The organism is Methylobacterium segetis (assembly GCF_004348265.1).
GTDB classification, from domain to species: Bacteria; Pseudomonadota; Alphaproteobacteria; order Rhizobiales; family Beijerinckiaceae; genus Methylobacterium; species Methylobacterium segetis.
On sequence record NZ_SMNT01000025.1, the window covers coordinates 1 to 57,332 of the forward strand.

Here is a 57,332-nt window from a genome sequence, read left to right on the forward strand (position 1 = left end):
GGTACTGTGTCTCAAGACACGGGAGAGTCGGTCGCCGCCAGGCCTGCCAACAGCAGAACACACCATTCCCTCGACACGATCACGTCGCTCAGACCATCGAGATCGAGACGGGCCGCTTCCCAAACGGGACGCGGCCCGTCTCGCGTTGCGGGCAAGCGACGCGACCGGCCCCCCATCCTTAACCATTCGTCATCCGCCGGCGAGCGGCGCGTAAGGCGCGCTCGGCGATGCTGCGGCTCCGGATGGGGCGGGACAGGGGAGGGCGCCTTCCCGAAGCCGGCAGGGCGCCCTATTGAGCATTCCCATGCGTCTCCTGATCATCGAGGACGACCGCGAGGCCGTCGCCTATCTCGTGAAGGCCTTCCGCGAGGCCGGCCACGTCGCCGACCCCGCGCAGGACGGCCTCGACGGCTACGCGCTCGCGCGGGAGGGCGACTACGACGTGCTCATCGTCGACCGGATGCTCCCGAAGCTCGACGGCCTCTCCCTGATCCGCTCCTTGCGCGAGCAGGGCGTCGGCACCCCGGTCCTGATCCTCTCGGCGCTCGGCCAGGTCGACGACCGGGTCAAGGGCCTGCGCGCCGGCGGCGACGACTACCTGCCGAAACCCTACGCCTTCTCCGAACTCCTCGCCCGCACCGAGGTGCTGGCGCGCCGCCGCGCCGCCGCGCCCGGCTCCGCCGAGCCCACGGCCTACCGGGTCGCCGACCTCGAACTCGACCGCCTCTCGCATCGGGTCACGCGGGCGGGCCGCGAGATCGTGCTGCAGCCCCGCGAATTCCGCCTCTTGGAATACCTGATGCGCCATGCGGGACAGGTCGTGACGCGCACGATGCTGCTTGAGAACGTCTGGGACTATCATTTCGACCCGCAGACCAACGTGATCGACGTTCATGTCTCGCGGTTGCGCGCCAAGGTGGACAAGGGCTTCGAGCATCCGATGATCCACACGGTGCGGGGCGCCGGCTACATGGTCCGGGCCGAGGAGGCCCGCGCCTCGTGAGGCCGCGTGGCTGAGGCGTCCCCGATGAGCGCGCGGACGCTGCCCCCTCCGGAGAACCTGCCGGCGCGCCTCGGCAAGCTGTTCCGCACGACGGCCTTCAAGCTGTCGCTCGCCTACCTCGTCGTCTTCGCGGCCTTCGCCTTCTTCGCCCTCGGCTACGTCGCCTGGAACGCGCGGCGCGTCCTCGACGACCAGATCGTCTCGACGATCGACGCCGAGATCAACGGCCTGTCCGAGCAGTACAATGCGGGCGGCCTGCGCCGCCTCATCGCTGTGGTCGAGCGCCGCTCCCGCGAGCCCGGCGCCTCCCTTTACCTCGTGACGACAGCGGCCGGCGAGCACGTGGTCGGCAATGTCGGCGAGGTGCCCGCACGGCTTCTCGCGTCGCCCGGCCAGACGGAGGCGAACTACGCCCGAAGCGGCGAGGGAGGCGGCTACGACCACCGGGCGATCGTGCGCATCTTCACCCTGCCCGGCGGCTTCCGCCTCCTCGTCGGCCGCGACGTCGAGGAGCGGGATCGGCTGCGCGCCGTGATCACCCGGACCTTCGGCTCCTCGCTCGCCCTCGTCGTGCTGCTCGGCGTGGTCGGCGGCTGGTTCGTGGCGCGCCGCGTCCTCAAGCGTGTCGACGACATGACGGAGACGACCCGCACCATCATGGCGGGCGACCTCGACGGGCGCCTGAGGGTCGCCGGCAACGGCGACGAACTCGACCGGCTCGCCCAGAACCTCAACGAGATGCTGGAGCGGATCGGCGAGCTGATGCGGGGCCTGCGCGAGGTCTCGGACAACATCGCCCACGACCTGAAGACGCCGCTGACGCGCCTGCGCAACCGTGCCGACGAGGCCCTGCGCACGGCCCGCACCCCCGAGGATCTGCGCGCTGCGATCGAGTCGGTGATCGAGGAGAGCGACGGCCTGATCCGGATCTTCAACGCGCTCCTGATGATCGCGCGGCTGGAGGCCCGCAACGCCCGCGAGACCCTGGCGCCCCTCGATATCGGCCGCACGGTGCAGGAAGTCGGCGAGCTCTACGAGGCACTTGCGGAGGAGCGCGGCCTCGTCCTCGCGGTGCGGACCGAGGACGGGCTCGTCCTCGACGGCAACCGGGAGCTGATCGGGCAGGCGCTCGCCAACCTCATCGACAACGCGATCAAGTACGGGGCTGGGGGCCAGCCCCACATCAGCGTCGCGGCCCGGCGCAGCGGCCCCGACATCGCGATCACGGTCGCCGATCACGGTCCCGGCATCCCGGAGGCCGACCGCGCCCGGGTGCTCGACCGGTTCGTGCGGTTGGAGGAGGCGCGGACCCGGCCCGGTTTCGGGCTCGGGCTCAGCCTCGTCGCGGCGGTGGTGCGCCTGCACCAGGGGTCCATTGCCCTGAGGGACAATGACCCGGGCCTCGCCGTCGTGGTAACTCTGCCCGTCCGCAGCGAGGGCGAACGGGCATGAGTGAACACGGCAGCGCGCGGGGGATCCTGGCGGAGCGTCTCGGCGCGGCGCCCCCCCTCTCGGATCCCACGGGGGCCGAGGCGCGGCTCGCCGACATCGCCGAGGCACTTCCGAAGCGGTATCTCGCGGGCGTCGTGAGGGCCCATCTCCTCGCGCTGGCCGACCATTCCCCCTTCCTGTGGCAACTCGCGTCCCGCGACCCGGAGCGCCTCGCGCATCTCCTCGGCACGAACCCAGAGACGCGCGTCGCCGAGATCATCGCCGACCAGCGGGCGGCCGGCCGGCCCGACGGGGGCGCCGTCGACCTCGAGGCGGTCGGTCGGCGCCTGCGCGAGAACCGCGCCGCCCACGCCCTTCTCGTGGCGCTCGCCGATATCGGCGGCCTCTGGCCGCTGGCCACCGTCACCCGCGCCCTGTCCGACTTCGCCGACGCCTCGGTCTCCGCAGCCCTCGACGCCCTGCTGATCCAGGCGGCCGAGGCCGGTCGCTACCGGCCGCGCGAGGCGGCCGAGCCGCAGACGGGCTCCGGCCTCGTCGTGCTCGGCCTCGGCAAGCTCGGCGCCCACGAGTTGAACTATTCGAGCGACATCGATCTCGTCGTGTTCTTCGATCCCGAGACTGCGCCGCTGAAGGAGGGGCTGGAGCCGACGCCGTTCTTCAGCCGACTCGCGCAGGGCGTCGCCAAGCTCCTGCAGGAGCGCACGGCGGACGGCTACGTGCACCGGGTCGATTACCGGCTGCGGCCCGATCCCGGATCGACGCCGACGGCGATGAGCCTCAACTCCGCCTACACCTACTACGAGACGCTGGGGCAGAACTGGGAGCGGGCGGCCTTCATCAAGGCCCGCGCCATCGCCGGCGATATCCCGGCGGGCGAACGCTTCCTCGCCGATCTCCGGCCTTTCATCTGGCGCAAGTACTTCGATTTCGCCTCGATCGCCGACGTGCACGCCATGAAGCGGCAGATCCACGCGGTGCGCGGGCACGACACGATCGCGGTGGCGGGCCACGACATCAAGCTCGGGCGCGGCGGCATCCGGGAGATCGAGTTCTTCGTGCAGACGCAGCAACTCGTCTTCGGCGGCCGCCGGACCGCCCTGCGGGGGCGGCGCACCATCGAGATGCTGGGCAGCCTCACCGAGGAGGGCTGGATCGGTTCGGAGGCCCGCGACGCGTTGAGGGCCGCCTACGACTTCCTGCGCACGGTCGAGCATCGCCTCCAGATGGTCCGCGACGAGCAGACCCAGCGCCTGCCGGCGGATCCGAACGAACTTGAGAGCTTCGCGCGCTTCGCGGGTTTTCCCGGGCTGCCGGATTTCGAGGCCGCGCTCCTCCAGCACGCGCGGCGGGTGCAGGCCCATTACGCCCTGCTGTTCGAGGCCGAACCCGACCTTTCGGCCGAGGTCGGCGACCTCGTGTTCAGCGGCACCGGCGACGACCCGGCGACCCTGCAGACCCTGAGAGCCCTCGGATTCCGCGAGCCGGAGCGGGCGGCCGAGACCGTGCGAGGCTGGCATTTCGGGCGCCGTCCCGCCGTGCGCAGCCCCCGCGCGCGGGAGGTGCTGACCGAACTGGTGCCGGCCCTGATGCAGGCGCTCGGCGGCACGCCGGACCCCGACGCCGCCCTCGATGCCCTCGACCGCGCCTTCGGGCGGATGCCGGCGGCGGTGGAACTCCTCACCATCCTGCGCTCGCACGAGCGCCTGCGGCTCCTCTTCGCCGACCTCCTCGGCACCGCGCCGCGGCTCGCCGACACGGTCGCCTTCAGCCCCCACGTCCTCGACGCGGTGATCGATCCCGCCTTCGTCGATCCGGCTACCGATCCGGCCGGGCTTGCCGCTCAGTATCGCAGTCTCGTCGGCGCGCCGGGCAGCCACGAGGATTTTCTCGACCGCAGCCGCGACGCCGCGCGCCAGCTCCGCTTCGTCACGGGGGCGCGCCTTCTCTCGGGCATCCTGACCCCCGAAGGCGCGGGCCACGCCTTCGCCGGCATCGCGGAGGCGGCCGTGGCCGCCTCCCTCCATGCCGTCTCGGACGCCTTCCGCGCCGATCACGGCACGGTGCCGGGTGGACGCATCGCGGTGCTGGGCTTCGGGCGCCTCGGCTCGCGCCAGCTCACGGCGGAATCCGACCTCGACCTCGTGGTGCTCTATGATTTCGACCCGGAGAACCGCACCAGCACCGGCCCCCGTCCCCTCGACGCGGCGGTCGCCTACAACCGGCTGACGCAGCGCCTCGTCGCGGCGCTCACCGTGCCGACGCGCCGCGGCGGGCTCTACGAGGTGGATCTGCGCCTGCGGCCCGGCGGCGGTCAGGGCATGATCGCGGCACAGCTGCGCAGCTTCCGCAGCTACGGCCTGGAGGAGGCCGAGCTCTGGGAGCACATGGCGCTGACCCGCGCCCGGGTGATCGCGGGAGACCCGGATCTCGGCGCCGAGGTGGCGGAGGTGATCCGGGCCATCGTCTGCCAGTCGCGCGATCCGGCTTCCGTGAACCGGGCGGTGCGCGAGATGCGCGCCCTCGTCGCGCGCGAGAAGGGCGATGGCGGGCCCCTCGACCTGAAGCTCGCGCCCGGCGGCCTCCTCGACCTCGACTTCCTGGCCCAGGCGCTGGTGCTCGGCCACGCGGCGGCCCATCCCGACCTCGCCGGCCTCGACGCGCCCGGCGTCCTGCGCCGCGCGGCGGGTCACGGGCTTCTGAGCGAGGACGCGGCCGAGCGCCTCTGCGCCGCCTACCGCCTGCTCGACGACGTGCACCATTGGCAGCGCCTGATGGTCGAGGGCGACCCGACCGCGGCCTCACCCGTCGCGCTCGCGCGGCTCGCCACCGCCACCGGAATGCCGGACGCTCGGGCACTGACCGCGCGCCTCGACGCGGAGCGGGCGGAGGTGAGGGCGCTGTTCGAACGGCTGCTGAGATAGGGGCTCAGGATCGCGAGGTTGCGCGCGGAGACCTCGGGGTCTCGTCCGGGCGCGCGAGGGGACCTGTGTTTCCCCCCTCTTACACCACTGCCGGCTGGACGGGGCTTGGGCGCAGGCTCGCGCCGGAGGCTTCGCGGAGCGCCGCGACGGTCTGCTGCGAGGCTTCCTCGGCGGCGAGAGCCCGGAGGCGCTCCTGCGTCGGGGCGGGCAGGCGGACGAGGACGACCGTGCCGAGCCCTTCCTCCGAGCGGATGCGGAGCGAGCCGCCGTGCAACTCGGCCATCGAGCGCGCGATCGCGAGGCCGAGGCCCGATCCGTTGTGGCTGCGGGTGAGGTTGGTCTCGACCTGCGCGAAGGGCGCGCCGAGCTTCGGCAGTGCCGCTTTCGGGATGCCGATGCCGCTGTCCTCGATGTAGAGGTGGACGTGATCGCCGGACGAGCGGGCGCGCACCATGAGGCGCCCCTCGGCGGGGGTGAACTTCACTGCATTCTGCATGAGGTTGACGAGGATCTGCTGCAGCGCCCGCTCGTCGGCGAGAAGGCGCAGGCCGGGGCTCAGATCGACGCTGATCGCGAGGGATTTCGCCCGTGCGGGCTCGGCGACGAGCTTGATCGCGCTCTTCACCGCCGCGTCCACGTTCAGATCCTTCCGCACCAGCTTCACGCGGTGCGCCTCGATGCGCGACATGTTCAGGATGTCGTCGATGACCGACAGCAGGTAATTGCCGCTGGAGCGGATGTCCCGGCAATACTCGGCGTAGCGCGGCGAGCCCAGCGCCCCGTAGACCTCCGTCTCCATGAGCTCGGCGAAGCCGATGATGGCGTTGAGCGGCGTGCGCAGCTCGTGGCTCATGTTGGCCAGGAACTCGGACTTCGCCTGGTTGGCGCCCTCGGCGGAGGCCTTCTGGTCGAGGTAGCGCTCCGCGAGGTCGGCGAGCTGCTGGGTCTGCAATTCGAGGGTGCGGCGGGAGCGCTTGAGGTCCTTGACCGTCTCGATCAGCTCGCGCTCCGAGGCGACGAGCTGCTCCTGGTGTCGTTTCAGGTTGGTGATGTCGGTGCCGACCGAGACGTAGCCGCCGTCCTTGGTCCGCCGCTCGCTGATCTGCAGCCAGCGGCCGTCCGCGAGTTCGGCCTCGAAGGTGCGCGAGGTGGCGCCCGCGTGCTCCGCATCCGGCAATTCCCGCCGGACCCGCGGCAGCACGCCCCGGCCCATGATCTCCCCGTAGCGGCGCCCGGGCTGCGCGTCCTCGGGGCTCAGCGCGTGCAGGTGACGGAACTTCGAATTGCAGAGCACGAGACGGTTGCTCGTGTCCCACAGGACGAACGCCTCCGAGATCGCCTCGACCGCGTCGCGCAGGCGCATGTCGGCGGTGGCGGTCGATTCCACGAGGTTGTGCTGCTCGGTGACGTCGACGGCGATGCCGACGAGGTGTCGGCCGCCGTCGCCCGGATCCGGCACGATCTCGGCGCGGGTGCGCAACCAGACGTAGGCGCCGTCGGCCCGGCGCATGCGGAACGCGTGGTCCACCGTGATCTGGTTGGCGGCGAGCCCGCGGGCGAGGCTGTAGAGGTCGCCATCGTCCGGATGGACCAGGGCATTGACGTCGCCGAAGGAGAGGAACTCGCGCTCCCGGCGGTAGCCGAGCAGCGCGTACATCGAATCCGACCAGTAGATGCGCCCACGCGGGATGTCCCAGTCCCACAGGCCGCAGCCGCCGCGCCCGAGCGCCGTATCGAGGCGCTGCTTGATCTGCTCGCAGAGCTTGTCGACCGCGTGCGCGCGCCGGGTCTGCAGGCCGTAGGCCACCGCGATGCCGATGATGACGAGGCCGGCCGCACCGAGCAGGATCGCCTGGTTGCGGGCGCGCTCGCTCCAGGCGGCGAGCGCCTCGTCCAGGGGCTGGACCACCGCGACGCGCGCGGCGCCCGCGCCGGGCAGGCGGTGCATGGTCGCGAGCGCGCTCCCGCCGCTGGGCAGGGTGACGCTCATCACGCCGGCCCGCTCGGCCAGCACGCTGAGGGCCTGGACCTCGCCGAGCACCTCGGGCAGCCGGGTGACGGATCCCGGCAGCGCGGGATGGGCGGCGATGATCTGCTCGCCCGGGGTGACGATCAGGATCTGCCGCCCGCCATGCAGCGAGCCCTGCGGCAGCAGGGCGTCGAGGCGGCCGGGGACCTCGCGCTGCTCGAGGGCCGCGGGCAGGGCGGCGGCGGCGAGGCGCGCGAAGGTCTCGATCTCCCCGGCCGTCCGGTGCAGGACCTCGTCCCGCTGCACCTGGAGATGCAGGGCCGCGACACCGCCGAGGCAGGCCAGGAAGGTCGCCAGCAGCGCGGGGACGGCATAGCGCAGCCAGGTCTCGGCCCGCACGAAGCGGGCGTGGGTCGCACGCGAGGGGCGGTGGATGCCAAGAATCGTGTCCGCGCGCGCGGAGAGGGAAGCGGAATCCGCCTCCGGCATAGCCGAACCTCGTCGCTCTCGGTGAAGGTCCGGGGCGGAAGAACGCTCGCCCCGAATCAAGGATATATGATCATCCGAGCGGCCAACTTGTCCACGGCTTTCTCGGCGCCCGGCTTGACAGAACGGACCCCTGTTGCCGGCGGGTTCGCGCTCTGCCCGAATCGAAATTTTCCAGCGTTAAGAATGTGTTAACGGCGTGCCGAGGGTGCGCGTGAGGATGTCGGCGACATCGCGCGAGAGGCCCTCGCGGGACCGCATCCCGGACAGAATTTCCCCGGCCTTGGAAGATCTTGCGGGCTCCAGCCGGCGCCAGGAATTGAAGGTCGTGAGAAGCTTCGCCGCGATCTGCGGATTCGTGCGGTCGAGTGCCTCGACGGTCCCGGCGAGGAGGGCGAAGCCGGCCCCGTCGAGCCGTGCGAACTGCGTCGGGTTGCCAAGGCCGAAGCTGCCGATCAGGGCGCGGACCCGGTTCGGATTCGTCATCGAGAAGGCGGGGTGGCGCTGCAGCCGGGCGATCCGGGCGAGGGTCCCCTCTTCGGGGATCGTGGCCTGGATCGCGAACCACTTGTCGAGGACGAGGGGCTCCTCGGCGTAGCGGGTGCCGAAGCTCTCCAGGGCTCTCTCCCGTGCCGGACCGGGGATCAGGGCCAGGGTCGAGAGCGCGGCGAGCCGATCCGTCATGTTGGTGGCGGCGGCGAGCTGCGCTTCGGCGAGCTCGGTCCCGGCCGCAGGATCGGCCGCGGCGATGAGGTCGAGGGCCGCGTTGGCGAGCGCCCGGCGCCCGGCCGAGGCGGCGTCCGGGCTGAAGGGACCTCCGTCGGCCGGCGCCAGCGCCTCGCGCAGTCCGGAGAGGCGGCCGCGAAGGCTTCGTCCGAGATGCCGCCGCAGGGTCTGCCGCGCGCGGTGCACGGCGTCCGGATCGACGTCGCGGCCGATCTCATTGGCGATCTCCCCCTCGCCCGGCAGGCCGAGGACGAGGGCGGCGAAGGCCGGGTCCGCGAGGGCCTCGGTGTCGAGAAGGCCGCCGAGCGCCGCAGCGTAGGCCTGGGCAGAGGGCCCCGCCTCGTCGGCCTCGGGGCTGCCGGCGGCTGCGCGGTCGAGGAGGAGGCGCATCGCCACGCTCTGGGCCGCCTGCCAGCGGTTGAACGGGTCGGAATCGTGCCGCAGCAGGGCCAGCCGCTCGGCATCGTCGAGCGCGATCTCGAGGCGCACGGGTGCCGAGAAGCCCTGGAACAGGGAGGGTACCGGCGGCTCGGAGACCGCCTCGAAGGTGAGCGCGTCCGAGGCCTCCTCCAGCACGAACACTCCGTCCGAGACCCGCGGGCAGGTGGATTCGAGCGGGCCGGACCCGCCCACGAGACCGAGGGCCACGGGGATCACGAGGGGCGTGCCGTCCCCGCCGGGCAGGCTCTGGCGCAGGCTCAGGGTGTATCGGCGCGCGGACGCGTCGTAGCTGCCCTCCGCCGTCACCCGCGGCGTGCCGGGCCGCTCGTACCAGCGGGCGAAGGCGGACAGGTCGCGCCCGCTCTCGGCGGCGAAGGAAGCGAGGAAATCCTCGACGGTGGCGGCCCGGCCGTCGTTCTCGGCGAAGTAGCGGTCCATGCCGGCCCGGAAGGTCCTGGGCCCGAGGAGGGTCCTGAGCATCCGCACGATCTCGGCGCCCTTCTCGTAGACGGTCGCCGTGTAGAGGTTGTTGATCTCGGCATAGGCCCTCGGCCGGACCGGATGGGCGAGGGGGCCCGCATCCTCGGGGAACTGGCGGGCGCGCAGGGTTCGGACCTCACCGATCCGGTGCACGGCGCGCGAGCGCATGTCGGAGGAGAATTCCTGATCGCGGAAGACCGTCAGGCCCTCCTTCAGGCAGAGCTGGAACCAGTCCCGGCAGGTGACGCGGTTGCCCGACCAGTTGTGAAAGTACTCGTGGGCGATGATCGCCTCGATGTTGGCGTAGTCGGTGTCGGTCGCCGTCTCGGGATCGGCGAGAACGTACTTGTCGTTGAAGATGTTGAGGCCCTTGTTCTCCATCGCCCCCATGTTGAAATCGGACACGGCGACGACGCTGAACACGTCGAGGTCGTAGGGGCGGCCGAACGCCTCCTCGTCCCAGCGCATGGAGCGCACGACCGCGTCGAGGGCGTAGCCGGCGCGGGAGCCCCTGCCGGGCTCGACGTAGACGGCGACGTCGACCCCGCGTCCCTCCATCGTCGTGAAGCGGGTCGCCACCCGGTCGAGCCGTCCGCCGACGAGGGCGAAGAGATAGGCGGGTTTCGGGTGCGGATCGTGCCAGACGGCGAAGTGCCGGTCCGTCCCCGCGACCGGGCCCGCCTCGCCCGGGTTGCCGTTGCCGAGCAGAACCGGGGCTTCCTCGCGTCCCGCCTCGATCCGGGTCGTGTAGACCGACAGCACGTCCGGCCGGTCGAGGAAGTAGGTGATGCGCCGGAAGCCGTCCGCCTCGCACTGGGTGCAGTAGACGCCGTTCGAGCGGTAGAGGCCCATCAGCTTGGTGTTGGCGGTCGGGTCGATCTGGGTCTCGATCCGAAGGACGAAGGGCCGCTGCGGCGGCCGGTGCAGGGTCAGGCTGGAGGGCGTCGCGGCGAAAGCCTCCTCGGGCGGCGCCTGCCCGTCGAGTTCGAGGCCGAGGAGGGTCAGGTCGTCGCCGTCGAGGACGAGGGGGGCGCCGGCCTCGCCCGCCGGGTTCGGGCGGATCGCGAGCGTGGCCGTCACGCGGGTGTCGTGGGGCGCGAGGCGGATGTCGAGATCGACCCGGTCGATCAGGTGGTCGCTCGGCCGGTAATCCTCCAGCCGGATCGTCTGGGGCGTCTCGGTGCGCATGGATCCTCCGGCAGCCAGAGCGGGGACCCGCTTTCTCACGGCTCCGCCCCGCGACGCAACGCCGGGGCCAGGGCTGCCGCGAAGGCGCCGACCGGTGTTAGCCGATCTTAAGGATGTTCCGGCATGGCTGGATTCCCTGTGCGGGCCGGCCCGGATGCCGGTGTTCGTCAGGCCGGGTTCGATCGCATCCGCGTCACGGCGCGGGGCAATCCGCTCACCGTGGCCTGCTACAAGGGCATGGCGCTCGGGCTCACCCTCCTGCTGGACGCGGACGGAAACCCGCTTCGCCGCACGGCGCGGCGCAGCCTCGGCATCGCCCTGCTGCCGGTCCTCGGCCTGCTCGCCACGATCGGCACCCTGTCGCTGCGGTCCGATTGGGGCGAGGATTGCCTCGGCTACACCGTCACCGGGCATCGTCCGGGATGAGGATCGCGCCGAAGCGGCCTGCTCTCACTGCGGGACGTCGGACATCACGCGTCAGGGCAGGGGAGCGGCGCCCTCCCGGACGCGATCCGGCCAGCACGGGCCGCGCGGTTCCGGCCGCAGCATCGTCGCGGGCATCGCCAGAACGCGGCCGGCAAGGCTCGCCTGCACGACATCGAGCCGTGCGAGGTAGTGGAAGAGCGGTCCGTCGTTGGGCGGGGTCCGGGCGGCGGCCAGAAGATCGCATCCGCTGATCGCGAAGGCGGGTTCGCGCAAGGCCCGGCCGAGTTCGTACAGCGGCGTGACGGCACCCACTCCCAGCAGGGTGCAGGCGATGGCCGCCCGAGCGATGCTCGTGCCTGAGACCGCCGCGCCGACGCGCAGGGCCAGCAGCGCCAGAGCGGGGATCGACGCCCGCATCACGAAATCGGTCCCTCCGAGCCGGTAGAGCGGTACGAGCAGCAGCAATCCGACGATGAGCAGGATCTCGCTCCGGAAGCCCCGTGAGGTGGTCGCGATCCGGTCGCGTGCGAGCCCCAGCACGATGAGGGCCGGCCCGAGTTCGAGGGCGACGAAGAGGACGTAGCGGATGACGAAGAGGTCGCTCAGTTCGTGCAGGCCGTGCGGAACGCGCGCGGCGTCCGAACCGAGGTAGAGGGCGACCGGGATCAGCCCGAGACCCGCCAGCGCCGCAATCGCCGACGATCGAACCGTGACGCGGCCTCGGGGCAGATCCCTCAGCAGGGCGCCGATCAGGAACGGCACGGCGCCGATCATGCTCAGAGGCGACCAGAACACGCAGAGACCGAAGATCACGGCGAGCGATGGGACCCGCAAGGCGTCCGCCCGCCAGAGACAATAGGCTCCGACGAAGATCCAGCCGGAAGCCGCGTGGTTCGGGACCCAGAAGATCTGGGTGACGTGGGACGAGAATTGCAGGTTCTTCGCCCATTGCTCCAGGTGGGTGCCGAAGCCGAGGGGCTGCTCGGTCAGCCAAGTGCCGACGACATCCCAGCCGCTGAAGCCGATGAAGAGCGCCAGAAGCGTCAGGCCGCGCCGGCGCGGCCGCACGATGCGGGCGAAGCCGTAGAAGAGGCATCCGAACAAGAGACCGTTCTGCGCCAGAAGCGCCCCGTGCGCTGCCTGGAGGCCCGCGAGCTTCCCGACGGCGGCCGGAACCAGGAACAGACCGAGGGGCGCGCGCAGCAGCGTCGGGTCCCCCCTGTAGAGGTATCCGACCGGCCAGGGCTCGGCGACGAGGTCGTGCAGCACCGCGTCGCGGATCAGCCAATCGTCGTTGGCGAAAACGAGGTGCGTCTCCCCGCCGAGCAGGCAGAGCGCGTAGCCGGCCGCGAGCGCGATCAGCAGGAGAGGCGCATCGAGCGGCTCGCGCGTGCGGGCGCAATCCCGGAGCACAGGGACGAGCGCCGCCAGGATGGCCGCCAGGCAGCCCGCTGCCAGCACAGAGCTCGCCAGGTGCGTGGCGAGGAACAGAAGGTTCGGTGCCGCCACGAGGAGGACGACGACGCAGAAGGGCAGGTGGCCGAAGCCCGCGCCTTCGTGCGCCCGACGGGTCTCGCCGGCCCGAGCGTCGGCGCGAGCGGCCGGGCCTCGATGCGCCTCAAGGGGGTGAGCCGCGGGGCGCTCCGGTCCGACAACCGACCGATCCAGGTCCCGGCTCGCGATCACGATCCTGCTCCGGGATCCCCGCTTGCGTGCTCACCGAAGCGGGTCACGGGCGCGCCCTCGCCTCGGGCGGGAGGTCCGTCGCGGTGCCGTTGCGGATCAGCGCCGCGCGGATGAGGCGTGGGCGCCCCTTCACCTCCTCCATGATCTTCGCGATGTACTCGCCGATCAGCCCGATCCCGAAGAGGTTCAGAGCGCCGAAGAAGAGGATCGCCAGCAGGATCGAGGTCGCCCCGCGCGGGGCGATGTCCGGCACGAGCAGGCGCAGGGCGACCAGCACGGTGCCGAGCAGCGCGGCGAGGCCGAGCAGCACGATTCCGGTGGCCGTGAGCATCTTGAGGGGCGTGCTGCTGAACGAGAAGATCCCGCGCTTGGCCCATTCGAGATTGGACAGCAGGTTGTTCGTGCTCGCGCCGAACATCCGCTTCGGGCGCACATAGTCCACGCCGGTCTGGCGGAAGCCGACATAGGCGCGCAGGCCGCGCATGAAGAGGTCGCGCTCGGGGCAGTTCAGCAGCCAGCCCACGACGCGCCGGTCCATCAACGAGAAATCGCCGGCGTCATGCGGGATGCGGATGTAGCTGAAGGCCGCGAAGACGCGATAGAACGCCTTGTAGAGGAGGCCCCAGACGACGGGCATCTCGCGCTTCACGCGCCGGCCGTAGACGACGTCGTGCCCGTCGAGCCAGGCCGCGTGGAATTGCTCGATCAGCTCGGGAGGATCCTGCAGGTCGCCGTCGAGGAGCACGCAGGCCTGGGCGGTCGCCAGTTCCATCCCGCTGCGGAAGGCCATCTGCGAGCCGAAATTGCGCGAGTGGGTGATGCCGAGCACGTGCGGGTCCGTCGCCGACAGGGCGCGGATGCGCTCCGCACACCCGTCCGGGCTCGCGTCGTTCACGAAGATGATCTCGTAATCGACGTCGATCTTCCGGAAGACCGCGGTCAGGCGGGCGTGCATGATCGGCACGGCCTCCTCGTCCTTGTAGCAGGCGACGATGGCCGCGATGCTGCGGCGTCGCACGGCACCGGATTTGGTCAGTTCGGACAGGCCCGCGCCGGGGCCGCGCATCCATTCGGCCGTGCGTGCGAGCCCCTCCGCCAGCGGCGTCGCGGCGCGCCAGCCGAGCAGGCGCTCGGCCTTGGCGGGGTTGGACTGCCAGCGCGCGAGGTCCCAGGCACGCGCGGGCATCGCGCCGAAGCGGGGCGCCTCCGCGATGTCGAAGAGATCGCGCGCGGTCGCGGCCAAGGCGCGGATGGTCGTCTCGACGCCGGTGCCGATGTTGAGCGACTCCCCGTACAGGTCGAGGGACATCTTGGCGGCCGCCCGGACGAAGGCCTCGCAGACGTCCTCGACGAAGACGAAGTCGCGCGCGATGTTCGGATCGACGAAGTCCGGATAGGTGCCGGCGAGCCCCCTCGACACCACGGCCGGAATCAGGCGCCCGGCATCCTCGTAGGGGCCATAGACCGAGTAGAGCCGCAGGTTGACCACCGGCCAGCGGCGCGTCTTGCCCGCATAGGCGAGAAACTGCGCCGTGGCCGCCTTGGAGACGGCGTAGGCGCTGTTCGGGACGAGCTGGGCTTCCTCGGCCGGGGATGCGGAGTTCAGGCCATACTCGGACGAGCTGCCCGCATGCACGTAGGCCGCGAGATTGCCGCTGAGCGCGAGGAGTTCGACGCGCGCCACCAGGGAGGTGAAGTTGGTGGCGTAGATGAGGTCGGCATCGGCCTCGAAGGCGTAGGCGCCGTAGGCGATGCAGTCGAAGACCGTCGCCGGACGGATCGCCTCGACGAAGTGGCCCGCGGCCGCCCTGTCGGTGAAGTCGACGGCGACGAGGTGGGCCGGGTCGACGCCGCGCAGGCGGGGCGAGGGCAGGACGCGCGCGACGGCGAACACGTCGCGGCGACGCGACAGGATGTGACGGAACAGGTTGCAGCCCACGAAGCCGCCCGCGCCGAGAACGGCGATGGGACCCTTGAGGCTGTCGATCCAATCGGCGGCGGTCTGTGTCATGCGGCGAGCGTCGCGCGGATCGCAGCCGGGTCGAGACCGCTCTCGCGCCGGTGGAAGGCCTGGGAGCCGTAGGTGCCGGAGGGATATCCGGCGGCGGCAAGGTGGCGGAACTCCGCGACCGCGAGGCCGCCCTCCAGGCACCAGGCGGCGAGGCTCTGGCCGAGGCCGCCCTGGGCGACGTGTTCCTCGACGACGCAGAGCCTGCGGCGCGCGGTCAGCGCCGCCACGAAAGCCTGCGGCGGCGGGCTCGCGCAGAGCGGCAATTCGCTGACCGCCCACAGCTCCGGCCCGTCCAGGTCCTCGCGGGAGCCGACGGCGGACCAGACGACGCCCGCCATCGGTCCGACCGCGACGACGACGGGGCCGTTCCCCTCGCGCAGGCGTCGCCAGGGCGCGTAGGCCGGCGCGACGCAGCCCTCCGGCACCTCGCCGCGCCCGAGCCGGATATAGGCAGGCCCCGCCTGAGTGCCCGCCGCGTCCACCACGGCGGCGACATCGGCGTCGAAGGCGGGCACGAAGATGTGCAGCCCCGGGAGCGTGGAGAGGACCCCGTAATCCTCCAGCGCGTGATGGGTGGGACCCATCACGCCGTAGGCATAGCCGCCGCCATTGGCGAGCATGCGCACCGGCAGGCGGTGGAAGCAGACGTCGTTGCGGATCTGCTCGAAGGCGCGGGCGTAGCAGAAGGGGGCGATGGTATAGGTCCAGGGCTCGAGCCCCTCGCTCGCGAGCGCCGCCGCGACCCCGATCATGTTCTGCTCGGCGATTCCCGCATTGAGGAAGCGCTCGCCGAGCGCGTCGCGCAGGGGCTCGAGCGCTCCGAAGCCGAGATCGCCCGTGAGGAAGACGAGGTCCGGGCGAGCGGCCCGGGCGACGAGCGCCGCGCAGAGCTCGCGTCTCATTGGGCCATTTCCGCGGCGAACGCGTCGCCGAGCACGGCTTCCCGGTGCTGCTCCTCCGTGAGGGGCAGGTAGTGGCTGTCCATGCGGCCCTCGATGGCGGGCACGCCGTGGCCCTTCACGGTGTGCAGGATGACGGCCACGGGCCGGCTCGATCCGGGGGAGAGGGCGCGGCGCATATCCGCGAGGTCGTGCCCGTCCGCTTCGCGGATCTCGACGTCGAAGCCGCACAGGACCCGCCCGATCGGATCGAGCGAGGCGACCTCGGCCGTGGCGCCGAACCCCTGCAGGCGATTGTGATCGATCAGGATCGTCAGGTTCGACAATCGACGATGGGTGCAGAAGATCAGCGCCTCGAAGGTGGATCCTTCCTGCCATTCCCCGTCCGAGGTCATGCAGAAGACCCGGTTCGTCCGGCGCTGCAGCTTCGCGGCGAGGGCGAGCCCGGCGGAGAGGGAGAGGCCGTGCCCGAGGCTTCCCGTGCCGAAGCGGTTCGTGGGGAGGCCGCGGGCGGGCGGATGCCCGGGCAGCCGCGTGCCGTCGGCGTGGAAGCTGCCCAGCTCCGTGTCGCTGATCAGCCCGCGGCTCCACAGGGTGACGTAGAGCGCGCCCGCCGCGTGGCCCTTCGAGAGAACGAAACGGTCCTGCTCGCTCAGAAACTCGTGATGCACGAGCATCATCGCGTCGAGCGCCGACAGGTTGCCGCCGAGGTGCCCGACATTCGCCGCCCGGTGCATGGCGAGGAGCCGCCAGCGCGCGAGTGTCAGGAGGCCCGGGGTGAGATGCGCCGTGGTCGCGGAAACGGCGCCGTGCGCCCCGCTCCCGGCCTCCACGCGAAGGGTGTGTACAGGCCGTGCCATCCGCTCGCAGTCCACTGCTCCCGCGCGATGGAAGGCTGATCTTGGTTAGCGGCGGGTTAAGGGGCGGCGCATCGCGCGGCGTCCGGGGGGCTGGGAGCCGCTCGACGAGCCGCGCGCAGCCTACCCGCCGAGCGTTCCCGTCTTAGCTAAGGCGATCGAGCGGCGGCCGGGGGCGAGCGTCCCGCGAAGCCCGTCGCCTCACGGTCCGGCGAGGGCGCAGGCGCCCTCGCACAGCGAAGGGATGGCAGCCTGATGGAATACCTGCACACGATGGTCCGCGTGGCGGATCTCGACCGCGCGCTCGCCTTCTACGTCGACACGTTCGGCCTGCGCGAGGTGCGCCGCGTCGAGAACGAGAAGGGCCGCTTCACCCTGGTCTTCCTCGCCGCCCCCGGCGATGTCGAGCGGGCCGAGGCGGCGAAGTCGCCCCTCGTCGAGCTGACCTACAATTGGGACCCGGAGGAGTACACGGGTGGGCGCAATTTCGGCCACCTCGCTTATCAGGTCGACGACATCTACGCCTTCTGCCAGCGCCTGAAGGACCGGGGCGTCACCATCAACCGGCCCCCGCGGGACGGCCATATGGCGTTCGTGAAGTCGCCCGACGGGATCTCCATCGAGATCCTCCAGAAGGGCGGGGCGAAGCCGCCGCAGGAGCCCTGGGCCTCGATGGAGAACACGGGCACGTGGTAGCGGCCGGCGGCGAGGCTCCCGCGAGCGCCTCGCCGCGAGCCCCGTCAGCCCGCGCCGGTCTCGGCGGCGGGCGTGATGCCGAGCTCCGCGAGCTTGGCCGAGACGGCCTCGATCGGCCGCTTGAGCTTCAGGCTCATCACCGAGACGGGAATGCGCTCGCGCGCCATCTCGGTCAGTTGCTGGACGGTCTCGAGCGTCCAGGTCGTGTCCTGCATCGCCATGGTCGCCTCCTCATCGCGTCAGGGGTCGCGCGTGCGGCGGGGCGCCGGCCGAAGGCCCGGAGCCCTCGGCCGCGACGCTAAAGCGGGCGCCGCAGTCATACAACCGAGAGGTGAAATTCCGGGCATGCCCGGCCGATGGGCAGCGCGGCGAACGGGTCGATGCGCTTGACCGGGCCCGCGCCGCGGCGCACATCCCGGCCCGGATCAGTCGGCCGGGCGGCCGCTCCGGACCTTCGCGTCCGGGGAGGAAAGTCCGGGCTCCATGGAGAGACGGTGCCGGATAACGTCCGGCGGGGGCGACCCCAGGGACAGTGCCACAGAAAGCAGACCGCCCTGCATGCAGGGTCAGGGTGAAAGGGTGCGGTAAGAGCGCACCGCGGACGCGGCAACGCGGACGGCACGGCAAACCCCACCGGGAGCAAAACCGAATAGGGGCGACACGCTCCCCGCGAGGGGAGCAGGCCCTCTCTCCAGGCCGGTCGCCCGGGTTGGTTGCTTGAGGCGGTCGGCAACGACCGTCCCAGAGGAATGGCCGCCACGTGCGGGCCGGCCGCGAGGCCGGTCCGCGCCCTACAGAACCCGGCTTACAGGCCGGCTGATCCGCCTCGAGGCCCGCGATTTTCCGCAGCTTCCTTACCCTCGGTTAACCTTGCTGAGGTCTGATCGGCGCCTGCGATCCTGCGGTTGCATGCGTTGACGATCCTCAGAGCCCCATGGTACCCGCCAACATCCCGTCAACGGCGTATCTCGGAGCGGCGGACGCGCCTCGCGTTCGCCGAGCGGCCGGCCGTGCGCGCACCCTTGGCCGCGCTTCGGAGAACACCTCGACGATCCGGCCCCCATGGCGGCGGGCCGAGGATGCTGCAGGCAGCCATGCTCGAACCCATTCCGGACGACGCCGTCAGGATTCCGCTCCATCTCGCGAGGCCGCGATGAGGCGCCCGGCCAAGGGACAGGGCCCGGCCGAGGGCCGGGGCAGTCCCGCCGCGCCGCACGTGCCCGTGCTGCTCGGACCCGTGCTGGAGGCCCTCGACCTCGCGCGTCCGGGTCTCTCGGTCGACGGCACCTTCGGCGCCGGCGGCTACACCCGCGCGCTGCTCGCCGCCCATCCCGAGGAGCGCGTCGTCGCGATCGATCGCGATCCGGGCGCCGTCGCGGGCGGTCAGGGGCTCGTCGCGGAGGCGGGCGGCCGGCTCCGCCTCGTACCCGGACGCTTCGGTGACCTCGACGCGATCCTGCGCGACCTCGGCGAGGCGGGGGCCGACCGGGTGGTGCTCGACATCGGCGTCTCCTCGATGCAGCTCGACCAGGCCGAGCGCGGCTTCTCCTTCCGGCACGACGGTCCCCTCGACATGCGCATGGAGCGGGCGGGCGCGAGCGCGGCCGACCTCGTGAACGGGTCCGAGGAGGCGGAGCTCGCCGACATCCTGGTCCATTACGGCGAGGAGCGCCGCGCCCGCGCGGTCGCCCGCGCCATCATCGAGCGGCGCCGCCGCGCCCCCATCGAGACGACGGCCGACCTCGCCGACCTCGTTGCCGGCGTGGTCCGCGCCGACCCGGCCAGCGGCATCCACCCGGCCACGCGCACCTTCCAGGGCCTGCGCATCGCCGTGAACGACGAGCTCGGCGAGCTGGTGCGGGCGCTGCACGCGGCCGAGCGCGCGCTCCGGCCGGGCGGGCGCCTCGCGGTCGTGACCTTCCACTCGCTGGAGGACCGCATCGTGAAGCAGTTCTTCTCCGCCCGCAGCGGCCGGGCGGTGCAGGCCTCGCGGCACGTTCCGAGCGTCGAGCGCCCCGTGCCCAGGAGCTTCGAGCCCGTCACCAAGGGGCCGGTCCTGCCGAGCGAGGCCGAGATGGCGGAGAATCCCCGCGCCCGCTCGGCCAAGCTGCGCGCGGCCGAGCGCACCGACGCTCCCGTGCCGGAGCCGCTCGCAGCCATCGAGATGCTGGCGAGCCTGCCGGCCAGCACCACTCGCGGAGGGTCGCGCCGGTGATCCGTCTCCTCAACGTGCTCGCCGTCCTCGGCCTCGTGGCCTCGGCGATCTACGCCTACTCGACGAAGTACGAGACCCTGAATCTCGCGGGCCAGGTCTCGAAGCTGAAGAGCCAGGTCCACAAGGAGCGGCAAGCCATCGCCGTGCTGCGGGCCGAGTGGCAGCTCCTGACGCGGCCGGACCGCCTGCAGGCGGCGGTGGAGAAGCACATCGCGCTGGAGCCGATCGGCACCGAGCACCTCGCCCGCCTCTCCGACCTCCCGGCCCGCCCCGAGCGCGGCGACGAGATCGGCCGGTTGCTCGCCGCGACGGCGACGCCGAAGGAGAAGCCGTCCGCCGCCGAGCCGCGCACCACCGGCTCGATCACCCGCACCGTCACGACCACGACCCGGCCGGCGACGACCCACACGCCCAAGGCCGGCCCCACCGCTCCCACGACGGCTTCGAGGTAGTTCCCCGTGTCCGAAGACGCTCATCCCGGCCGCGGCGCGCCTCACGGCGGCGAGGACGGCATCACCCCTCACCATGCCGCCGAGGACGTCGCGGCCTACGAGGCTTCCTCCGTGCAGGAGGAGGCGTCGGGGCCGGAGGCCGGCTGGGACGCGCCGCCGGACGAGGCGGGCGCGCACGAAGCCCCGCAGCCCGGAGCGCCGCGGGACGGCGCCGCGATGCGCCTCGTGCGGGCCATGTTCCGCCTCGCGATCGAGCGCTCCTACACCCGCGTCGGCCTCGTCGGCCTCGCCTTCGCGGGCGTGTTCGGCGCGATCAGCGTGCGCCTCCTGATGATGGCCGCCTTCGGCGACCCGCCGAGCCAGGAGCACCGGGTCGCGGCCGCCGCGACGACGGCGATCCGCCCCGACATCGTCGACCGCAACGGCGAGGTGCTCGCCACCGACATCCGCACCGTCTCGGTCTTCGCCGAGCCCGGCAACATCTACGACAAGGACGAGGCGGTGGAGCTTCTCACCGCCGTCCTGCCCGACCTCAACGCCACGGAGCTGCGCGCCAAGCTGACGCCGAAGCCCGGCAAGAAGGGCGTCGGCTTCGTCTGGGTGAAGCGCGAGCTGACCCCGAAGCAGCAGGCCGAGGTGCATCGGCTCGGCATTCCCGGCATCGGCTTCCTGCCCGACCACAAGCGGGTCTACCCGAACGGCACCGCCGCCGCCCACGTCCTCGGCGTGACGAACCTCGACAATGTCGGCATCGCCGGCATCGAGAAGTACATCGACAACCAGGGCAACAAGGCGCTCAACGAGTTCGGCCTCATCGAGAAGCAGACCGACCTGAAGCCGGTTCAACTCTCGATCGATCTGCGCGCCCAGTTCGCCGTGCGCGACGAGCTCGCCAAGGGCATCGAGCACTTCCGGGCCAAGGCCGGCGCCTCGATGATCATGGACGTGACGACGGGCGAGGTCATCGCCCTCGTCTCGATGCCCGATTTCGACCCGAACAACCCGGTCGACGCGCTCTCGGACGACCGCATCAACCGCATGAACGTCGGCGTCTACGAGATGGGCTCGACCTTCAAGGCGATGACGCTCGCCATGGCGCTGGAATCGGGCAAGTACAACGTCAACTCGACGTTCGACACCCGCGGCGGCGTGCTGAACTGGGGCCGCCAGAAGATCCACGAGTATCACGGCACCAACCGCGTCATCACCATGCCGGAGGTGTTCACGCACTCCTCCAACATCGGCTCGGCCAAGATGGCGCTCGGCGTCGGCGTGCCCGGCCACAAGGCCTTCCTCAAGAAGATGGGCCTGCTCGACCGCCTGCGGACCGAGTTGCCGGAGAGCGCCTCGCCGATAATCCCGCCGCGCTGGACCGAGATCAACACGATCACCATCGCCTTCGGCCACGGCCTCGCGGTGGCCCCGCTCCAGGCGTCGGCCGCGGTGGCCGCGATCTCGAACGGCGGCTTCCTGATGACGCCCACCTTCCTCAAGACGACGCCCGAGGAGGCGATGACCAAGGCGACGCGCGTGCTGAAGCCCGAGACCAGCGAGGCGATGCGCTTCATCATGCGCCTCAACGCCGTGGAGGGCTCCGCCAAGAAGGCGGCGATCCCCTACTACTTCGTCGGCGGCAAGACCGGCACGGCCGAGAAGGTGATCAACGGGCGCTACGTGAAGAACCGCCTGTTCACGACCTTCATGGCGGCCGCGCCCATGGACAAGCCGAGATACCTCTTCGTCACGCTCATGGACGAGCCGCAGGGCCTGCCCGAGAGCGGCGGGTACGCCACCGCGGCCTGGAATTCGGGCGTGGTGACGGGCAAGGTGATCGAGCGCGTGACGCCGATCCTCGGCCTGCCGCCCTATTTCGAACCGCCGGCCAAGCCCTTCCCGCTCATGGTGAAGCTCGGCGCCTATCACGCGACGCAGGTGGGCGGCCCGTGACCGGAGGGTGCGCGCGATGACGGCGATCGGCCCGACGCTGAGTGACCTGTTTCCCGCCGCCCCGACCGACGGGGCCGGGGACTACGTGGTCGCGGGCCTCACCGCCGACTCGCGGAAGGTGGCCCCTGGCTTCGTGTTCCTGGCGGTGCCGGGCACCCGCGTCGACGGCAAGGCCTTCGCGGCAGGCGCCGTCGCCGCCGGCGCCATCGCCGTCGTGGGGGAGGGCGCGCCGCCGGCGGACCTCGACCCCGACGTGCCCTGGATCGCCGTCGAGGACGTGCATCGCTGCCTCGCCCTCGCCGCCGCCCGCTTCCACGGCCTGCAGCCCGAGACCGTCGTCGCCGTCACCGGCACGAGCGGCAAGAGCTCGGTCGCCGACTTCACCCGCCAGATCCTCGCCCGCCTCGGCCGCGAGGCGGCAAGCCTCGGCACGGTCGGCATCGTGACGAACCGCGGCGCCTCCTACGGCTCGCTGACGACGCCCGACCCCGTCTCGCTGCACCGGACGCTCGCCTGCCTCGCCCGGCAGGAGGGCATCACGGACCTCGCCATGGAGGCCTCCTCCCACGGCATCGTGCAGAGGCGGCTCGACGGCGTGCGGCTGTCGGCGGTCGGCTTCACCAATCTCGGGCGGGACCATCTCGATTATCACGCCACGGTCGAGGAATACCTCGCGGCGAAGCTGCGCCTGTTCACGACGCTGGCTTCACCCGGCATTCCGGCGGTCATCAATGCGGACGGCGCCTATGCGGAGCGCGTCGTCGCCGCGGCCGAAGCCAACGGGCTCGACATCCGCACCACGGGCCGTGCCGGCACCCACATCCGGCTCGAGGACACCCGCACCGAGGGCTTCGCGCAGGTGCTCCGCCTCGTCGGGCCCGGCGGCAGCCACACGGTGCGCCTGCCCCTCGTCGGCGGCTTTCAGGTCGAGAACGCCCTCGTGGCGGCGGGCCTCGCCCTCGCGACCCCGGCCGGCGCCGCCGATCCGGCCGCCGTCTTCGCGGCCCTCGATCACCTCGCGGGCGTCCCCGGGCGCATGGAGCGGATCGGCGAGGTCGGCGGTGCGCTCTGCCTCGTCGATTACGCCCACAAGCCGGAGGCGCTGGAAGGCGTGCTGACGGCTCTGCGCCCCTTCGCGACGGGCCGCCTCGTCCTCGTCTTCGGCTGCGGCGGTGACCGCGACCGGGGCAAGCGCCCGCTGATGGGCGCCATCGCGGCGCGCCTCGCCGACCGCGTCATCGTCACCGACGACAACCCGCGCAGCGAGGAGCCCGCCGCGATCCGCGCCGCGATCCTGGAGGCCGCGCCCGGCGCGGTCGAGATCGGCGACCGGGCCGAGGCGATCCGCGCGGCCGTGACGGGTCTCGGGCCGGGCGACGTGCTCGTCGTTGCCGGCAAGGGTCATGAAACCGGCCAGATCGTGGGGGATCGCGTGCTCCCGTTCTCGGACCACGACGTGGTCCGCGCCGCGATCGCGGAGGTGAAGGGATGACCGACCAGATGACCGACGCGCCGCTCTGGACCGCGGAGAGCCTCGCCGCGGCGACCGGCGGCCGCCTGCAGGGCGAGGCCCGGCCGATCACCGGTGCCTCGATCGACACGAGGAGCCTTCAGCCCGGCGACCTGTTCTTCGCGATCCGCGGCGAAGCCCGCGACGGGCACGATTTCGTCCCCGATGCCCTGAAGCGCGGAGCGGGCGCCGCGGTCGTCGCCGAATCCCGCGCCGCGGAACTGTCCGGGCACGGTCCCGTCCTGGCGGTGCCGGAGGGTTCGGCCGATCCGGTCCTCGACGCCATGACCCGCCTCGGGCAGGCCGCCCGCGCACGGACGGGCGCCGCGATCGTCGCGGTGACGGGCTCCGTGGGCAAGACCGGCACCAAGGAGGCCCTGCGCCACGTGCTCTCGGCGCAAGGAGCGACGCACGCCTCGGTCGCCTCCTACAACAATCACTGGGGCGTGCCCCTCACGCTGACCCGCATGCCGGCCGGTAGCCGCTTCGGCGTGTTCGAGATCGGCATGAACCACGCCGCCGAGATCCTGCCGCTCGCCGCGATGGTGCGGCCGGACGTGGCCCTGATCACCACGGTCGAGCCGGTCCATATCGAGCATTTCCGCTCGCTCTCGGCCATCGCCGACGCGAAGGGCGAGATCTTCTCCGGGCTGAAGCCCGGCGGGGTCGCCGTGATCAACCGGGACAACCCGAACTTCCCGCGCCTGCTGGCCCACGCGCAGGCCTCGCGCGCCGGCCGCGTCGTCACCTTCGGCGAGCATCCGGACGCCGACGTGCGGGCGAACCGCATCGTCCTGCGCCCCGACCTGTCGGTGGTCGACGCCAGCGTGATGGGGATCCCCGTCACCTACCAGCTCGGCACGCCGGGCCGCCACGTCGCCATGAACTCCCTCGGCGTGATGGGCGTCGTGCACGCGCTCGGAGCCGACCTCGCCCGCGCCGCGCTCTCGCTCGCGGCCTTGAAGCCGCCCGTCGGCCGCGGCGAGCGCACCGCGCTCTCGATCAAGGGCGGAGAGGCCTTCCTCGTCGACGAGAGCTACAACGCCAACCCGGCCTCGATCCGCGCCGCCTTGGCGACGCTCGCCGCCATCGAGACCGGTCCGCGCGGGCGCCGCATCGCCGTGCTCGGCGACATGCTGGAACTCGGCGAGGCGGCCGAGCGCCACCACCGGGAGCTCGCCGCCGCCGTCGAGGCGAGCGGGATCGATCTCGTCTTCACCGCAGGGCCCCTGATGCGCCACCTCTTCGAGGCGCTGCCGGTCGGCCGCCGTGGGGTCGCCTGCGCCACCTCCGCCGATCTCGTCGATCCGCTCCTCGGCGCCCTGCGATCCGGCGACGCCGTGATGGTGAAGGGCTCGAACAGCATTCGCATGGGACGGATTGTCGAGGCGCTCAAAGCCCGCTACGCGGGCGGCGCTGACCAGCGCGGGGCGGCCCTCTCGGCGGCCCCGTGACATCGCTATTCGCGCCGCGAGCCTCCCTCGGGCGGGCGCGGACGGGCCGGAGGTCGCCGCACCCTCCCAAGCCCCGCTTCCCACTTCGAACCCTGCTGCGGCCGAGCCCCGGATGCTGTATCTCCTGTCGGACTTGAGCGGCTCCTTCTCGCCCTTCAACGTCTTCCGCTACATCACCTTCCGCACCGGCGGCGCGCTCTTCACGGCGGGCCTGTTCGTGTTCTGGTTCGGCCCCTTGATCATCTCGCTGCTGCGCCTGCGGCAGGGCAAGGGCCAGCCGATCCGCGAGGACGGGCCGCAATCCCACCTCCTGACCAAGCGCGGCACGCCGACGATGGGCGGGCTGATGATCCTGGCCGGCGCCATCGTGGCGGTGCTGCTCTGGGCGAACCCGCGCAACCACTACGTCTGGATCACCCTCGTGGTGACGCTGGGCTTCGGCGCGATCGGCTTCTACGACGATTACCTCAAGGTCACGAAGCAATCCCACAAGGGCTTCTCGGGCAAGTTCCGGCTCGCGCTGGAGGCGCTGATCGCGATCTCCGCCTGCACGATGATCGCGGTCTACTCGCCGGCCGCCCTCCAGAACCAGCTCGCCTTCCCCGTCTTCAAGGACGCGCTCCTGAATCTGGGCTGGTTCTACGTGCTGTTCGCGGGCTTCGTGATCGTGGGCGCGGGCAACGCGGTCAACATCACGGACGGTCTCGACGGCCTCGCCATCGTGCCCGTGATGATCGCCTGCGGCACCTTCGGGGTGATCGCGTACCTCGTCGGAAACTCGTTCACCGCCAACTACTTGCAGGTGAACTACGTGCGCGACACGGGCGAGCTCGCGATCGTCTGCGGCGCGGTGATCGGTGCGGGCCTCGGCTTCCTCTGGTTCAACGCGCCGCCCGCGCAGATCTTCATGGGCGATACCGGCTCGCTCGCGCTCGGCGGCCTCCTCGGCACCGTGGCGGTGGCCACGAAGCACGAGATCGTGCTCGCCATCGTCGGCGGCCTGTTCGTCCTCGAGATCATGTCGGTGATCATCCAGGTCGCCTCCTTCAAGCTCACGGGCAAGCGCGTCTTCCGGATGGCGCCGATCCACCACCATTTCGAGCAGAAGGGCTGGAAGGAGCCGCAGGTCGTGATCCGCTTCTGGATCATCGCCGTGATCCTGGCGCTCGCCGGCCTCGCGACGCTGAAGTTGCGCTAGCGGCGACGATATGGTCCTTCGGCGGCGAAATCGTCGCCCGCGTACCGGAAGGCCCATGACCCCCGTCACAACCTACGAAGGGCGCCGCGTCGCCCTGTTCGGCCTCGGCGGATCGGGGCTCGCGACCGCGCTCGCCCTCCGGGCCGGCGGGGCCGCGGTCGCGGCCTGGGACGACAACCCGGCGAGCCGGGAGCGGGCGGACGAGCAGGGGATCGAGACCGTGGATCTCCGCGAGGCCGAGTGGTCGGACTTCGCCGCGCTGATCCTGTCGCCCGGCGTGCCGCTGACCCATCCCGAGCCGCACTGGACGGTGGGCCTCGCCCGCGCGGCCGGCGTCGCGGTGATCGGCGACGTCGAACTGTTCTGCCGCGAGCGGGCGAAGAGCGCCCCGGGCGCCCCCTTCATCGCCATCACCGGCACGAACGGCAAGTCGACGACGACGGCGCTGATCGCCCATCTCCTGCGCGCGGCGGGGCACGACGTGCAGATGGGCGGCAACATCGGCACGGCGATCCTGTCGCTGGAGCCGCCGATGGCGGGCCGCGTCCACGTGATCGAGCTGTCCTCTTTCCAGATCGACCTGACGCCCTCGCTCAAGCCCTCGGTCGGCATCCTCCTCAACATCACGCCGGACCACCTCGATCGCCACGGGACGATGGAGCAGTACGCGGCCATCAAGGAGCGGCTGGTGGCGGGCGCCGACCTCGCGGTCGTCGGCATCGACGACGGGCCGAGCCGGCTCATCGCCGAGCGGCGGGAGGGCCCGACGGTGCGCGTCCACGTCGCCGGCCCGACCGAGGCGCTGACCCCCGTCGACGGGCTCGTCGCCCGCGAGGGCGTGATCCGCGAGGGCGAGGCGGTGGTGGCGGAGCTGTCCGGCATCGGCTCGCTGCGCGGCGCGCACAATTGGCAGAACGCGGCCGTGGCGGCCGCCGCCGTGCGCGGCCTCGGGGTGACGGGGGAGGCCCTGCAGGCCGGTCTGCGCAGCTTCCCCGGCCTGCCGCACCGGATGGAGGAGGTGGCCCGGCGCGGCCGCGTGCTCTTCGTCAACGATTCGAAGGCCACGAACGCCGACTCGACCGAGAAGGCACTCACCGCCTTCCGCGACATCCACTGGATCCTCGGCGGCAAGGCGAAGGAGGGCGGCATCTACCCGCTCGTTCCCCTGTTTCCCCGCGTCGCCCACGCCTACCTGATCGGCGCGGCGAGCGACGCCTTCGCGGCGACGCTCGAGGGCGCGGTGCCCTACACCCGCTGCGAGACGCTCGACGCGGCGACCCGCGCCGCGGCGGAGGGCGCCGCCGCCTCCGCCGCGCCCGAGCCCGTGGTGCTGCTCTCGCCGGCCTGCGCCTCCTACGACCAGTTCCGCAGCTTCGAGGAGCGCGGCGACCGCTTCCGCGATCTCGTGCGGGCGCTACCCTGAGTCGTAACGCCCGTCAGAAACCGATAACCATAAGAGACCCTTTACCATTCGGGCACAGGATCGCCGCCGGCTGTCGGACGCTCCCCCCGGGCGTCCCCCGGACGGAGCACGCCGCTTGCCATGATGTCCCGCGCGGAACGCACGCCCCTGACCGACTGGTGGTGGACCGTGGACCGCGGCCTGCTCGCCGCGCTCGGTGCCCTGATGGTGGCGGGCCTCGTCTTCCTGATGGGCGGCGGCCCGCCGGTGGCCGAGCGCATCGGCCTGCCGACCTTCTACTTCCTGAACCGCCAGGCGCTCTACCTCGCGCCCACCATCCTCCTCATCGTCGCGGTCTCGTTCCTGTCCCTGCGCCACGTCCGCCGGATCGCCCTCGTGACCTGGCTTCTGGGCGTCGTCCTGTGCGTGCTCGCCGGCAAGTTCGGCCCTGAGATCAAGGGCGCGCACCGCTGGATCCAGTTCGGCTCCTTCGGCCTGCAGCCCTCGGAATTCGTGAAGCCCGCCTTCGTGGTGGTGGCGGCCTGGGCCTTCTCGGAGGGCGCGCAGCGCCGCGACATGCCCGGCGGCTTCCTCGCCATCCTGCTCCTGCCCATCACCATCGTGCCGCTGATCCTGCAGCCCGATTTCGGGCAGACCATGCTGATCACGATCGTCTGGTGCGCCCTGTTCTTCGTGGCCGGCCTGCACTGGTTCTGGGTGGCGGGACTCGGCGCCCTCGGCCTCATCGGCGTCTTCACCGCCTACACGTTCCTGCACCACGTGCGCGAGCGCATCACCCGCTTCCTCGACAAGGATTCGGGCGACAGCTTCCAGGAATTCTGGTCGCGCGAATCGTTCCGCTCCGGCGGCTGGTTCGGCACCGGGCCGGGGGAGGGGGTGGCCAAGCGCCACCTGCCCGACGCACATACGGACTTCATCTTCTCCGTCACCGGCGAGGAGTTCGGCGTGCTGGTCTGTCTCGGTCTCGTGGCCCTCTTCGCTTTCATCGTGATGCGCGGCCTCAAGCTCGCGCGGCGCACCGACGACACCTTCACGCGCCTCGCCATCACGGGCCTGACCACCCTGTTCGGCCTGCAGGCCTGCATCAACATGGCGGTGAACACGCGCCTGATGCCCGCCAAGGGCATGACGCTGCCCTTCGTCTCCTACGGCGGCTCGTCGCTGATCTCGCTCGCGCTCGGCATGGGCTTCCTCATCGCGCTGACCCGCAAGCGCCCCCGCATGACCATGCTCAGCCAGAAGCCGCCCGGCACCGCGCCCGCCACCGTCGCGGGAGTGATGCGGTGACGGTCTTCCAGGCGACGATCCTCCTCTGCGCCGGCGGCACGGGGGGGCATCTCTTCCCGGCCGAGAGCCTCGCGCACGCCCTGCGCGACCGGGGCCTGCGCGTCGCGCTCGCCACGGACGCGCGGGTCGATTCGATCGCGCAGGACTTCCCGGCCTCCGAGATCGTCACGATTCCCTCGGCCACGCCCTCGGGGCGCTCGCTGGTGCGCCGCGCCGGCGCGCTCCTCACCCTCGGGCGCGGCTTCGGGGAGGCGGCCCGCCAGATCCGGCGCATCAACCCGGCCGTCGTCGTCGGCTTCGGCGGCTACCCGACCGTGCCGCCGATGCTGGCCGCGCAGATCCTGCGCGTGCCGACCGTGCTCCACGAGCAGAACGCCGTGATGGGCCGGGCCAACGCCTTCCTGGCCCGCGGCGCCCGCACCCTCTGCACGGGCTTTGCCGAGGTGCGCGGGGTGCCGGACAAGGCGCGGGCGCCCCGCATCCACACCGGCAATCCGCTGCGCCCGGCCGTGATCGAGGCGGCCGGGATCGCCTACCCGCCGCTCGGCCCCGGCGACGACCTGCGCCTCCTCGTCTTCGGGGGCAGCCAGGGTGCCCGCGTGATGGGCGAGGTGGTGCCCAAGGCCGTCGCGCAGCTGCCCGCGGACCTGCGCGCCCGCCTCGTCCTCGTCCAGCAGGCCCGGCCCGAGGACCTGACGGCGGTCCAGAACGAATATCTCGCGATGGGCCTGCGCGGCATCGAGGCCGCGCCCTTCTTCCGCGACCTGCCGGGGCGGATGGCGGGAAGCCACCTCGTCGTCGCGCGCTCCGGCGCCTCGACGGTGTCCGAACTCGCCGCGATCGGCCGGCCCGCGATCCTGGTGCCCCTGCCCGGCGCCCTCGACCAGGATCAGGCGGCCAATGCCGCGACGCTCGCTCGCATCGACGCGGCGCTGGCGATTCCGCAGAGCGCCTTCACCCCCGACCGGCTCACGGCCGAGCTCGTCGACCTCTTCGGAAATCCCGAAAAATTGACCCGGGCGGCCGCAGCGGCCAAAAGCGCGGGCATTCACGACGCCGCCGAGCGTCTCGCCGCGGTCGTCCTCGAGACGGCTTCCCGCACCTGACAATCCCGATTCTGCGCTCACCGCGCCCGAACGGAACGGTTCTGAACCATGAAGCTGCCCGACAAGCTCGGACCCATCCACTTCATCGGCATCGGCGGCATCGGCATGTCCGGCATCGCCGAGGTGATGCACAACCTCGGCTACACGGTGCAGGGGTCGGACGCGAACGACAACGCCAACGTCCGGCGCCTTTCCGAGAAGGGCATGCGCACCTTCGTGGGCCACGCGGCCGAGAACGTCGAGGAGGCGGCCCTCGTCGTCGTCTCGACCGCGATCCGCCGCGACAACCCGGAATTGGTGGCCGCCCGCGAGCGCCGCCTGCCCGTGGTGCGCCGCGCCGAGATGCTGGCCGAGCTGATGCGCTTCAAGTCCTGCGTGGCGATCGCGGGCACCCACGGCAAGACGACGACGACCTCCCTCGTCGCGACGCTGCTCGATGCCGGCAACCTCGACCCGACGGTGATCAACGGCGGCATCATCAACGCCTACGGCACCAACGCCCGCATGGGCGAGGGCGAGTGGATGGTGGTGGAGGCCGACGAATCGGACGGCACCTTCCTGAAGCTGCCGGCGGACGTCGCCATCGTCACCAACATCGACCCCGAGCACCTCGACCATTTCGGCTCGTTCGACGCGGTGAAGGACGCCTTCCGGCGCTTCATCGACAACATCCCCTTCTACGGCTTCGCCGTGATGTGCATCGACCACCCGATCGTGCAGGACCTCGTCGGGCACATCGAGGACCGGCGCATCATCACCTACGGCGAGAACCCGCAGGCCGACGTGCGCCTCATCGACGTGGATCTCCGCGGCGGCCAGAGCCGCTTCCGGGTGATGATCCGCGACCGGCGCCCCGGCTTCCGGATGGAGATGGAGGACCTCGTTCTGCCGATGCCCGGCAAGCACAACGCGCTGAACGCGACCGCCGCGCTCGCCGTCGCGCACGAGCTCGGCGTCTCGGCGGAGGCGATCCGCAACGCGCTCGCGGGATTTGGCGGCGTCAAGCGGCGCTTCACCCGCACGGGCGAGTGGAACGGCGCGCAGATCTTCGACGATTACGGGCACCATCCGGTGGAGATCAAGGCGGTGCTGAAGGCCGCCCGCGCCTCGACGGACGGATGCGTCATCGCCGTGGTGCAGCCTCACCGCTACACCCGCCTGCAGACGCTGTTCGACGATTTCTGCACCTGCTTCAACGACGCCGACACCGTCATCGTCGCCCCCGTCTACGCGGCGGGCGAGCAGCCGATCGAGGGCATCGACCGGGACAGCCTCGTGGCGGGCCTGAAGTCGCGCGGGCACCGGGACGCGGTGGCGCTGGAGCGCTCGGAGGATCTGGCCGGCATCGTCGCGGGCCACGCCAAGCCCGGCGATTACGTGGTGTGCCTGGGTGCGGGCAACATCACGCAATGGGCCTACGCCCTTCCGGGAGAGCTCGCGAGCCTGAAGGGGTGAGGGCGGCTCAGGCGGCTGCGCGCTCGGGCACGATCTCCGCGACCGCGTCGCCGCGTGCCCGAGCCGGCGGCCGGTGGAGATGGACCGCCGGCTCGGGCTGCGTTCCGCCGCGCGGGTGAGGACGACCCCTCTCGCCATGCCGCCCCCGTCCCGCTATCGCGGCATCACTCCGGCGGCCTGCCCCCGCCTCTAGCGAACGCCAGCATGACATTCCCCGACCTGATCGATGACATTCGCGCCAGAGCGCCCCAGCTCCGCGGCCGGCTCCTGGCGAACCAGCCGCTCTCCGACCTGACGTGGTTCCGCGTCGGCGGCCCGGCGCAGGTGCTGTTCACCCCCGCCGACGAGGAGGATCTCGCCCAGCTCCTCGCCGCCCTCGATCCGGACGTGCCGGTGACCGTGATCGGCCTCGGTTCGAACCTCATCGTGCGCGACGGCGGCGTGCCGGGCGTGGTGGTGCGCCTCGGCGGCAAGGCCTTCGGCAGCGTCGAGATCGACGGCGAGAGCCTGCGCGCCGGCACCGCCGTGCCGGACATGCGGCTCGCCAAGGCCGCGGCCGAGGCCGGGCTCGACGGGTTGGCCTTCTTCCGCGGCATTCCGGGCTCGGTCGGCGGAGCGCTCCGCATGAACGCGGGCGCCCACGGCGGCGAGACCACCGACGTCCTCGTCGAGGCGCGGGGCGTCGACCGGCGCGGCGCTCTGCGCACCTTCACCCACGCGGAGATGGGCTTCGCCTACCGGCATTCGTCCGCGCCGGACGACGTCATCTTCACGAGCGCGCTGTTCAGGGGCCGGCCCGGCGACCGCACGGCGATCGAGGCGGAGATGGAGCGCGTCACCGCCGCCCGCGAGGCCGCCCAGCCGATTCGCGAGCGCACCGGCGGCTCGACCTTCAAGAACCCGCCGGGGGGCAAGGCGTGGCAGCTCGTCGACGCGGCCGGCTGCCGGGGCCTGACGGTCGGGGGTGCCCAGGTCTCCGAGATGCACTGCAACTTCCTGATCAACCGGGGCGGCGCCAGCGCGGCCGACATCGAGGGCCTCGGCGAGGAGGTCCGCCGGCGCGTGCGCGAGACTGCCGGAATCGAGCTGCACTGGGAGATCAAGCGGATCGGCATCGCGGCCTGATCGGGATCGCTGCCGTCGACGCCCTCCCAACGTCCCATCCTCCCCAACCCACGAGGCCGCCCATGTCCAAGCACGTCGCCGTCCTGATGGGCGGATGGTCCTCCGAGCGAGAGATCTCGCTGCGCTCCGGCACCGCCTGCGCCCGCGCCCTGGAGGAGCAGGGCTACCGCGTCACCCCCGTCGATGTCGGACCCGACGTCGCGACCGTGCTGACGGAGCTCAGGCCGGATGCCGCCTTCAACGCGCTGCACGGCCCGGCCGGCGAGGACGGCACCATCCAGGGCCTCCTGGAGCTCCTGAAGATCCCCTACACCCATTCGGGCGTGCTCGCCTCGGCGCTCGCCATGCACAAGGAGCGTGCCAAAACGATCATGCACGCGGCCGGAGTCAGCGTGCCGGAGGGCCGCGTCGTTAACCGTCATGATGCAGCCAGAGCACACCCGTTAACCCCTCCCTACGTCGTCAAGCCGATCGCGGAAGGCTCCTCGATGGGGGTCATCATCGTGCGCGACGGGCGCTCTCACCCGCCTCAGGAACTCGGCCGCGAGGACTGGACGTACGGGGAGCAAGTCCTTGCGGAGACTTACGTTGCGGGCCGCGAGCTGACCTGCGCGGTGATGGGCGACCGGGCCCTCGGGGTGATCGAGATCAAGCCCGCCTCGGGGGAGTGGTACGACTTCGACGCGAAGTACGCCGCGGGGGGGTCGATCCACGTGCTGCCGGCAGAAATTAAACCAAATGTTTACCAGCGTGTCCAAGAGTTGGCGTTAACGGCGCATCAAGCACTGGGCTGCCGGGGCGTCAGCCGTGCCGACCTTCGTTACGACGATACACCGGGAGGAACCGGTGCCCTCGTCGTGCTGGAGGTCAACACGCAACCCGGCATGACCCAGACGAGCCTTGTGCCGGAGATCGCAGCCCATGCTGGCTTGAGTTTCGGTGAGCTCGTCCAATGGATGGTGGAGGACGCTTCTCTGGGCCGCTGAGCCCCGCCGGGTACCCCGGTGACGGCGGCCTGCGCGCGCGCCTCGCGGCCCGGCTGCCCCGGTTCCTCCGCCGCAGCCGCCGCCTGCGGCCCGTGACCCCGATCGCCGAGCGCCTGCCGCCCTACGCCGGCACGCTCGGCCTCTCCGCCGCCTTCGCCCTGGTCGCCGTCTCGGGCTTCGTGGCGAGCGGGCGTTACGACGCCTTCGTCGCCGAGCACGGCCGCCCCCTCGACATCGCCGCGCGGCTCGCCGGTTTCGGCGTCGAGCGCGTGACGATCTCCGGCATCTCCCGCATGTACGAGCGCGAGGTGCTGCAGGCCGCCGGCATCGACGGGCGCTCCTCCGTCGTCTTCCTCGACGTGACCGACGTGCGCGAGCGCCTGATGCGGGTGCCGCTCATCGCCAGCGCCTCCGTGCGCAAGCTCTACCCGAACGAGATCGTCATCAACCAGGTGGAGCGCGAGCCCGCCGCCCTCTGGCAGAAGAACGGCGAGCTCAGCGTCATCGCCGCCGACGGCACCGTGATCGACACGATGCGGGACGACCGCTACGCGAGCCTGCCCCTCGTGGTGGGTGACGAGGCCAACACGCGGCTCGGCGAGTATCTCGGCCTGATCGCCGCCGCGGGCGCCCTCGGCGAGCGCGTCAAGGCCGGCACCTTCGTCTCCGGCCGCCGCTGGACCCTGAAGCTCGACGGCGTCGACGTGCGCCTGCCCGAGCGCGGGGCGGCCGAGGCGCTCGCCCGGCTGGTCAAGCTCGAGCGCGAGGCGAAGATCCTGGAGAAGGACATCATCGCGGTCGACCTGCGCATGCCGGACCGCGTCGTGGTGCGCCTGACCGAGGAGGCCGCCGCCGCCCGGGCCGAGAGCCAGAAGAAGCCGAAGAAGGGGACGGCGACATGAGCGCTGCCGTCATCCGCCCCTCCGCGCCCGTCCCCGTCTCCTTCGTCCGGTAGCGTTCGATGCACAGCCACCACGGCCTCACGCCGAGACTGAAGCCGCTCTCCGCCCGCCGGAGCGCGACGCTGTCGGTCCTCGACATCGGAACGAGCAAGGTCGTCTGCCTCATCGCCGAGCTGCAGCCGGCCGAGGCGCTGACGACCCTCAAGGGCCGCACGCACCTCGCCCGCATCATCGGCATCGGCCACCAGCGCTCGCTCGGCCTCAAGGGCGGCGTCATCGTCGATCTGGAGAAGGCCGAGAACTCGATCCGGCACGCGGTCCAGGCCGCCGAGCGGATGGCCAAGGTCGAGGTCCAGTCGGTCATCGTCAACATGTCGGGCGGCCGCCTCGGCTCCCAGCATTTCGAGGCACGGGTCGGCGTCCGCACCGGGACCGTCACGGGCTCGGACGTCGAGCGCGTCCTCGAGACCGCGAGCGCCCACGCGGTGAGCCCCGGCCGCGCCGTGCTGCACGCCCTGCCGACCGGCTACGCGCTGGACGGACAGGGCGCCGTGATCGATCCCTCGGGCATGATCGGCGATGCCCTCGGCGTCGACCTTCACGTCGTCACCAGCGAGGCGGCGGCCGCCCGCAACCTGATGCTCGCCGTCGAGCATTGCCATCTCGGCGTCGAGGCGGTGATCGCCACCCCCTACGCCGCCGGCCTCTCGGCCCTCGTCGACGACGAGGCGGAGATGGGCGTGGCCGTCGTGGACATGGGCGGCGGCACCACCAGCGTCGGCGTGTTCTCGGGCGGCCACCTCGTCCATTGCGACGCGATCGCGGTGGGCGGCCACCACGTCACGATGGACATCGCCCGCGGGCTCTCGACGCGGGTCGCCGCGGCCGAGCGCCTCAAGACCCTCTACGGCTCGGCCATCGCCACGCCGTCCGACGAGCGCGACATGATCGCGGTCCACGGCGTCGGCGAGGACGAGGCCGACGCGCCGACCCACGTGCCGCGCTCCCACCTCGTGCGGATCATCCGGCCGCGGGTGGAGGAGGTGGTCGAGCTGGTCCGCGACCGCCTGCGCAATGCCGGCTTCGCCGAGCAGGCGGGCCGCCGCGTCGTGCTCACGGGCGGCGCCAGCCAGCTCGTCGGCCTGCCCGAGGTCACCCGCCGGGTGATGCAGGGGCAGGTCCGGATCGGCCGGCCGCTCGGCATCCGCGGCCTGCCGGAGGCGGCCAAGGGTCCCGCCTTCTCGGCGGCGGTCGGGCTCCTCGTCTACCCGCAGGTCGCGCATGCGGAGCATTTCGAGCCGCGCGGTGCCGGCTTCTTCGCGGGCACGGGAACGGACGGCTACTTTGACCGGCTCATCGACTGGATCGGCCGGAGCTTCTGAGGTGAGGCGCGGCGGGCGAGACGCTCCGCCGCGGCATCGGACACGAATCGGCGCCCCCGCCGGGACGCCCTAGCACATCGCGAAACACGAGAGGGTCGAGCATCATGGCCATCAGTCTCCAGGCGCCGGACATCCGGGAACTCAAGCCCCGCATCACCGTCTTCGGTGTCGGCGGAGCCGGCGGCAACGCCGTCAACAACATGATCGAGTCGGGGCTCCTCGGCTGCGAGTTCGTCGTGGCCAACACCGACGCGCAGGCGCTGACCTCGTCGAAGGCCGAGCGCGTCATCCAGATGGGCATCGGCGTCACGCAGGGCCTCGGCGCCGGCTCGCACCCCGAAGTCGGATCGGCGGCGGCGGAAGAGGTGATCGACGAGATCCGCGACCAGCTCTCCGGCGCCCACATGTGCTTCATCACCGCCGGCATGGGCGGCGGCACCGGCACCGGCGCGGCCCCGGTCATCGCCCGGGCGGCCCGCGACATGGGGATCCTGACGGTCGGCGTCGTGACGAAGCCGTTCCAGTTCGAGGGCATCCGCCGCATGCGCACGGCCGAGGCCGGCATCCAGGAGCTGCAAGCGGCCGTCGACACCCTGATCGTGATCCCGAACCAGAACCTGTTCCGGGTCGCCAACGAGAAGACCACCTTCGCCGACGCCTTCGCGATGGCCGATCAGGTCCTCTACTCGGGTGTCGCCTGCATCACCGACCTGATGGTGAAGGAGGGCCTGATCAACCTCGACTTCGCCGACGTGCGCGCGATCATGCGCGGCATGGGCAAGGCCATGATGGGCACCGGCGAGGCCTCCGGCGAGAAGCGCGCCAACCGCGCCGCGGAAGCCGCCATCGCCAACCCGCTCCTCGACGACGTGTCGATGAAGGGCGCCCGCGGCCTCCTGATCTCGATCACCGGCGGCAACGACCTCACCCTGTACGAGCTCGACGAGGCGGCCACCCGCATCCGCGAGGAGGTCGACCAGGACGCCAACATCATCCTCGGCGCCACCTTCGACGAGAGCCTCGACGGCATCATCCGCGTCTCGGTGGTCGCCACCGGCATCGAGCCCCTGCTGATCTCCGCGAACTCGCCGAACAATCCCGAGATCGTGCAGACCGAGCAGCGCATCGCCGAGGTCGCCGAGCGGCTGCGGGCCGAGGCCCGCGCGCGCGCCGCGCACCCCGCCGCCGCACCCCGCGCGGCCGAGCCGGCGCCGCAGATGATGACCCAGAGCCCGCTCCAGGCGGCCCCCGCGCCGAGCCCGGTCATGCCGGTGCGCCCCGCCGCACCCGAATCGATGATCGCCGGATCCGACCTGCGGTCCGAGATCCCGGCCCATGTCGTGCGCGACGACGTCGTGCTGACCCAGTCCCAGCCCCGCGTCGCGGTGCCCTACGCAGCCCCGCCCGCCCCCCAGGTCGAGCCCGCCGCCCCCGTCGCCGCGGGACCCTACGTGCCGCCGCGCCCGGCCGCCCCGGCGAATGCCGCGGCCCCGCTCGCCCGCCCGCCGCGCATGCCGCAGATCCACGAACTGCCCCCGATCGGTCAGGCTCAGATCCGCATGAGCCGCGGCGAGGAGCCGGTGGAGGCCCCGGCCGATTCGAAGCGCATGACGCTGCTGCGCCGCCTCGCCACGGTCGGCTTCGGTGGCCGCCGGGACGAGCCCGAGGCCGCTCCGGCCCCTGCGCGGGCTCCCGCCCCGGCCCCGCAGCAGGCCGCCCTGCCGCCGGCGGCCCCGCCGGCACCCCGCGCTCCCGCCGCGCCGGCCTACCGCCCGGCTCAGGGCAGTCTCGACCCCCAGGGTCGCGTCGCCCCGGCCCAGCGGATGATCGACGACGATCAGCTCGAGATCCCGGCCTTCCTCCGCCGTCAGGCGAACGGGGCCTGAGCCGGGACCCGAGAGGCGAACGCCGTCCCGCTCGTCGGGGCGGCGGATTCTCTGGATGCCGCTGATGCGTGCCGGGCCGCGGAGATCGGTCGCATTGCCCGCCCGCGTTCGTCGTGGGCGGCGATGACGCAGGAAGCGTCGCTGCGGCCCAGTCGCTGCCCTGCCCAAACTCCCTCGCGACCGGGCCGCGCCGGCCCGATGCGGGGGCGGCCGTCTCGGACAAGGCCGGGATCGGATCGTTGGCAACCGCAGGGGTGAGACCCGCGGAGCGCATGCCTCCCCTGGCGGGCGAGGGACGCGACGCCGATCCTCGGCATCCTCCCGCCTTCATGGATGGACCGGGTCAGGGCGCCCTCCGCCCGGACCCCGTGCCCCTCACTGCACCCGTTCACACTTCGTCCGAAGGCGCGCGAACCGGGGAAACCGGGTGTCGCCCGCCCCGGACGCCGAGCCTCCGCCCCTGGATCGCGGGATGCCCGCGAACCGTGCCCGATGCCTGGAAAGCGCTCACTCTGCGGGGCGTGCGCCGGGCGGCCGGGATCGGTCTGCGGTTTTTCTGCAACAGTGCGATCGATACAACCGGCCAGTGTTAACTAATTGTTAACACATTGATCAAGAACAGCTTTTGGATTCGCGTCCGAGGCGGTCGGTTGTAACAGAGCGTAAGAATCCGTGATTTGGCCGGACTTAGGGGCACGGCTATAGACGATTTCGGAACGACAAAAGCGCGGCGGTCTCGCCGCCCGCGCACGCAGGGGCACCAAGCAGCGGACGGATCAGAGAGGGGCTTCGCGCGCGTCTATTCGGCGCCGGAGCGGCCCGATCGCGGCCGAGGGCTAAGGAATGCGAACGAACCAACAAACGACCCTCAAAGCTCCGACGACGCTGTCCGGTATCGGCGTCCATTCCGGGAATCCGGCGCAGATCACGATCCGCCCCGCGCCCGCCAATCACGGAATCGCCTTCCTCCGGACCGGGATGCCCACCGGCAACGACCGGTTCATCAAAGCCCACCACGCCTGCGTCTCCGCCACCGAACTCTGCACCGTCATCGGCGACGTCGCGAGCGGCGCGGTCGCCACCGTCGAGCACCTGATGTCCGCCCTCTACGGGCTCGGGATCGACAACGCGCTGATCGAGATCGACGGGCCCGAGATGCCCATCCTCGACGGCAGCGCCCTTCCCTTCGTCCGCGCCATCGACGGCGTCGGCCTCACGGCCTGCGGGGCGCCCCGCAAATGGGTCAAGGTGCTGCGCCCCGTCCGCATCGAGGTCGGCCGCGCCTTCGCCGAACTCCGCCCCATCGACCGGGGCTTCCGCCTCGACGTCGAGATCGATTTCGAGAGCCCGGTGATCGGCCGCAGCCGCAAGGCCATGGACCTCACCCCGGCCTCCTACCGCCGCGAGATCGCGGGCGCCCGGACCTTCGGCATGATGAAGGACGTGGAGCGCTACTGGAAGGCGGGCTTCGCGCTCGGCGCCTCCCTCGAGAACACGGTCGCCATCGGCGAGACCGCGGTGGTGAACCCGGAAGGTCTACGCTTCGCCGACGAGTTCGTCCGCCACAAGTTCCTCGACGCGGTGGGCGACCTCGCGCTCGCCGGCTTGCCGCTCCAGGGGGCCTACCGCTCCTATTGCGGTGGCCATCGCATGAATGTCGGCGTCCTTACCGCCCTCTTCTCCGACCGCGCCAACTACGCGATCGTCGAGGCCCAGGGCGGCCGCCGCGAGAGCGCTCTCGCCGAATTCGGCGTCGGCCTCGGGATCGCCGCCTTCGCGGGCGAGCTGTAACCCTCAAGACACACCCTGCATCCGATCGCGGCGGCGGCTCGGCCGCCGTTTTCACGCCCGAATTGGACGCCAGGGTGAATCGTCTGTGAAGAGCGGGCTGCAGGGGAGGCGACGGTGCTTTGTGCCGTGGCATGGTCCCGTCCGCCGGATCGACACTCGTGATGGCTTGGCGGCGCGAGGCTCTCGCAGAACGAGCCGCGCCTGTTGGGGAATGAACCGCAAATGCCTGTCACCTATCCGAACCGCGGTGCGCTGGCGGCCGTGCTCCTGAGCGTCCTCGGCCTCGGACTCGGCGGCTGCGACGCGCTCGATTCGATCAATCCCTTCGCCGAGAAGTACAAGCCGGAGGTCATTCCGGATGTCCCCGCGGACAAGCTCTACAGCGAGGGCTTGGCCAAGATGGAGGACAGCGACTACGAGGGCGCGGTCAAGAAGTTCGGCGACCTCGACAAGCAGTATTCCTACTCGGACTGGTCGCGCAAAGCGCTGCTGATGACGGCCTACGCGAACTACGAGGGCCAGAAGTACGACGACGCGATCAACGCCTCGAAGCGCTACCTGCAGCGGCACCCGGCGAGCAAGGACGCGGCCTACGCCCAGTATCTGATGGCGATGTCGCAGTACAAGCAGATCCCGGACGTGACCCGAGACCAGGACCGTTCGGAGAAGGCGCTCGTCGCCCTTCAGGAACTGGTCCAGCGCTACCCGACCTCGGAATACGCCAGCGACGCCAAGGCCAAGATCCAGATCACCCGCGACCAGCTCGCCGGCAAGGAGATGGAGGTGGGCCGCTACTACCTGCAGCGGCGCAATTTCCCGGCTGCGATCAACCGCTTCCGCGACGTGATCAGCAAGTACCAGACGACCCGCCACACGGAGGAGGCGCTGGAGCGCCTCGTCGAGGCCTACATGGCGCTCGGCATCACGCAGGAGGCGCAGAACGCCGCGGCCGTGCTCGGGCACAACGTCCCCGATTCGCCCTGGTACAAGGACGCGCACGCGCTCCTGCAGAACGGCGGCCTGGAGCCCCGCGAGGAGAAGAGCTCCTGGCTGAGCCGCGCCTTCTCCTCGGTCACCGGCCGCACCGCCGCCATCCAGTGAGCGGGCGCTAGCCCGGATGCGACGCGCGGGCGAGGCCGGCCGATGCCGCCTCGCCCGCGCTGCATTTTAGGCGTGCGCTCCGCCGCGCTTGGCCTTACATGACGGCCTTCCAGAGTGACGACAGGGCTTCCGACGCGGCATGCTCGTGCAGCTTGCGATCCGCGACATCGTTCTGATCGACAAGCTTGAGCTGAACTTCCGCGAAGGGCTGAGCGTCCTGACCGGGGAGACCGGCGCGGGCAAGTCGATCCTTCTCGACGCCTTCGCCCTGGCGCTCGGCGGGCGCGGCGACGGGCGCCTCGTCCGGCATGGCGAGGGCCAGGGCAGCGTCACCGCGGTCTTCGATGCGCCCCTCGACCACCCGGCCCGCGCCATCGCCGCGGAGGCCGAGATCGACACCGAGGGCGACCTGATCCTGCGCCGCACGCAGATGGCGGACGGGCGCACCCGCGCCTTCGTCAACGATCAGGCGGTCGGCGTGCAGGTTCTGCGGGCGATCGGCGCGGCCCTCGTCGAGATCCACGGCCAGCACGACGACCGGGCCCTGGCCGATCCCGGCACGCACCGCGCCATCCTCGACGCTTTCGGCGGGCTGCAGAAGCCGCTCGCGGCGGTCGGCGAGCAGGCGAAGCGGGTGCGGGCCGCCCGCTCGGCTCTCTCCGAGAAGCGGGCCCGCGTCGAGGCCGCGCGCAAGGAGGCCGACTTCCTGCGCCACGCGGTGGACGAACTCGCCACCCTCGACCCGCAGCCCGGCGAGGAGGCCACCCTGGCCGAGCGCCGCACCGTGATGCAGCAGAGCGAGAAGGTCGCGCGCGAATTGAACGACGCGCTGGAGGCGGTCGGCGGCCCGAATTCCGGCAGCGCCCACCTCTCCTCGGCCGTGCGCAAGCTGGAGCGGCGGGCCGCGCAGCTTCCCGCCCTCGTCGAGCCCTGCGTCGCCGCCCTCGACGCGGCGCTCACGGCCCTGGACGAGGCGCGCAGCGTCCTCGACGCGGCGCTGTCCGAGACCGAATTCGACCCCCGCGAACTCGAGCGCGTGGAGGAGCGGCTGTTCGCCCTGCGCGCCGCCTCCCGCAAGTACGACGTCGCCGCCGACGACCTCGCGGCGCTGCGCGAGCGCTACGAGGCCGACGTGGCGGCGATCGATGCGGGGGAGGAGGCGCTTGCCGGCCTGCAGCAGGATCTCGATGCGGCCGAGGCCGCCTATGCCCGGGCGGCGGAGAAGCTGAGCGAGGGGCGCAGGCGCGCGGCCAAGGCCCTCGATTCGGCCGTGAAGGCGGAGCTGCCCCCGCTCAAGCTCGAGCGGGCGCGCTTCATCACGGAGATCGTCACCGACCCCGAGTCGCGGGACGCCGCCGGCAGCGACCGGGTCGAGTTCTGGGCGCAGACGAACCCGGGCACGCGGCCGGGCCCGATGATGAAGGTGGCCTCCGGCGGCGAACTCTCCCGCTTCATGCTGGCGCTGAAGGTGGTGCTCGCCGACAAGGGCTCCGCGCCGACCCTCATCTTCGACGAGATCGACACCGGCGTCGGCGGTGCGGTCGCGGACGCGATCGGCGCGCGGCTCGCCAGATTGTCGCGCAACGTCCAGGTCGTGGCCGTCACCCACGCCCCGCAGGTGGCGGCGCGGGCGCAGACGCATTTCCTCATCGCCAAGGATCCCGTGAAGGGCAGCGACCGGGTCGCGACGCGGGTCGCGACGCTGCCGGTCGAGGCGCGGAGGGAGGAGATCGCCCGCATGCTGGCCGGCGCCACCGTCACGGACGAGGCCCGCGCCGCCGCGGCGCGCCTTCTCCAAGGTGCGGATGCCTGAGGCGCGCGAACGCGCGAGATGCGACGCAGTTGCGCAGGGTATTCGGAGTTTTTCGGCTCGTTCACCCGGGCCCGCACCGGAGCCCGTTCGACTTCGCACTGTCCGACAACTTGGCTGTAATGATTTGTTAACCATCCCGCGCGAGATTCACCGCGCGCTTCCGGTGAAGGTGCGGAAAGCGACATTTCTGTCTCAAGGGGGGAGAGACGATGTGCGAGGACATCGCCCAGTCCGATAGCTTCTCTGCGGAGAATTGCGGTGCCGTGCCGGCGCTGAGCGTCGATACCGCCTATCGCCTCGGCCACGCGCTCCGCACGATCTACGAGGACAGCGTCGATCGGCAGCCGATCCCCGATTCGCAGATCGACCTGCTGCTGCGCCTGCGCCACAAGGAGCGGGACCGCCAGCGGATGGCGGGCTGACGCCTCACCACTGCCGGGCGCCGGGTCGGCGCCGGTACTCCGCCGCGCGGATCAGGGTGAGCACCTGATCGAGATCCCGCAGCAAACCTCCCTCATCGGCCTTCGCCCGGTTCGCCTCCGCGGCGTCGGGCGCGCAGCGCAGGCGCACCTGCACGAGCGCGAGATTCCGCTCCAGCGCCTCGCGACGCCTGTGGAGGTCCAGGAAGGCCGCTTCGCCGGGATCGGTCCGGCCCCGATCCCCTGGCCCTGAATCCGTCTGGCCCGCAGGCTCCACGGACATATCGTTGTCCACGCTCGGCATTGGTCTCGTCCGGCCTCATGCCGCCGCTGACGATGCGCGGCAGTGCCGAGACGAGAACGCGCGAGCCGCCCAAACCGTGCCATGCGGGTCGGCTTATCCCGTCCGCCCTCCCGCGGGCGCGAGGGGCCCGAGACCCGAATATTGCGGCGCACTGCGTAAGCGGTGCAGGGACTTGCAGCCGCCCGGCCGTTGTCATCGCCTTGTCATGTCCCCGTCATAGAGGCGGCATCGTCGGGCGGCTATCGCAGCCCCGGCCGCTGTCGCGGCCGACCGCGCGGTGCCGCGGCGCCCGGAATCCGGCGCGCCGCGGTCCAGAGCGCCCGGCAGCAAACGGAGACGCACGTGAAACCCTTCAGCTACGCGCTCGCCCTCGGCCTCGCGACGATCCAGCTCGCCCTCCCGGCGGCTGCCGCGGACATCACCGGTGCCGGGGCCACCTTCCCCTTCCCGGTCTATTCGAAATGGGCCGAGGCCTACCGCAAGGAGACCGGCACCGGACTGAACTACCAGTCGATCGGCTCCGGCGGCGGCATCAAGCAGATCCAGGCCAGGACCGTCGATTTCGGCGCCACCGACGCGCCGCTCAAGGGCGCGGCCCTCGAGAAGGACGGCCTCGTCCAGTTCCCGACCGTGATGGGCGGCGTCGTCACCGTGGTGAACATCGCGGGCGTGGAGCCCGGCAAGCTCAAGCTCACGGGCGAGGTCGTCGCCGACATCTACGCCGGCAAGATCACCAAGTGGTCCGATCCGAAGATCGCGGCCCTCAACGAGGGCGTGAAGCTGCCCGAGGCGACGATCACCCCGGTCTACCGCTCGGACGCCTCCGGCACGACGAACATCTTCACCACCTACCTGTCCCAGGTCTCCGAGCCCTGGAAGAAGGAGTTCGGCGCGGCCACGACGATCTCCTGGCCGGCCGGCCAGGGCGGCAAGGGCAACGAGGGCGTCACCGCCACCGTCAAGCAGGTCCCGAACGCCATCGGCTACGTCGAATCGGCCTACGCCAAGCAGAACAAGCTCAGCCACACGCTGATCCAGAACAAGGCCGGCAGGTTCCCGCAGCCGGACGACAAGGCGTTCCAGGCCGCCGCCGCCAGCGCCGATTGGAAGGCCGCCCCGGGCTTCGGCATCTCGCTCACGAACCAGGCGGGCGAGGGCGCGTGGCCGATCACGGCCGCGACCTTCATCCTCGTCTACAAGGAGCCGGCTGACGCCGCGAAGTCGACGGACGTGCTCAAGTTCTTCGACTGGGCCTACAAGAACGGCGACCGGCTCGCGACCGAGCTCGACTACGTGCCCCTGCCCGACGCCGTCATCGGCCTGATCCACGAGGAGTGGAAGCAGATCAAGGGCAAGGACGGGAAGCCCGTCTTCAACATGTGAGGCCGGCCGCCTCTCCCCTCCCTGCACGGGGAGGGGAGAGCCCCGCCGCTCCGCTCGCATCCGACACCGCCGCGCGCTAAACGCCTCGAACCGACGAGAATTGCGGATGGCCTCCTTGACCGAACAGATCGCGCTGGCGCGCTCCGATGCGGGAATCGTGCGCAGGCCCCCGAGCAAGGGTCTCGACGGCCTGTTCCGCGCCGCCTCCTACGGCTCCGCCCTCGTCGTCCTCCTCGTCCTCGCCGGCATCCTCGGCTCGATCGCCTATGGCGGCTGGCCGGCCTTCCGCGAATTCGGGCCCGGCTTCGTCACCTCGACCGCCTGGAACATCGGCACCGAGCAGTTCGGCGCCTGGGTCGCGATCGTCGGCACCCTCGCCTCGGCCCTGATCGCGCTTCTGATCGGCGTGCCCCTCTCGCTCGCCATCGCCGTCTACCTGACGCAGCTCTGCCCCGGCTGGGCGCGCAAGCCCGTCGCCATGACGATCGAGCTCCTCGCCGCGGTGCCGAGCATCATCTACGGCATGTGGGGGCTGTTCATCTTCGCGCCGCTCTTCGCGCGCTTCGTGCAGGTGCCGGTCTCGAACCTCGTCGAGGGCCTGCCCATCGTCGGCACGCTGCTCTACGCCCGCGTTCCCTCCGGCGTCGGCATCCTGACGGCGGGCATCATCCTCGCCATCATGATCGTGCCCTTCGTGGCCTCGATCACCCGCGACATGCTCGACCAGATCCCGACCATCCTGCGGGAGAGCGCCTACGGGATCGGCTGCACCACCTGGGAGGTGGTGCGCCACGTGCTCGTCCCGCAGGCCTCGGTCTCGATCATCGGCGCCATCATGCTCGGGCTCGGCCGGGCGCTCGGCGAGACCATGGCGGTCACCTTCGTGATCGGCAACGCCAACCGTCTCTCCGCCTCGATCTTCGATCCGGGCTCGACCATCGCATCCCGCATCGCCAACGAGTTCAACGAGGCGGACGGGATGCAGCTCAACGCGCTGATGGCGCTCGGCTGCATCCTCTTCGTGATCACCGTCATCGTGCTCATCGTCGCGCGCCTGCTCGTGCGCCGCGCCAAGGTCGCCTGAGGAGGCCGCCGATGGATGCCGTCAACCCCTTGACCGAAGCCGCGCCACGGGGCGGTGCGCCCATCGGGAGCCGGGTGCGCCCGAGCCGCCGTCTGGCGGACCGGACTCTGAGGATCGCCTGCCTGCTGGCGACCATCATCGGCGCCGTGGTGCTCGGCTCGATCCTGCTGATGCTCATCGTCGAGGGCCTGCGCGGCTTCTCCGCGACGCTCCTGACCCAGCCGACGCCGGGTCCGGGCTCCGAGGGCGGCGGCATCGCCAACGCGGTGCTCGGCAGCCTCATCCTCACCCTGATCGGCATCGTGGTGGCGACCCCGATCGGCGTGATGGCGGGGACCTACCTCGCCGAGTACGGCCGCGGCTCGAAGCTCGCCGACCTGATCCGCTTCCTCAACGACGTCCTGCTCTCGGCCCCCTCGATCCTGATCGGCCTGTTCGTCTACACGCTGATGGTGCGGCCGATGGGAACCTATTCGGGCTGGGCCGGCGGCGTGGCGCTCGCCATCATCGCGACGCCGGTCATCGTGCGCACCACCGAGGACATGCTGCGCCTCGTGCCCGGCACGCTGCGCGAGGCCGGCGCCGCGCTCGGCGCACCGACCTCACGGGTGATCATGAGCGTGACGTGGCGCGCCGCCTCCGCCGGCATCGTCACGGGCGTGATCCTGGCCCTCGCCCGCATCGCCGGCGAGACGGCGCCGCTCCTGTTCACGGCGCTCAACAACAATTCCTGGTTCAACGCCAACCTGATGGGCGGCGTCGCGAACCTGCCGGTGATGATCTACCAATTCGCCCTCTCGCCCTACCCGAACTGGCAGAGCCTCGCCTGGGCGGGCGCCCTCCTGATCACGATGGCCATCCTGGCCCTCTCCGTGGTGGCGCGCCTCGTCATCAAGACCGAGCGGGCGCGCTGAGCGCCCGCCTTCACGCTTCCCGGCCGTCTGGCCAGACGAAGGAATCCCTCCGATGAGCGCCTCCCCCGCCGTCAGCGCGCCGCTCAGCGGCCGCAGCCAGGCCAACGCGAGCGCGCCCGTGCGCATCGCCGTGAAGAACCTCGACTTCTACTACGGCACGTTCCACGGCCTGAAGAACATCAACCTCAACTTCCATGACCGGCAGGTCACCGCCCTGATCGGGCCTTCGGGCTGCGGGAAGTCGACCCTGCTGCGCACCTTCAACCGGATCTACAGCCTCTACCCGGAGCAGCGCGCGGACGGCGAGATCCTCCTCGACGGGCAGAACATCCTCGACCCGAAGGTCGATCTCAACGAGCTGCGCGCCCGGGTCGGCATGGTGTTCCAGAAGCCGACGCCCTTCCCGATGTCGATCTACGACAACGTCGCCTTCGGGCTGCGCCTCTACGAGCGCCTGCCGAAGGCCGACCTCGACCTGCGCGTCGAGGAGAGCCTGCGCAAGGCGGCGCTCTGGGACGAGGTGAAGGACAAGCTGAAGCAATCCGGCATGGGCCTCTCGGGCGGCCAGCAGCAGCGCCTCTGCATCGCCCGCACGGTGGCGCAGCGCCCGGAGGTGATCCTGTTCGACGAGCCGACCTCGGCGCTGGACCCGATCTCGACGGGGCGGATCGAGGAGCTGATCGAGCAGCTGCGCGACGAGTTCACGATCGCCATCGTCACGCACAACATGCAGCAGGCGGCCCGCATCTCGCAGTTCACCGCCTTCATGTATCTCGGCGAACTCGTCGAGTTCGGCCCGACGACCCGGATCTTCATGAACCCGGAGAAGCGGCAGACGCAGGATTACATCACCGGCCGCTTCGGCTGAGCCGGCCCGTCACCCGCTCTCCCGTTCCCGCGCCCGACCCGAGGATCACGACCATGTCCGAGCACATCGTCACCTCCTACGACAACGATCTCGACGACCTGCGCCGGTCGATCTCGGAGATGGGAGGCGTCGCCGAGAAGATGATGGCCGATGCGAGCCAGGCGCTCGTGCGGCGCGACACCGTGCTCGCCCAGGCCGTCATCGCCGCCGACAAGCGCCTCGACGTGCTCCAGCGCGAGATCGAGGAACGCGCCGTCCTCCTCATCGCCCGCCGCCAGCCGCTCGCCATCGATCTGCGCGAGACGATCTCGGCGATCCGCGTCTCGGGCGATCTCGAGCGGATCGGGGATCTCGCGAAGAACATCGCCAAGCGCGTGGTCGCGATCAGCGATCAGGCGCAGGCTCAGAAGATCGTGCTCGGCGTCCAGCACATGAGCGACCTCGTGCAGGAGCAGCTCAAGGACGTGCTCGACGCCTATGCCAGCCGGGACACGAAGTCGGCCCACGACGTCTGGGAGCGGGACGGGGCGATCGACGCCCTCTACAACTCCCTGTTCCGCGAACTCCTGACCTACATGATGGAGGACCCGCGCAACATCTCGTTCTGCACGCACCTCCTGTTCTGCGCCAAGAACGTCGAGCGGATCGGCGACCACACCACCAACATCGCCGAGACGATCCACTACCTCGCCACCGGCGAGACGCTCGCGATCGAGCGTCCGAAGAACGATGCCTCGAACTACGCGACGGTGTCTCCGGGAACGGCGGCCTGACGCAGGAACGGGGATGAGCACGCGGATCCTGATCGTCGAGGACGAGGAGGCGCTGACCCTCCTGCTTCGCTACAACCTGGAGGCGGAGGGCTTCACCGTCGATTCCGCCGCCCGCGGCGACGAGGCGGAGTTGCGCCTTGCCGAGCAGGTGCCGGACCTCGTCCTCCTCGACTGGATGCTGCCGGGGCTGTCCGGGATCGAGATCTGCCGCCGAATCCGGGCCCGCCGCGAGACGGAGCGGCTGCCCGTCATCATGCTCACCGCCCGCGGCGAGGAGGGCGACCGCATCCGCGGGCTCGGCACGGGGGCGGACGACTACATCGTCAAGCCGTTCTCGGTGCCGGAACTGCTCGCCCGCGTGCGCGCGCTCCTGCGCCGCGCCAAGCCCGCCCATGTGGCGAACCTCCTGGTTGCCGGCGACATCGAGCTCGACCGCGTCAGCCATCGCATCCGCCGCTCGGGCCGCGAGATCCATCTCGGCCCGACCGAGTTCAAGCTCCTCGAATTCCTGATGCAGAGCCCCGGACGGGTCTTCTCCCGCGAGCAGCTCCTCGACGGGGTCTGGGGGCACGACGTCTACATCGACGAGCGCACGGTGGACGTGCATGTCGGGCGCCTGCGCAAGGCCATCAACCGCCCGCGCCAATCCGATCCGATCCGCACCGTGCGCGGCTCCGGCTACTCCTTCGACGAGATGTTCTCGGGCGTGGACTAGCGCGCGGGCCGCTCGAGTCTCGGGCGCCCCTGAATCGACGAAGCCCGCCGACGGCGTACCGGGGCGGGCTTCATCGATCGGGTCTTCCCAGGAGAGGGGAGGGACGCCCCTCCTAGCGGAACCCCGCCACCCGGCGGTCCCGCTTGCGCTCGGCGGCGGGCTGATAGGCGATCTGGGCGTGGTGCGTGCAGTAGGGCAGCCCGGTGATCGAGCGGGCGCCGCAGAAGCGGAATTCCGGCGTCGTCGGATCGCCCATCGGCCAGCGGCACATCGATTCGCGCAGGTCCATGATGGTCACCCGCTCGGAGACCGCCAGTGCCACGGTCTCGGAGGCCGGCTGCGCCGGCGGCGGGAAATCGGGGGCCGGCCGGTGCGCGGTGATCGCGATCGGCTCCGGCGCCTCCTCGATGATCTCGACGGCCGTCGCCTCGGCCTCCCCGTCGCGCTCCGGCTTGCGGCGCCCGTTCACGGGAGCGGGGGCGGCCTTGATCCGGCCGGCGAGGCCGAGCCGGTGGACCTTTCCGATCACGGCGTTGCGGGTCACGCCGCCGAGCTGAGCCGCGATCTTGCTCGCGCTCTGCCCGTCCTCCCACAGACGCCGCAGCAGCTCGACGCGCTCGTCCGTCCAGCTCAGGCCTGCTTCCATCGTCGCCCCCTCCTGAACGCTGCGATCACCGCGGCCACGCCCTCAGGCAGGCGTTGCAGGCCGGTCGCGCAGGTCAGCCGCCTCCAAGCCGCGGGTCCCGGTCAGTCGGGCAGCCGGTGCAGGATTCGAACGATCGCGCCACTGGTGATGGCCGCCGGGGGCGTGCCCCTGGCGACGCGGATGAACCTACAAGAGGGCTCGTGGACGATGCAAGAGTCGACACAGGGCCCACCTCCGGGGGCGCCCCTGTTTCCACCGCCAAAGGCCGGGGCGGCCCTCCGCGTGCCGCCGGGCTTGTGCGCGGCGGCACGGATCTGTGGCCGCCGCGCATCAGCCCGGCCGAACCCGTCCGATTGCCGTGCCCGGGCCGGAACGATAGAATGGCCAAGCTCGTTCGGCTGGGGGTGTGGTCAGAGGCAGGGCACGGGGACAATCGCCATGGCGGGTCGGTTCAGGATCTCGCACGGGCTGCTCGCGCTCTGCGCGGCGGCCAGCCTCTCCGCCTGCTCGTCGCTGCCGCGGGTGTCCTACACCGCTGAGCAGGCGGCCTTCGCGAGCGTGCCGAACATTCCGGAGGCCCGCGTCTCCTCCGACGCCTCGGCCGACGCCTTCACCCAGCTCGCGGCCCGGCCCGAGGCGCGCCGCCAAGCCTTCTCCTACCTCGCCCTCTCGGGCGGCGGGGGCGACGGGGCCTACGGTGCGGGGATCCTCAACGGCTGGACGGCCTCGGGTACGCGGCCGGACTTCACCCTGGTCTCCGGCGTCAGCACGGGCGCGCTCATCGCGCCCTTCGCCTTCCTGGGGCCGGCCTACGATGCCTATCTCACCGAGTTCTACACGAGCGGGGTCGCCGAGACCCTGGTGCAATCGCCGAGCCTGACGAACGTCCTGTTCGGCTCCGGCCTGTTCGGCGACGGGCGCCTGCGCGACCTGATCGGCCGCTACGTCACGGCGGACCTCCTTGCCGCCGTGGCCGAGGAGCACGCCAAGGGCCGGCGCCTCCTCGTGGTGACCACGAACCTCGATTCCCAGCGCGCCGTGATCTGGAACATGGGCGCCATCGCCGCGAGCGGCGCTCCGAACGCGGTCGAGCTGTTCCGCGACGTGCTCACCGCCTCGGCGAGCATCCCGGCGGTGTTCCCGCCGCAGCTGATCGACGTGCAGGCGGGCAACAGCGCCTTCCAGGAACTCCACGTGGACGGCTCGGTGGTGACGCCGGTCTTCACCCTGCCCCAGTCCTTCCTGCTGCGGGACGGGCGCCTGCGCACGAACGGCAAGGCCAACATCTACGTCGTGATCAACGGGCGCCTGGAGCCCGAATTCGACGTGACGCGCAACAACACGCTCTCGATCGTCGAGCGCTCCTTCACGACGGCGAGCCGTGCGCGCAGCCGGGCGACGCTCGCCACGACCTACGCGTTCACGCGCGCCAACAAGATCGGCTTCAACCTGACCTACATCGACGAGAGCGCCCCCGCGGCGACGGCCGCGCGCGGCTTCGACACCGCCTACATGCGCAGCCTCTACCAGGCGGGCTACGAGAAGGCGCGCCTGGGGAATTTCTGGGAGCACACCGTGCCGGCCGCGCCGGTCACGAAGGCGGTCGCGGCGGTGGCCGCGACCGCGCAATAGGGGCTGCTCCGCCGCCTACTTGCTCCGCGGCCTACTTGCGCAGGATCTTGGTGACGATCCGCCCGACGAGGTTGCTCGAATCCGCGTTGCGGTCGTCGCGGGAGACGGGGCGATCCTCGTTGCCGAGGAGCTTGGTGACGATGCGTCCGATCAGGCTCATGGTGGGGTCCTCGCGTCAGATGCGCCGCGGCGCGGCGCAAGCTTTGCCGAACCAACGGGCGGCCCGGGTCGGGTGTTCCGCCCTCAGCGCACCCGGTAATCCGAGGACAGGCGCGCACGGCGGGCACCGCGGCGATAGGCGAGGACCGAGCCCGGCCAGATCGCCGTGTTGCGTCCTTCCGCGTCCTGGTACCAACTGGTGCAGCCACCCGCTTGCCAGATGCTGTCCGAGAGCCGCGCCCGGACGCCATTGAGGAAGCGCGCCTGCGCCTCCGGCCGCACCTCGACCGCGCTGAGGCCGCGGCTGCGCATCGCCAGGAGGCAGGAAAGGGCGTGCTCCACCTGCGCCTCGATCATCAGGATCATCGAGTTGTGGCCGAGCCCGGTATTCGGCCCCATCAGCAGGAACAGGTTCGGGAATCCCGCCACCGTGATGCCCTGGAAGGCGCCCATCCCGTCGCGCCACGCCTCGGCCAGGGTCAGCCCGTCGCGCCCCGTCACCGGCAGGCGGCGGAAGCTGCCGGTGACGTCGAAGCCCGTGGCATAGACGATCGCGTCGAGGGCGTGCTCGGCCCCGTCCTCCATCACGACGCCGGCAGGCGTGATCCGGGCGATCCGCCCAGTCTCCAGGGTCACGTTCCCCCGCATCAGGGCGGGGTAGAAATCATCCGAGATGAGGACGCGCTTGCAGCCGAGGCGGTAGCGCGGCGTCAGCTTCTGCCGGAGGGCTTTGTCCAGCACCGCCTTGGCGAGGTGGCGCCGGGCGAGCGCCTCCGCCTGCGCGGTCAGCTTCGAGACCTTGGTGAAGCCGAGCAGCGCCCGCATTTCGTGGATCCAGAACAGGCGCTCGCGGAAGAGCCGCCGCGCCAGGGGAACCCGCCGGTAGGCGGCCTGCGCCCGCTCGCCGATCGCGCGGTCGTGCTTCGGCATGATCCAGGCCGGCGTGCGCTGGAACAGGGTGAGGTGGGCTGCACTCTCGGCGATCTGCGGCACGAACTGCACGGCGCTCGCCCCCGTACCGATGACGCCGACGCGCCGCCCCCTCAGCTCCACCCCGTGATCCCAGGCGGCGGAGTGGAAGGCGCTGCCCGCGAAGGATGCGCGACCGGGAATGTCCGGCAGGGCCGGATGATGCAGCCCGCCCATGCCGGAGACGACCGCCCGCGCCCGCAGGGGGCCCCGGCTCGTCTCGACCCGCCACAAAGCCTGCTCCTCGTCCCAGGTCAGCGCCGTGACGCCGGTGTTCAGGTGCAGGTGCGGCAGCAGGCCATGGTCGCGCGCGGCCTGTTCGAGATAGGCCTTGATCTCCGCCTGCTGCGGGTAGAGCCGCGACCAGTCGGCTTTCGGAACGAAGGAGAGGGAATAGAGGTGGGAGGGGATGTCGCAGGCCGCGCCCGGATAGGTGTTGGCGTGCCACGTGCCGCCGATGCCGTCGCCCTTCTCGACGATCCGGAAGGGGCCGATCCCCGCCTCACGGCAGCGGATGCCCATGGCAAGGCCGGAGAAGCCCGCGCCGACGATCAGGACGGCGAGCGTCTCCCGAGGCAGCTCCTCGGGACGCTCCTGAGGAAGCCCCGGTGTCGTGCCGTTGCTCATCGCGCGCTCCTCACGCTTCGGCCCCCGCTCTCGCATGCACCGTCAGGAAGGTCGAGGCCGCGTTGAGCGAGGTGCGCGCCTCCGGCAGGTAGGCGTGGGCGAATTGCCAGACATGGGGCACGACCGGGAACACTCGCAGGCTCACCGTGACGCCCGCCGCCCGCGCCCGCTCGGCGAGCCGCACGGAATCGTCGCGCAGCACCTCCCGCGCGCCGACATGCAGCAGGAGCGGCGGCAGGCCCGCGAGGTCGCCGTAGAGCGGCGAGACGTGGGGATCGATCGGGTCGGCACCCCCGAGATAGAGGGGCGCGAGGGCGCGCAGCACCTCCGGGTCGAACATGGCGTCCCGCTGCCCGTTCTCGATGTAGGAGGCGCCGGTTCCCACGAAGTCGGTGGCGGGCGAGAACAGGATTGCCGCCTGCGGCAGGGGCAGGCCGCGGTCGCGCGCCCGCAGCATCAGGGCGAGGGCGAGGTTGCCCCCGGCGGAATCGCCGCCGATCGCCGCCGGCCCCTCGGCCGAGAACGCCTCCCATGCGGCGAGCGCGTCCTCCAGGCCGGCCGGGAAGGGGTGCTCGGGGGCGAGGCGGTAGGCGGGGGCGAAAACCCGGAATCCGCGCCGGGCGAAGGCGCCCGTCATCGGCCTGTGGGTGCGCGGCGAGCAGGCGACGAAGCCGCCCCCGTGCAGGTAGAACAGGCGCGGGCCCGTCCCGTCGCCGGGCCTGCGCACCCACTCGCCGGGTATGCCGCCGGCCTCTCCGGGCTCGTACTGGACGCCGCGGGGTGCGATGAAGGCCGCGCCCTCGAAGGTGCGCCGCATCCGCGCGATGTCGAGCTGCCTGCCCAGCCGGTCGCGCACGTTGCGGCGGACCATCCAGGCGAAGACGTGGGCGCGCAGGCTCGCCATCGGGGGTCAGCGCTCCATCCCGGACAGGCGGGCGATCAGCCGCCAGTACCCGACCGGCATGAGGCGCTGGATCAGGGCGACGCGGCGCGCGTCCGTGCCCACGATGATCCGCGGCGCCCGCCGCTCGATGCCGCGCAGGATCTCGGCGGCGGCCGCCTCCGGGCTGAGGCGCAGGAAGCGCTCGAAGGCGGCGCGCCCGGCCTCGACGGCGGCCGCGTCGAGCCCCTTCGGATGGCGCGCGCTGCGGGCGATGTTGGTCGCGACGCCGCCCGGATGAACCAGCGTGACGCCCAGGGCGCTGCCGGCGAGTTCGTGCCGCAGCGCCTCGCTGAAACCCCGCACTGCGAACTTGCTGGCCGCGTAGGCCGTCTGGCCCGGCGGCGCGATCAGCCCGTAGAGGCTCGACATGTTGACGATCTGCGCCTCCGCCTCGCGCATCAGGAGCGGCAGGAAGGCGTGCGTCATCCGGACGGTGGCGCGGAAATTCACGTCCATGAGCCACTCGAAATCGGCCAGATCCGTCTCCGCGAAGCGGCCGCCGAGCGCCACGCCCGCATTGTTGACGAGGAGGCTCAGCCGCCCGTGGCGGGCCTCGACCGCATCCCTCAGCGCCGGGATGGCCTCCCCGTCCGTGAGATCGAGGACGTGCCGGCTCGCGCGGGCGCCCGAGGCGGCGACGGCTTCCTCCGTCGCCCTCAGCCCCTCGGCATCCCGGTCGACCAGGGCGAGGTCGCAGCCCCGGCGCGCGAGCGCGACCGAGAGCGCCGCCCCGATCCCGCTCGCCGCGCCCGTGACGAGCCCGACCGCTCCGCGCAGCGCGAAGGCCTGTGCCAAATCTCTTCTCCGGCGCCCCCGCCCGGGGGCGGAACCTAGCGGACCGGCCGGCAGGGTCCAGGGCGTTCGCCCGTGGCGCTCTTGGCCCAGATCGCGCATGTGTGGCGCTCGGGTGCCGAGAGTGCGGGGGATGAATGATCGAGCGCGTTGTCCACGCGGGCGTGAGCATCGCGCTGCTCGTCGCGGTCGCGGTGCTGGCCTCGACGAACCGGCGGGCGATCCGGCCGCGCACCGTGCTAGCCGGCCTCGGGCTGCAGGTCGGCCTCGGCGCCCTCATCCTGTTCGTGCCGGCCGGCCGCGCGGCCCTCGGCGCGGTGGCCGATCTCGTCAGCCAGGTCCTCGCCTACGGGGACCGCGGTGCGGCCTTCCTGTTCGGCGGCCTCGTCGATCCGAAGATGTTCGAGCTGTTCGGCGGCGGCGGCTTCGTCATCGCCTTCCGGGTCCTGCCGCAGATCCTCTACGTCTCGGCGCTGATCGGCGTGCTCTACCATCTCGGCCTGATGCAGGCGCTGGCCCGCTTCCTCGGCGCGGGGCTGCGTCGGCTCCTCGGCACCGGGCCGATCGAGTCCTTCTCGGCCGTCATCACGATCTTCATCGGCCAGAGCGAGATCGCGGTGGCCCTGCGGCCCTTCCTGCCGCTGCTGACGGGATCGGAGCTCTTCGCCGTGATGACGAGCGGGGCGGCCTCGACGGCGGGCTCGATCCTCGCGGGCTACGCCGCTCTCGGCGTGCCGATGACCTACCTGCTGGCGGCCTCCTTCATGGCGATCCCGGGCGGGCTCCTCTACGCCAAGATCCTGGTCCCGGCTGTCGAGCCGACCCGGATCGTCACGACGCGGGTCGAGTTCGGCGAGCGCCGGGCGGCCAACGTCATCGAGGCGGCCGCCGACGGCACCCAGAAGGGGCTCGCGGTCGCGGTCGCGGTCGGCGCCATGCTGATCGCCTTCGTCGGGCTGATCGCGCTCGCCAACGGCATCGTCGGCTATGCGTGCGGGCTCGCCGGCTATCCGTCCGCCTCGATCGAGACGATCTTCGGCTACGGGTTCGCCCCTCTGGCCTGGCTCCTCGGCGTGCCGTGGGAGCAGGCGGCGCTCGTCGGCGGCGCGCTCGGGCAGAAGATCGCCTTCAACGAGTTCCTGGCCTACGCGAACCTCTCGGATGTCCTGAGATCCGGCAGCCTCGGCCCGCGCACGACCGCGATCCTGTGCTTCGCGCTCTGCGGCTTCGCCAACCTCGCCTCGATCGCGATCCAGCTCGCGAGCTTCTCCAGCCTCGTGCCCGAACGCCGGGCCGAGGTCGCGAGCTACGGCCTGCGTGCCATCCTCGGCGGCACGCTCTCGAACCTGACCAGCGCGGCCATCGCGGGCCTGTTCATCGGCGGGTGAGGGGGACGACGAAGGGGCCGGCCTCGCGGCCAGCCCCCTGTCCTTCCTAGTTCAGCGCGGCGGCCTCCCGCACCGCCGCGCGAGCCCGGGCGGGCACCACCGTGACGGCCTCGCCCTTGCGGGCGATCTCGACGGCGTCCGCCGCCTGGCCAAGGCCGCGGGGCGCCGAGAGCGTCACCCGCTGGCCCTCGGCGAGCACCGTCTCGAAACGGACGGCCGGAGCCGCCGCGCGGGGCGCCAGGGTGACGACGACCCGGTAGCCCTCGGATTCCGGCGTGTAGTAGGCGACGCCCGCGAGCGTGCCGAGATCGACGCTCTGCGCCCGGGCGGGCTTCAGGCCCTCGGCATTCGCCGTGCCGGCAGCGAGGAGGGCGGCGGCGGCGAGAATCATGGTCTGGATGGTCATGGTCTGCGTGTCTTTCTGCTGTGCAAGGTGTCCATCGCCCTTGCCTGTGAGGCGAATATGCTTTGCACTGCAGCATGGATCAAACCGATTGGATCGGTAATGACTATTGATCACGTCGATCTCGCCAGCGTCGATCTCAACCTCCTCGTGGCCCTCGACGCCCTCCTCGCCGAGCGCAGCGTCACCCGCGCCGCGGCCCGGATCGGGCTCGGGCAATCGGCCATGAGCAGCGCGCTCGGGCGGCTTCGCGCGCTGTTCGACGACGAGCTTCTCACCCGCGCGCCCGAGGGCATGCGCCCGACGCCGCGGGCGATGGCGCTGGCCGAGCCCGTGCGCACGGCGCTCCGCCAGATCCAGGCGCTGGTCCGCCGCGACGACAGCTTCGACCCCGCCACCGTCGAGCGCGTCTTCACGATCAGCCTGCCGGACAGCGTCGAGGTCCTGCTCGGCCCCCGCCTGCTCGCGCATCTGCGGGCCGAGGCGCCGGGGGTGCGGCTCCTGCTGCGCACGATCGACCGCGCCCGCATCCTCGCCGAGCTCGACGCGGATCAGGTCGATCTCGGCATCGGCCTGTTCACGGAGGGGCAGGCGCACCACAAGATGCGGCTCCTGCACCGGGACCGCTACGTCTGCCTGTTCAACCCGGCCCGCGTCGGGCTCGAGGCGCCGATCTCGCTTCAGGATTACGTGCGCTTCCCGCACATCCTGACGAGCCTGCGCGGGACCGCGCACGGGGTGGTCGACGACGCGCTGGCCAGGATCGGCCTCAGCCGGACGATCGCCGTGACGACGCCGAGCTTCGTCGCCGTCCCCTTCCTCGTGCGCGACGCGCCGGTCATCGCCACGATGCACGCGCGGGTGGCGCATTTCTTCGCCGGGACCCTGGGCCTCAGCGTCAGCCCGGCGCCGGTGGCGCTCGACGACGTGGCGATCGCGATGCTCTGGCACGCCTCCTACGACGCCGACCCGGCCCATGCCTGGCTGCGCCGGACCCTGCTGCGGCTGGCCTCCGAGGTCGAGAACTCCGATCCGAGCG

The 57,332-nt window shown here is 71.3% G+C and carries 47 protein-coding genes and 1 other RNA gene; 34 read left to right on the top strand and 14 right to left on the bottom strand.

Annotation, left to right across the window (positions count from 1 at the left end; translation table 11 throughout):
* Positions 1-304: 304 nt before the first annotated feature.
* The 3 genes from E1J50_RS08760 to E1J50_RS08770 are packed head-to-tail and all read left to right on the top strand — an operon-like array spanning position 305 to position 5,376.
* Entirely contained in the window at positions 305-1,003 is a 699-nt protein-coding gene (locus E1J50_RS08760) for a response regulator transcription factor (RefSeq protein ID WP_132252554.1), read from the top strand.
* 24 nt (positions 1,004-1,027) lie between these two features.
* Positions 1,028-2,455 (top strand): HAMP domain-containing sensor histidine kinase, encoded by a 1,428-nt coding sequence (locus E1J50_RS08765; RefSeq protein ID WP_132252556.1) that lies wholly within the window; start codon positions 1,028-1,030, stop codon positions 2,453-2,455.
* Entirely contained in the window at positions 2,452-5,376 is a 2,925-nt protein-coding gene (locus E1J50_RS08770) for a bifunctional [glutamine synthetase] adenylyltransferase/[glutamine synthetase]-adenylyl-L-tyrosine phosphorylase (protein ID WP_132252558.1), read from the top strand. The genes E1J50_RS08765 and E1J50_RS08770 overlap by 4 nt, the downstream gene beginning before the upstream one ends.
* A gap of 79 nt (positions 5,377-5,455) precedes the next feature.
* Here E1J50_RS08770 and E1J50_RS08775 read toward each other — a convergent pair whose 3' ends face one another.
* On the bottom strand, positions 5,456-7,834 hold the full coding sequence (locus tag E1J50_RS08775; protein ID WP_132252560.1) for a PAS domain-containing sensor histidine kinase: 2,379 nt from the start codon (positions 7,832-7,834) through the stop codon (positions 5,456-5,458).
* A gap of 177 nt (positions 7,835-8,011) precedes the next feature.
* Positions 8,012-10,666, bottom strand: a complete 2,655-nt coding sequence (gene pepN, locus E1J50_RS08780) for an aminopeptidase N (protein ID WP_132252562.1) — start codon at positions 10,664-10,666, stop codon at positions 8,012-8,014.
* Positions 10,667-10,789: 123 nt separating this feature from the next.
* Here pepN and E1J50_RS08785 point away from each other — a divergent pair, with 123 nt between their 5' ends.
* Positions 10,790-11,092, top strand: a complete 303-nt coding sequence (locus E1J50_RS08785) for a hypothetical protein (protein WP_132252564.1) — start codon at positions 10,790-10,792, stop codon at positions 11,090-11,092.
* Between the two features lie 51 nt (positions 11,093-11,143).
* On the opposite strand, the gene E1J50_RS08790 is transcribed toward E1J50_RS08785, so the two are convergent.
* From E1J50_RS08790 to E1J50_RS08805, 4 genes are read right to left on the bottom strand one after another with little or no spacing between them, the layout of a single operon-like run.
* The gene (locus tag E1J50_RS08790; protein ID WP_132252566.1) at positions 11,144-12,778 is read right to left on the bottom strand and encodes a hypothetical protein; all 1,635 of its coding nucleotides are present in this window, start codon (positions 12,776-12,778) and stop codon (positions 11,144-11,146) included.
* 43 nt (positions 12,779-12,821) lie between these two features.
* The gene (locus tag E1J50_RS08795) at positions 12,822-14,789 is read right to left on the bottom strand and encodes an NAD-dependent epimerase/dehydratase family protein (protein ID WP_132252568.1); all 1,968 of its coding nucleotides are present in this window, start codon (positions 14,787-14,789) and stop codon (positions 12,822-12,824) included.
* Positions 14,786-15,691 (bottom strand): transketolase family protein, encoded by a 906-nt coding sequence (locus tag E1J50_RS08800; protein ID WP_132252570.1) that lies wholly within the window; start codon positions 15,689-15,691, stop codon positions 14,786-14,788. Before E1J50_RS08800 ends, E1J50_RS08795 begins: the two co-directional genes overlap by 4 nt.
* On the bottom strand, positions 15,688-16,548 hold the full coding sequence (locus E1J50_RS08805; protein WP_245516496.1) for a 1-deoxy-D-xylulose-5-phosphate synthase N-terminal domain-containing protein: 861 nt from the start codon (positions 16,546-16,548) through the stop codon (positions 15,688-15,690). Before E1J50_RS08805 ends, E1J50_RS08800 begins: the two co-directional genes overlap by 4 nt.
* Before the next feature lie 252 nt (positions 16,549-16,800).
* Between E1J50_RS08805 and E1J50_RS08810 the strand changes: the two genes are divergently transcribed.
* The gene (locus tag E1J50_RS08810) at positions 16,801-17,241 is read left to right on the top strand and encodes a VOC family protein (RefSeq protein ID WP_132252572.1); all 441 of its coding nucleotides are present in this window, start codon (positions 16,801-16,803) and stop codon (positions 17,239-17,241) included.
* 44 nt (positions 17,242-17,285) lie between these two features.
* On the opposite strand, the gene E1J50_RS27210 is transcribed toward E1J50_RS08810, so the two are convergent.
* Complete coding sequence (locus tag E1J50_RS27210; protein WP_165937822.1) at positions 17,286-17,462, bottom strand: hypothetical protein; 177 nt, start codon at positions 17,460-17,462, stop codon at positions 17,286-17,288.
* A gap of 204 nt (positions 17,463-17,666) precedes the next feature.
* On the opposite strand from E1J50_RS27210, the gene rnpB reads away from it, so the two are divergent.
* The 20 genes from rnpB (at position 17,667) to E1J50_RS08910 (ending at position 42,696) form a co-directional block, all read left to right on the top strand.
* Positions 17,667-18,065: RNase P RNA component class A (gene rnpB / locus E1J50_RS08815), an RNA gene on the top strand.
* 329 nt (positions 18,066-18,394) lie between these two features.
* On the top strand, positions 18,395-19,456 hold the full coding sequence (gene rsmH, locus E1J50_RS08820; RefSeq protein ID WP_132252575.1) for a 16S rRNA (cytosine(1402)-N(4))-methyltransferase RsmH: 1,062 nt from the start codon (positions 18,395-18,397) through the stop codon (positions 19,454-19,456).
* Positions 19,453-19,908, top strand: a complete 456-nt coding sequence (ftsL, locus tag E1J50_RS08825; RefSeq protein WP_132252577.1) for a cell division protein FtsL — start codon at positions 19,453-19,455, stop codon at positions 19,906-19,908. The genes rsmH and ftsL overlap by 4 nt, the downstream gene beginning before the upstream one ends.
* 216 nt (positions 19,909-20,124) lie before the next feature.
* Positions 20,125-21,855 (top strand): peptidoglycan D,D-transpeptidase FtsI family protein, encoded by a 1,731-nt coding sequence (locus E1J50_RS08830; protein WP_132252650.1) that lies wholly within the window; start codon positions 20,125-20,127, stop codon positions 21,853-21,855.
* 16 nt (positions 21,856-21,871) lie between these two features.
* Complete coding sequence (locus E1J50_RS08835) at positions 21,872-23,347, top strand: UDP-N-acetylmuramoyl-L-alanyl-D-glutamate--2,6-diaminopimelate ligase (protein ID WP_132252579.1); 1,476 nt, start codon at positions 21,872-21,874, stop codon at positions 23,345-23,347.
* Between the two features lie 8 nt (positions 23,348-23,355).
* Positions 23,356-24,819, top strand: coding sequence for a UDP-N-acetylmuramoylalanyl-D-glutamyl-2,6-diaminopimelate--D-alanyl-D-alanine ligase (locus tag E1J50_RS08840; protein ID WP_132252652.1), 1,464 nt, complete (start codon positions 23,356-23,358; stop codon positions 24,817-24,819).
* 112 nt (positions 24,820-24,931) lie between these two features.
* Positions 24,932-26,017, top strand: coding sequence for a phospho-N-acetylmuramoyl-pentapeptide-transferase (gene mraY / locus E1J50_RS08845; protein ID WP_132252581.1), 1,086 nt, complete (start codon positions 24,932-24,934; stop codon positions 26,015-26,017).
* 55 nt (positions 26,018-26,072) lie between these two features.
* Positions 26,073-27,440 (top strand): UDP-N-acetylmuramoyl-L-alanine--D-glutamate ligase, encoded by a 1,368-nt coding sequence (gene murD, locus E1J50_RS08850; protein WP_132252583.1) that lies wholly within the window; start codon positions 26,073-26,075, stop codon positions 27,438-27,440.
* A 120-nt stretch (positions 27,441-27,560) separates the two neighbouring features.
* Positions 27,561-28,727 carry an FtsW/RodA/SpoVE family cell cycle protein gene (locus tag E1J50_RS08855; protein ID WP_132252585.1) on the top strand — a complete coding sequence of 389 codons (1,167 nt, stop codon included), beginning with the start codon at positions 27,561-27,563 and terminating at the stop codon, positions 28,725-28,727.
* Positions 28,724-29,833 (top strand): undecaprenyldiphospho-muramoylpentapeptide beta-N-acetylglucosaminyltransferase, encoded by a 1,110-nt coding sequence (gene murG, locus E1J50_RS08860; protein WP_132252587.1) that lies wholly within the window; start codon positions 28,724-28,726, stop codon positions 29,831-29,833. The genes E1J50_RS08855 and murG overlap by 4 nt, the downstream gene beginning before the upstream one ends.
* A gap of 48 nt (positions 29,834-29,881) precedes the next feature.
* Entirely contained in the window at positions 29,882-31,288 is a 1,407-nt protein-coding gene (murC, locus tag E1J50_RS08865) for a UDP-N-acetylmuramate--L-alanine ligase (protein ID WP_132252590.1), read from the top strand.
* Positions 31,289-31,492: 204 nt separating this feature from the next.
* The gene (gene murB / locus E1J50_RS08870) at positions 31,493-32,413 is read left to right on the top strand and encodes a UDP-N-acetylmuramate dehydrogenase (protein ID WP_132252592.1); all 921 of its coding nucleotides are present in this window, start codon (positions 31,493-31,495) and stop codon (positions 32,411-32,413) included.
* 62 nt (positions 32,414-32,475) lie between these two features.
* Positions 32,476-33,399 carry a D-alanine--D-alanine ligase gene (locus E1J50_RS08875; protein WP_132252594.1) on the top strand — a complete coding sequence of 308 codons (924 nt, stop codon included), beginning with the start codon at positions 32,476-32,478 and terminating at the stop codon, positions 33,397-33,399.
* Positions 33,366-34,301, top strand: a complete 936-nt coding sequence (locus E1J50_RS08880) for a cell division protein FtsQ/DivIB (RefSeq protein WP_132252596.1) — start codon at positions 33,366-33,368, stop codon at positions 34,299-34,301. The genes E1J50_RS08875 and E1J50_RS08880 overlap by 34 nt, the downstream gene beginning before the upstream one ends.
* 59 nt (positions 34,302-34,360) lie before the next feature.
* Positions 34,361-35,683 (top strand): cell division protein FtsA, encoded by a 1,323-nt coding sequence (gene ftsA, locus E1J50_RS08885; protein ID WP_132252599.1) that lies wholly within the window; start codon positions 34,361-34,363, stop codon positions 35,681-35,683.
* Positions 35,684-35,787: 104 nt separating this feature from the next.
* Positions 35,788-37,569: a cell division protein FtsZ gene (gene ftsZ / locus E1J50_RS08890; protein ID WP_132252601.1), complete on the top strand. Its 1,782-nt coding sequence runs from the start codon at positions 35,788-35,790 to the stop codon at positions 37,567-37,569.
* A gap of 843 nt (positions 37,570-38,412) precedes the next feature.
* Positions 38,413-39,360 carry a UDP-3-O-acyl-N-acetylglucosamine deacetylase gene (lpxC, locus tag E1J50_RS08895; RefSeq protein WP_132252604.1) on the top strand — a complete coding sequence of 316 codons (948 nt, stop codon included), beginning with the start codon at positions 38,413-38,415 and terminating at the stop codon, positions 39,358-39,360.
* A 222-nt stretch (positions 39,361-39,582) separates the two neighbouring features.
* Positions 39,583-40,461 carry an outer membrane protein assembly factor BamD gene (locus E1J50_RS08900; protein ID WP_132252606.1) on the top strand — a complete coding sequence of 293 codons (879 nt, stop codon included), beginning with the start codon at positions 39,583-39,585 and terminating at the stop codon, positions 40,459-40,461.
* Positions 40,462-40,600: 139 nt separating this feature from the next.
* Positions 40,601-42,274 (top strand): DNA repair protein RecN, encoded by a 1,674-nt coding sequence (recN, locus tag E1J50_RS08905; RefSeq protein WP_132252608.1) that lies wholly within the window; start codon positions 40,601-40,603, stop codon positions 42,272-42,274.
* Positions 42,275-42,483: 209 nt separating this feature from the next.
* Positions 42,484-42,696, top strand: coding sequence for a hypothetical protein (locus E1J50_RS08910; protein WP_132252611.1), 213 nt, complete (start codon positions 42,484-42,486; stop codon positions 42,694-42,696).
* 4 nt (positions 42,697-42,700) lie between these two features.
* Here E1J50_RS08910 and E1J50_RS08915 read toward each other — a convergent pair whose 3' ends face one another.
* On the bottom strand, positions 42,701-42,997 hold the full coding sequence (locus tag E1J50_RS08915) for a hypothetical protein (RefSeq protein ID WP_405029846.1): 297 nt from the start codon (positions 42,995-42,997) through the stop codon (positions 42,701-42,703).
* 342 nt (positions 42,998-43,339) lie between these two features.
* Between E1J50_RS08915 and pstS the strand changes: the two genes are divergently transcribed.
* The 6 genes from pstS (at position 43,340) to phoB (ending at position 48,734) form a co-directional block, all read left to right on the top strand.
* Positions 43,340-44,380 (top strand): phosphate ABC transporter substrate-binding protein PstS, encoded by a 1,041-nt coding sequence (gene pstS, locus E1J50_RS08920; RefSeq protein ID WP_132252613.1) that lies wholly within the window; start codon positions 43,340-43,342, stop codon positions 44,378-44,380.
* Between the two features lie 106 nt (positions 44,381-44,486).
* The gene (gene pstC, locus E1J50_RS08925; protein ID WP_132252616.1) at positions 44,487-45,464 is read left to right on the top strand and encodes a phosphate ABC transporter permease subunit PstC; all 978 of its coding nucleotides are present in this window, start codon (positions 44,487-44,489) and stop codon (positions 45,462-45,464) included.
* Between the two features lie 11 nt (positions 45,465-45,475).
* Positions 45,476-46,378 (top strand): phosphate ABC transporter permease PstA, encoded by a 903-nt coding sequence (pstA, locus tag E1J50_RS08930; RefSeq protein WP_132252618.1) that lies wholly within the window; start codon positions 45,476-45,478, stop codon positions 46,376-46,378.
* 52 nt (positions 46,379-46,430) lie between these two features.
* Complete coding sequence (gene pstB / locus E1J50_RS08935; RefSeq protein WP_132252620.1) at positions 46,431-47,246, top strand: phosphate ABC transporter ATP-binding protein PstB; 816 nt, start codon at positions 46,431-46,433, stop codon at positions 47,244-47,246.
* 53 nt (positions 47,247-47,299) lie between these two features.
* Entirely contained in the window at positions 47,300-48,019 is a 720-nt protein-coding gene (gene phoU / locus E1J50_RS08940) for a phosphate signaling complex protein PhoU (RefSeq protein ID WP_132252622.1), read from the top strand.
* Positions 48,020-48,032: 13 nt separating this feature from the next.
* A complete protein-coding gene (gene phoB / locus E1J50_RS08945) occupies positions 48,033-48,734 on the top strand; it encodes a phosphate regulon transcriptional regulator PhoB (protein ID WP_132252624.1) in 702 nt (233 codons plus the stop codon).
* A gap of 112 nt (positions 48,735-48,846) precedes the next feature.
* Here phoB and E1J50_RS08950 read toward each other — a convergent pair whose 3' ends face one another.
* Complete coding sequence (locus E1J50_RS08950; protein ID WP_132252626.1) at positions 48,847-49,380, bottom strand: GcrA family cell cycle regulator; 534 nt, start codon at positions 49,378-49,380, stop codon at positions 48,847-48,849.
* A gap of 438 nt (positions 49,381-49,818) precedes the next feature.
* On the opposite strand from E1J50_RS08950, the gene E1J50_RS08955 reads away from it, so the two are divergent.
* Positions 49,819-51,012: a patatin-like phospholipase family protein gene (locus E1J50_RS08955; protein ID WP_132252629.1), complete on the top strand. Its 1,194-nt coding sequence runs from the start codon at positions 49,819-49,821 to the stop codon at positions 51,010-51,012.
* A 31-nt stretch (positions 51,013-51,043) separates the two neighbouring features.
* Here the strand turns inward: E1J50_RS08955 and E1J50_RS08960 are convergent, their stop codons facing one another.
* The 4 genes from E1J50_RS08960 to E1J50_RS08975 all read right to left on the bottom strand — a co-directional run bounded on the left by E1J50_RS08960 (position 51,044) and on the right by E1J50_RS08975 (position 54,505).
* A complete protein-coding gene (locus tag E1J50_RS08960) occupies positions 51,044-51,172 on the bottom strand; it encodes a TFIIS helical bundle-like domain containing protein (protein ID WP_132252631.1) in 129 nt (42 codons plus the stop codon).
* A gap of 83 nt (positions 51,173-51,255) precedes the next feature.
* The gene (locus E1J50_RS08965; protein WP_132252633.1) at positions 51,256-52,767 is read right to left on the bottom strand and encodes a flavin-containing monooxygenase; all 1,512 of its coding nucleotides are present in this window, start codon (positions 52,765-52,767) and stop codon (positions 51,256-51,258) included.
* Positions 52,768-52,777: 10 nt separating this feature from the next.
* Positions 52,778-53,671: an alpha/beta hydrolase gene (locus E1J50_RS08970; protein WP_132252636.1), complete on the bottom strand. Its 894-nt coding sequence runs from the start codon at positions 53,669-53,671 to the stop codon at positions 52,778-52,780.
* Between the two features lie 6 nt (positions 53,672-53,677).
* A complete protein-coding gene (locus E1J50_RS08975; RefSeq protein WP_132252638.1) occupies positions 53,678-54,505 on the bottom strand; it encodes an SDR family NAD(P)-dependent oxidoreductase in 828 nt (275 codons plus the stop codon).
* Positions 54,506-54,639: 134 nt separating this feature from the next.
* Between E1J50_RS08975 and E1J50_RS08980 the strand changes: the two genes are divergently transcribed.
* Positions 54,640-55,890, top strand: a complete 1,251-nt coding sequence (locus tag E1J50_RS08980) for a NupC/NupG family nucleoside CNT transporter (RefSeq protein WP_132252640.1) — start codon at positions 54,640-54,642, stop codon at positions 55,888-55,890.
* A 46-nt stretch (positions 55,891-55,936) separates the two neighbouring features.
* Here E1J50_RS08980 and E1J50_RS08985 read toward each other — a convergent pair whose 3' ends face one another.
* Entirely contained in the window at positions 55,937-56,296 is a 360-nt protein-coding gene (locus tag E1J50_RS08985; RefSeq protein WP_132252642.1) for a hypothetical protein, read from the bottom strand.
* A gap of 99 nt (positions 56,297-56,395) precedes the next feature.
* On the opposite strand from E1J50_RS08985, the gene E1J50_RS08990 reads away from it, so the two are divergent.
* Positions 56,396-57,332: LysR family transcriptional regulator (locus tag E1J50_RS08990; RefSeq protein ID WP_132252645.1), on the top strand; the 937-nt coding region annotated here is incomplete at its 3' end.

Bases quoted from the DNA above. Each gene is read 5' to 3' on its own strand.
- E1J50_RS08840 (WP_132252652.1), top strand. From the start codon at position 23,356: ATGACCGACGCGCCGCTCTGGACCGCGGAGAGCCTCGCCGCGGCGACC.
- E1J50_RS08810 (WP_132252572.1), top strand. From the start codon at position 16,801: ATGGAATACCTGCACACGATGGTCCGCGTGGCGGATCTCGACCGCGCG.
- pstA (WP_132252618.1), top strand. From the start codon at position 45,476: ATGGATGCCGTCAACCCCTTGACCGAAGCCGCGCCACGGGGCGGTGCG.
- E1J50_RS08835 (WP_132252579.1), top strand. From the start codon at position 21,872: ATGACGGCGATCGGCCCGACGCTGAGTGACCTGTTTCCCGCCGCCCCG.
- rsmH (WP_132252575.1), top strand. From the start codon at position 18,395: ATGAGGCGCCCGGCCAAGGGACAGGGCCCGGCCGAGGGCCGGGGCAGT.
- pstB (WP_132252620.1), top strand. From the start codon at position 46,431: ATGAGCGCCTCCCCCGCCGTCAGCGCGCCGCTCAGCGGCCGCAGCCAG.
- E1J50_RS08965 (WP_132252633.1), bottom strand. From the start codon at position 52,767: ATGAGCAACGGCACGACACCGGGGCTTCCTCAGGAGCGTCCCGAGGAG.
- E1J50_RS08910 (WP_132252611.1), top strand. From the start codon at position 42,484: ATGTGCGAGGACATCGCCCAGTCCGATAGCTTCTCTGCGGAGAATTGC.
- E1J50_RS08915 (WP_405029846.1), bottom strand. From the start codon at position 42,997: ATGCCGAGCGTGGACAACGATATGTCCGTGGAGCCTGCGGGCCAGACG.
- E1J50_RS08950 (WP_132252626.1), bottom strand. From the start codon at position 49,380: ATGGAAGCAGGCCTGAGCTGGACGGACGAGCGCGTCGAGCTGCTGCGG.
- E1J50_RS27210 (WP_165937822.1), bottom strand. From the start codon at position 17,462: ATGGCGATGCAGGACACGACCTGGACGCTCGAGACCGTCCAGCAACTG.
- pstC (WP_132252616.1), top strand. From the start codon at position 44,487: ATGGCCTCCTTGACCGAACAGATCGCGCTGGCGCGCTCCGATGCGGGA.
- E1J50_RS08765 (WP_132252556.1), top strand. From the start codon at position 1,028: ATGAGCGCGCGGACGCTGCCCCCTCCGGAGAACCTGCCGGCGCGCCTC.
- murC (WP_132252590.1), top strand. From the start codon at position 29,882: ATGAAGCTGCCCGACAAGCTCGGACCCATCCACTTCATCGGCATCGGC.
- recN (WP_132252608.1), top strand. From the start codon at position 40,601: ATGCTCGTGCAGCTTGCGATCCGCGACATCGTTCTGATCGACAAGCTT.
- lpxC (WP_132252604.1), top strand. From the start codon at position 38,413: ATGCGAACGAACCAACAAACGACCCTCAAAGCTCCGACGACGCTGTCC.
- ftsA (WP_132252599.1), top strand. From the start codon at position 34,361: ATGCACAGCCACCACGGCCTCACGCCGAGACTGAAGCCGCTCTCCGCC.
- mraY (WP_132252581.1), top strand. From the start codon at position 24,932: ATGCTGTATCTCCTGTCGGACTTGAGCGGCTCCTTCTCGCCCTTCAAC.
- E1J50_RS08770 (WP_132252558.1), top strand. From the start codon at position 2,452: ATGAGTGAACACGGCAGCGCGCGGGGGATCCTGGCGGAGCGTCTCGGC.
- E1J50_RS08800 (WP_132252570.1), bottom strand. From the start codon at position 15,691: ATGAGACGCGAGCTCTGCGCGGCGCTCGTCGCCCGGGCCGCTCGCCCG.
- murD (WP_132252583.1), top strand. From the start codon at position 26,073: ATGACCCCCGTCACAACCTACGAAGGGCGCCGCGTCGCCCTGTTCGGC.
- E1J50_RS08795 (WP_132252568.1), bottom strand. From the start codon at position 14,789: ATGACACAGACCGCCGCCGATTGGATCGACAGCCTCAAGGGTCCCATC.
- E1J50_RS08775 (WP_132252560.1), bottom strand. From the start codon at position 7,834: ATGCCGGAGGCGGATTCCGCTTCCCTCTCCGCGCGCGCGGACACGATT.
- phoB (WP_132252624.1), top strand. From the start codon at position 48,033: ATGAGCACGCGGATCCTGATCGTCGAGGACGAGGAGGCGCTGACCCTC.
- ftsZ (WP_132252601.1), top strand. From the start codon at position 35,788: ATGGCCATCAGTCTCCAGGCGCCGGACATCCGGGAACTCAAGCCCCGC.
- E1J50_RS08875 (WP_132252594.1), top strand. From the start codon at position 32,476: ATGTCCAAGCACGTCGCCGTCCTGATGGGCGGATGGTCCTCCGAGCGA.
- E1J50_RS08760 (WP_132252554.1), top strand. From the start codon at position 305: ATGCGTCTCCTGATCATCGAGGACGACCGCGAGGCCGTCGCCTATCTC.
- E1J50_RS08880 (WP_132252596.1), top strand. From the start codon at position 33,366: ATGGATGGTGGAGGACGCTTCTCTGGGCCGCTGAGCCCCGCCGGGTAC.
- E1J50_RS08830 (WP_132252650.1), top strand. From the start codon at position 20,125: ATGCGCCTCGTGCGGGCCATGTTCCGCCTCGCGATCGAGCGCTCCTAC.
- E1J50_RS08980 (WP_132252640.1), top strand. From the start codon at position 54,640: ATGATCGAGCGCGTTGTCCACGCGGGCGTGAGCATCGCGCTGCTCGTC.
- E1J50_RS08985 (WP_132252642.1), bottom strand. From the start codon at position 56,296: ATGACCATCCAGACCATGATTCTCGCCGCCGCCGCCCTCCTCGCTGCC.
- E1J50_RS08805 (WP_245516496.1), bottom strand. From the start codon at position 16,548: ATGGCACGGCCTGTACACACCCTTCGCGTGGAGGCCGGGAGCGGGGCG.
- pepN (WP_132252562.1), bottom strand. From the start codon at position 10,666: ATGCGCACCGAGACGCCCCAGACGATCCGGCTGGAGGATTACCGGCCG.
- E1J50_RS08855 (WP_132252585.1), top strand. From the start codon at position 27,561: ATGATGTCCCGCGCGGAACGCACGCCCCTGACCGACTGGTGGTGGACC.
- E1J50_RS08960 (WP_132252631.1), bottom strand. From the start codon at position 51,172: ATGAGCCTGATCGGACGCATCGTCACCAAGCTCCTCGGCAACGAGGAT.
- E1J50_RS08785 (WP_132252564.1), top strand. From the start codon at position 10,790: ATGGCTGGATTCCCTGTGCGGGCCGGCCCGGATGCCGGTGTTCGTCAG.
- murB (WP_132252592.1), top strand. From the start codon at position 31,493: ATGACATTCCCCGACCTGATCGATGACATTCGCGCCAGAGCGCCCCAG.
- phoU (WP_132252622.1), top strand. From the start codon at position 47,300: ATGTCCGAGCACATCGTCACCTCCTACGACAACGATCTCGACGACCTG.
- E1J50_RS08900 (WP_132252606.1), top strand. From the start codon at position 39,583: ATGCCTGTCACCTATCCGAACCGCGGTGCGCTGGCGGCCGTGCTCCTG.
- E1J50_RS08955 (WP_132252629.1), top strand. From the start codon at position 49,819: ATGGCGGGTCGGTTCAGGATCTCGCACGGGCTGCTCGCGCTCTGCGCG.
- E1J50_RS08970 (WP_132252636.1), bottom strand. From the start codon at position 53,671: ATGGCGAGCCTGCGCGCCCACGTCTTCGCCTGGATGGTCCGCCGCAAC.